Origin of the sequence: Pseudogemmobacter lacusdianii (genome assembly GCF_030848395.1) — a bacterium.
GTDB lineage: Bacteria > Pseudomonadota > Alphaproteobacteria > Rhodobacterales > Rhodobacteraceae > Pseudogemmobacter > Pseudogemmobacter lacusdianii.
On record NZ_JAVDBT010000017.1, the window covers coordinates 1 to 56,832 of the forward strand.

The 56,832-nt window shown below is 61.5% G+C and carries 52 protein-coding genes, 1 tRNA gene and 2 pseudogenes (1 of these 55 only partly in view); 33 read left to right on the top strand and 22 right to left on the bottom strand.

What is annotated here, in order from left to right; genetic code table 11:
• Window positions 1-404: 404 nt before the first annotated feature.
• Window positions 405-896, top strand: a complete 492-nt coding sequence (locus Q9295_RS15650) for a hypothetical protein (protein ID WP_306681524.1) — start codon at window positions 405-407, stop codon at window positions 894-896.
• A 259-nt stretch (window positions 897-1,155) separates the two neighbouring features.
• Window positions 1,156-2,925, top strand: coding sequence for a CHASE domain-containing protein (locus Q9295_RS15655; protein ID WP_306681580.1), 1,770 nt, complete (start codon window positions 1,156-1,158; stop codon window positions 2,923-2,925).
• A 129-nt stretch (window positions 2,926-3,054) separates the two neighbouring features.
• On the opposite strand, the gene Q9295_RS15660 is transcribed toward Q9295_RS15655, so the two are convergent.
• On the bottom strand, window positions 3,055-3,864 hold the full coding sequence (locus Q9295_RS15660; RefSeq protein ID WP_306681525.1) for a response regulator: 810 nt from the start codon (window positions 3,862-3,864) through the stop codon (window positions 3,055-3,057).
• Between the two features lie 95 nt (window positions 3,865-3,959).
• On the opposite strand from Q9295_RS15660, the gene Q9295_RS15665 reads away from it, so the two are divergent.
• From Q9295_RS15665 to Q9295_RS15680, 4 genes are all read left to right on the top strand, one after another.
• Window positions 3,960-4,145, top strand: a complete 186-nt coding sequence (locus Q9295_RS15665) for a NepR family anti-sigma factor (protein WP_306681526.1) — start codon at window positions 3,960-3,962, stop codon at window positions 4,143-4,145.
• Window positions 4,142-4,720 (top strand): RNA polymerase sigma factor, encoded by a 579-nt coding sequence (locus Q9295_RS15670; RefSeq protein WP_306681527.1) that lies wholly within the window; start codon window positions 4,142-4,144, stop codon window positions 4,718-4,720. The genes Q9295_RS15665 and Q9295_RS15670 overlap by 4 nt, the downstream gene beginning before the upstream one ends.
• A gap of 41 nt (window positions 4,721-4,761) precedes the next feature.
• Window positions 4,762-6,417, top strand: a complete 1,656-nt coding sequence (locus tag Q9295_RS15675; RefSeq protein ID WP_306681528.1) for a sensor histidine kinase — start codon at window positions 4,762-4,764, stop codon at window positions 6,415-6,417.
• A 133-nt stretch (window positions 6,418-6,550) separates the two neighbouring features.
• A complete protein-coding gene (locus Q9295_RS15680) occupies window positions 6,551-6,712 on the top strand; it encodes a DUF1328 domain-containing protein (RefSeq protein ID WP_373457474.1) in 162 nt (53 codons plus the stop codon).
• A 220-nt stretch (window positions 6,713-6,932) separates the two neighbouring features.
• Here the strand turns inward: Q9295_RS15680 and Q9295_RS15685 are convergent, their stop codons facing one another.
• Entirely contained in the window at window positions 6,933-7,448 is a 516-nt protein-coding gene (locus tag Q9295_RS15685; protein WP_306681529.1) for a hypothetical protein, read from the bottom strand.
• A gap of 538 nt (window positions 7,449-7,986) precedes the next feature.
• On the opposite strand from Q9295_RS15685, the gene Q9295_RS15690 reads away from it, so the two are divergent.
• A complete protein-coding gene (locus Q9295_RS15690) occupies window positions 7,987-9,876 on the top strand; it encodes an AI-2E family transporter (protein WP_306681530.1) in 1,890 nt (629 codons plus the stop codon).
• Between the two features lie 110 nt (window positions 9,877-9,986).
• On the opposite strand, the gene Q9295_RS15695 is transcribed toward Q9295_RS15690, so the two are convergent.
• Together Q9295_RS15695 and Q9295_RS15700 are read right to left on the bottom strand one after the other, a co-directional pair.
• Complete coding sequence (locus Q9295_RS15695) at window positions 9,987-10,487, bottom strand: hypothetical protein (protein WP_306681531.1); 501 nt, start codon at window positions 10,485-10,487, stop codon at window positions 9,987-9,989.
• 207 nt (window positions 10,488-10,694) lie between these two features.
• Complete coding sequence (locus tag Q9295_RS15700) at window positions 10,695-11,525, bottom strand: alpha/beta hydrolase (RefSeq protein ID WP_306681532.1); 831 nt, start codon at window positions 11,523-11,525, stop codon at window positions 10,695-10,697.
• A gap of 479 nt (window positions 11,526-12,004) precedes the next feature.
• Here Q9295_RS15700 and Q9295_RS15705 point away from each other — a divergent pair, with 479 nt between their 5' ends.
• From Q9295_RS15705 to Q9295_RS15725, 5 genes are all read left to right on the top strand, one after another.
• Complete coding sequence (locus Q9295_RS15705; protein WP_306681533.1) at window positions 12,005-13,624, top strand: OpgD/OpgG family glucan biosynthesis protein; 1,620 nt, start codon at window positions 12,005-12,007, stop codon at window positions 13,622-13,624.
• Entirely contained in the window at window positions 13,621-13,794 is a 174-nt protein-coding gene (locus tag Q9295_RS15710; protein ID WP_306681534.1) for a hypothetical protein, read from the top strand. Before Q9295_RS15705 ends, Q9295_RS15710 begins: the two co-directional genes overlap by 4 nt.
• A 2-nt stretch (window positions 13,795-13,796) precedes the next feature.
• Entirely contained in the window at window positions 13,797-15,563 is a 1,767-nt protein-coding gene (mdoH, locus tag Q9295_RS15715) for a glucans biosynthesis glucosyltransferase MdoH (RefSeq protein ID WP_306681535.1), read from the top strand.
• Window positions 15,556-16,692: an OpgC family protein gene (locus Q9295_RS15720; RefSeq protein ID WP_306681536.1), complete on the top strand. Its 1,137-nt coding sequence runs from the start codon at window positions 15,556-15,558 to the stop codon at window positions 16,690-16,692. The genes mdoH and Q9295_RS15720 overlap by 8 nt, the downstream gene beginning before the upstream one ends.
• Window positions 16,693-16,766: 74 nt before the next feature.
• Window positions 16,767-17,915 carry an ATP-grasp domain-containing protein gene (locus Q9295_RS15725; RefSeq protein WP_306681537.1) on the top strand — a complete coding sequence of 383 codons (1,149 nt, stop codon included), beginning with the start codon at window positions 16,767-16,769 and terminating at the stop codon, window positions 17,913-17,915.
• Here Q9295_RS15725 and Q9295_RS15730 read toward each other — a convergent pair.
• From Q9295_RS15730 to Q9295_RS15775, 10 genes are all read right to left on the bottom strand, one after another.
• Complete coding sequence (locus Q9295_RS15730; RefSeq protein ID WP_306681539.1) at window positions 17,912-18,907, bottom strand: Rieske 2Fe-2S domain-containing protein; 996 nt, start codon at window positions 18,905-18,907, stop codon at window positions 17,912-17,914. The genes Q9295_RS15725 and Q9295_RS15730 overlap by 4 nt on opposite strands.
• Window positions 18,904-20,007 (bottom strand): GNAT family N-acetyltransferase, encoded by a 1,104-nt coding sequence (locus Q9295_RS15735; protein ID WP_306681540.1) that lies wholly within the window; start codon window positions 20,005-20,007, stop codon window positions 18,904-18,906. The genes Q9295_RS15730 and Q9295_RS15735 overlap by 4 nt, the downstream gene beginning before the upstream one ends.
• Complete coding sequence (locus Q9295_RS15740) at window positions 20,004-21,254, bottom strand: CoF synthetase (RefSeq protein ID WP_306681541.1); 1,251 nt, start codon at window positions 21,252-21,254, stop codon at window positions 20,004-20,006. Before Q9295_RS15740 ends, Q9295_RS15735 begins: the two co-directional genes overlap by 4 nt.
• A complete protein-coding gene (locus tag Q9295_RS15745) occupies window positions 21,251-22,051 on the bottom strand; it encodes an MBL fold metallo-hydrolase (RefSeq protein ID WP_306681542.1) in 801 nt (266 codons plus the stop codon). The genes Q9295_RS15740 and Q9295_RS15745 overlap by 4 nt, the downstream gene beginning before the upstream one ends.
• Complete coding sequence (locus Q9295_RS15750) at window positions 22,048-23,007, bottom strand: NAD-dependent epimerase/dehydratase family protein (RefSeq protein ID WP_306681543.1); 960 nt, start codon at window positions 23,005-23,007, stop codon at window positions 22,048-22,050. The genes Q9295_RS15745 and Q9295_RS15750 overlap by 4 nt, the downstream gene beginning before the upstream one ends.
• Window positions 23,007-23,987 carry a 3-oxoacyl-ACP synthase III family protein gene (locus Q9295_RS15755; RefSeq protein ID WP_306681544.1) on the bottom strand — a complete coding sequence of 327 codons (981 nt, stop codon included), beginning with the start codon at window positions 23,985-23,987 and terminating at the stop codon, window positions 23,007-23,009. Before Q9295_RS15755 ends, Q9295_RS15750 begins: the two co-directional genes overlap by 1 nt.
• 162 nt (window positions 23,988-24,149) lie before the next feature.
• Window positions 24,150-25,598 carry an APC family permease gene (locus Q9295_RS15760; protein WP_306681545.1) on the bottom strand — a complete coding sequence of 483 codons (1,449 nt, stop codon included), beginning with the start codon at window positions 25,596-25,598 and terminating at the stop codon, window positions 24,150-24,152.
• 187 nt (window positions 25,599-25,785) lie between these two features.
• Entirely contained in the window at window positions 25,786-26,715 is a 930-nt protein-coding gene (locus tag Q9295_RS15765) for a carbon-nitrogen hydrolase family protein (protein WP_306681546.1), read from the bottom strand.
• Window positions 26,716-26,802: 87 nt separating this feature from the next.
• Window positions 26,803-27,726, bottom strand: coding sequence for a fumarylacetoacetate hydrolase family protein (locus Q9295_RS15770; RefSeq protein ID WP_306681547.1), 924 nt, complete (start codon window positions 27,724-27,726; stop codon window positions 26,803-26,805).
• A gap of 10 nt (window positions 27,727-27,736) precedes the next feature.
• Window positions 27,737-28,852, bottom strand: coding sequence for a cupin domain-containing protein (locus Q9295_RS15775; RefSeq protein ID WP_306681548.1), 1,116 nt, complete (start codon window positions 28,850-28,852; stop codon window positions 27,737-27,739).
• Between the two features lie 186 nt (window positions 28,853-29,038).
• On the opposite strand from Q9295_RS15775, the gene Q9295_RS15780 reads away from it, so the two are divergent.
• The 17 genes from Q9295_RS15780 to Q9295_RS15860 all read left to right on the top strand — a co-directional run bounded on the left by Q9295_RS15780 (window position 29,039) and on the right by Q9295_RS15860 (window position 45,673).
• Window positions 29,039-31,324 (top strand): bifunctional salicylyl-CoA 5-hydroxylase/oxidoreductase, encoded by a 2,286-nt coding sequence (locus Q9295_RS15780; RefSeq protein WP_306681549.1) that lies wholly within the window; start codon window positions 29,039-29,041, stop codon window positions 31,322-31,324.
• Window positions 31,321-32,064 (top strand): SDR family NAD(P)-dependent oxidoreductase, encoded by a 744-nt coding sequence (locus Q9295_RS15785; RefSeq protein WP_306681550.1) that lies wholly within the window; start codon window positions 31,321-31,323, stop codon window positions 32,062-32,064. Before Q9295_RS15780 ends, Q9295_RS15785 begins: the two co-directional genes overlap by 4 nt.
• Entirely contained in the window at window positions 32,061-32,498 is a 438-nt protein-coding gene (locus Q9295_RS15790; RefSeq protein ID WP_306681551.1) for a MarR family winged helix-turn-helix transcriptional regulator, read from the top strand. The genes Q9295_RS15785 and Q9295_RS15790 overlap by 4 nt, the downstream gene beginning before the upstream one ends.
• A complete protein-coding gene (locus Q9295_RS15795) occupies window positions 32,495-33,307 on the top strand; it encodes an enoyl-CoA hydratase family protein (protein ID WP_306681552.1) in 813 nt (270 codons plus the stop codon). The genes Q9295_RS15790 and Q9295_RS15795 overlap by 4 nt, the downstream gene beginning before the upstream one ends.
• Before the next feature lie 49 nt (window positions 33,308-33,356).
• Window positions 33,357-34,502, top strand: coding sequence for an acyl-CoA dehydrogenase family protein (locus tag Q9295_RS15800; protein WP_306681553.1), 1,146 nt, complete (start codon window positions 33,357-33,359; stop codon window positions 34,500-34,502).
• Complete coding sequence (locus Q9295_RS15805; protein WP_306681554.1) at window positions 34,499-34,912, top strand: acyl-CoA thioesterase; 414 nt, start codon at window positions 34,499-34,501, stop codon at window positions 34,910-34,912. The genes Q9295_RS15800 and Q9295_RS15805 overlap by 4 nt, the downstream gene beginning before the upstream one ends.
• Window positions 34,902-35,300: a RidA family protein gene (locus tag Q9295_RS15810; protein WP_306681555.1), complete on the top strand. Its 399-nt coding sequence runs from the start codon at window positions 34,902-34,904 to the stop codon at window positions 35,298-35,300. The genes Q9295_RS15805 and Q9295_RS15810 overlap by 11 nt, the downstream gene beginning before the upstream one ends.
• A gap of 59 nt (window positions 35,301-35,359) precedes the next feature.
• Window positions 35,360-37,000 carry an AMP-binding protein gene (locus Q9295_RS15815; protein ID WP_306681556.1) on the top strand — a complete coding sequence of 547 codons (1,641 nt, stop codon included), beginning with the start codon at window positions 35,360-35,362 and terminating at the stop codon, window positions 36,998-37,000.
• 54 nt (window positions 37,001-37,054) lie between these two features.
• Entirely contained in the window at window positions 37,055-38,206 is a 1,152-nt protein-coding gene (locus Q9295_RS15820; RefSeq protein ID WP_306681557.1) for an ABC transporter substrate-binding protein, read from the top strand.
• A 90-nt stretch (window positions 38,207-38,296) separates the two neighbouring features.
• Window positions 38,297-39,208 (top strand): branched-chain amino acid ABC transporter permease, encoded by a 912-nt coding sequence (locus Q9295_RS15825; RefSeq protein ID WP_306681581.1) that lies wholly within the window; start codon window positions 38,297-38,299, stop codon window positions 39,206-39,208.
• Window positions 39,209-39,217: 9 nt separating this feature from the next.
• A complete protein-coding gene (locus Q9295_RS15830; RefSeq protein ID WP_306681582.1) occupies window positions 39,218-40,210 on the top strand; it encodes a branched-chain amino acid ABC transporter permease in 993 nt (330 codons plus the stop codon).
• Window positions 40,203-40,952, top strand: coding sequence for an ABC transporter ATP-binding protein (locus Q9295_RS15835; protein WP_306681558.1), 750 nt, complete (start codon window positions 40,203-40,205; stop codon window positions 40,950-40,952). Before Q9295_RS15830 ends, Q9295_RS15835 begins: the two co-directional genes overlap by 8 nt.
• Window positions 40,949-41,638 (top strand): ABC transporter ATP-binding protein, encoded by a 690-nt coding sequence (locus Q9295_RS15840; protein ID WP_306681559.1) that lies wholly within the window; start codon window positions 40,949-40,951, stop codon window positions 41,636-41,638. The genes Q9295_RS15835 and Q9295_RS15840 overlap by 4 nt, the downstream gene beginning before the upstream one ends.
• A gap of 145 nt (window positions 41,639-41,783) precedes the next feature.
• The gene (locus Q9295_RS15845; protein WP_306681583.1) at window positions 41,784-42,734 is read left to right on the top strand and encodes a metal ABC transporter solute-binding protein, Zn/Mn family; all 951 of its coding nucleotides are present in this window, start codon (window positions 41,784-41,786) and stop codon (window positions 42,732-42,734) included.
• A 1-nt stretch (window position 42,735) separates the two neighbouring features.
• Entirely contained in the window at window positions 42,736-43,545 is an 810-nt protein-coding gene (locus Q9295_RS15850; protein ID WP_306681560.1) for a metal ABC transporter ATP-binding protein, read from the top strand.
• A complete protein-coding gene (locus tag Q9295_RS15855) occupies window positions 43,545-44,762 on the top strand; it encodes a metal ABC transporter permease (protein WP_306681561.1) in 1,218 nt (405 codons plus the stop codon). The genes Q9295_RS15850 and Q9295_RS15855 overlap by 1 nt, the downstream gene beginning before the upstream one ends.
• A 29-nt stretch (window positions 44,763-44,791) precedes the next feature.
• Window positions 44,792-45,673 (top strand): metal ABC transporter permease, encoded by an 882-nt coding sequence (locus Q9295_RS15860; protein ID WP_306681584.1) that lies wholly within the window; start codon window positions 44,792-44,794, stop codon window positions 45,671-45,673.
• A 57-nt stretch (window positions 45,674-45,730) separates the two neighbouring features.
• Here the strand turns inward: Q9295_RS15860 and Q9295_RS15865 are convergent, their stop codons facing one another.
• The 8 genes from Q9295_RS15865 to Q9295_RS15900 all read right to left on the bottom strand — a co-directional run bounded on the left by Q9295_RS15865 (window position 45,731) and on the right by Q9295_RS15900 (window position 54,467).
• Window positions 45,731-47,779, bottom strand: a complete 2,049-nt coding sequence (locus tag Q9295_RS15865) for a catalase (protein WP_306681562.1) — start codon at window positions 47,777-47,779, stop codon at window positions 45,731-45,733.
• A 216-nt stretch (window positions 47,780-47,995) separates the two neighbouring features.
• Window positions 47,996-48,934 (bottom strand): AEC family transporter, encoded by a 939-nt coding sequence (locus Q9295_RS15870; protein ID WP_306681563.1) that lies wholly within the window; start codon window positions 48,932-48,934, stop codon window positions 47,996-47,998.
• A gap of 90 nt (window positions 48,935-49,024) precedes the next feature.
• The gene (locus Q9295_RS15875) at window positions 49,025-49,828 is read right to left on the bottom strand and encodes an MBL fold metallo-hydrolase (protein ID WP_306681564.1); all 804 of its coding nucleotides are present in this window, start codon (window positions 49,826-49,828) and stop codon (window positions 49,025-49,027) included.
• A complete protein-coding gene (locus Q9295_RS15880; RefSeq protein ID WP_306681565.1) occupies window positions 49,828-50,634 on the bottom strand; it encodes a TatD family hydrolase in 807 nt (268 codons plus the stop codon). Before Q9295_RS15880 ends, Q9295_RS15875 begins: the two co-directional genes overlap by 1 nt.
• A gap of 19 nt (window positions 50,635-50,653) precedes the next feature.
• On the bottom strand, window positions 50,654-51,781 hold the full coding sequence (locus Q9295_RS15885) for a DNA polymerase III subunit delta' (protein ID WP_306681566.1): 1,128 nt from the start codon (window positions 51,779-51,781) through the stop codon (window positions 50,654-50,656).
• 39 nt (window positions 51,782-51,820) lie between these two features.
• On the bottom strand, window positions 51,821-52,462 hold the full coding sequence (gene tmk / locus Q9295_RS15890) for a dTMP kinase (protein ID WP_306681585.1): 642 nt from the start codon (window positions 52,460-52,462) through the stop codon (window positions 51,821-51,823).
• A gap of 8 nt (window positions 52,463-52,470) precedes the next feature.
• Entirely contained in the window at window positions 52,471-53,634 is a 1,164-nt protein-coding gene (locus Q9295_RS15895; protein WP_373457475.1) for a D-alanyl-D-alanine carboxypeptidase family protein, read from the bottom strand.
• 11 nt (window positions 53,635-53,645) lie between these two features.
• A complete protein-coding gene (locus tag Q9295_RS15900; RefSeq protein ID WP_306681567.1) occupies window positions 53,646-54,467 on the bottom strand; it encodes an SPOR domain-containing protein in 822 nt (273 codons plus the stop codon).
• A 328-nt stretch (window positions 54,468-54,795) separates the two neighbouring features.
• Between Q9295_RS15900 and Q9295_RS15905 the strand changes: the two genes are divergently transcribed.
• The 4 genes and pseudogenes from Q9295_RS15905 to Q9295_RS15920 all read left to right on the top strand — a co-directional run.
• Window positions 54,796-54,885: transfer RNA gene (locus Q9295_RS15905), tRNA-Ser, on the top strand.
• A gap of 69 nt (window positions 54,886-54,954) precedes the next feature.
• Window positions 54,955-55,662, top strand: a pseudogene (locus tag Q9295_RS15910) (IS6 family transposase).
• Window positions 55,663-55,753: 91 nt separating this feature from the next.
• Window positions 55,754-55,886: pseudogene (locus tag Q9295_RS18020) on the top strand (IS6 family transposase); the annotation flags it as partial.
• Window positions 55,887-56,565: 679 nt separating this feature from the next.
• Window positions 56,566-56,832, top strand: partial view of a siderophore-interacting protein gene (locus Q9295_RS15920; RefSeq protein ID WP_306681568.1) — the 5' end (the start) only. Its footprint extends 474 nt past the window's final position; only the first 267 of its 741 coding nucleotides appear in the window; the start codon lies at window positions 56,566-56,568; its stop codon lies beyond the right edge, outside the window.

Below are 56,832 nucleotides of genomic sequence, written 5' to 3' on the forward strand. Positions count from 1 at the left end.
TTGTCTAGCGCTCGGATACAGGCGATCTTCACCTCAAACGACACGCCACTTGGGGAATGCAGGTTAAGCTCTTTCCATTTGCCTTCGATTTGATCCCAGTTCATCGGGTCATCCTTCCAAATGTGATTGCCATTGCAAGAAGAACCCCCAGCTGGCGCATAGGTTCCGAAGCGGTGCGGGTTCGGCAAGATTGCCGAGCCAATGCGCGATCTTGTGCCATATCGAAACGCAGCTCGGCGCAATTATGCCATGGGAGCGCGTTTCAAGCGCGGCGTAAACTGGAATGTGATCGTAGCACGGGAACCTGATCCGATCTGCCTCGTTAACTGCCGTAATCGCCGGACAGCCGCCTTTGGCACGACACGCTGACGCGGATCTCTGGCCTTGTTGATGTGGAGATAAACATGATCACTCGTAAAGTTATTGCCGCCACGCTGCTTGCCACCCTTATGGGCGGGGCTGCCTATGCCAAGGTCGACCAAATCGCCAAAGTTGATGTCACCGTCGATTTGACGGCGATCCAGAACGAAAAGGCTGTCGCCTATTGGGGCAACATCGAGAAGGATCTTGAGGCTGCAATCGGCGCCCGCGTTGGCGATCTGATGGCCGAAGAAGGCGCCGATGTCTTGGTCGATATTCGCGAAGTTGAGCTGGCCAATGCTTTTGAACGCGAATTGAACCTTGGCGATGCCGTGCTGGTTGGCCAAGTCAATATCAACGATCAGACCGACAACTCCAACTATGATGCTTATGAGCTGAGCGTTTCGCTGGAAAATGCCGCGGTGATCCTACCCGAGGGCACGACGACGCTGATGCTCTCGACCACCGATACGGATGAAAGCTACCGCAAGCTGATTGACGCTTTCGCAGAGGGCGTTGTTTCGCGGCTGAAATAAGCCATGTCTTTGCAATAACTGAATTTATATTTCAGTTATAATGGGTCGCGCCTTAAGGTGCGGCCCCTTATTTGCAGTGTCACGAATTTTTGTCTCTCAATTGCAAAAATAATATCTTAAGGTAAGCTTCTTCTTGGAAAGTGGTACGGCGGGCCATCTTTCACTGTGTGGGTGTGACGATTTTGGCCATGTTTGATGCTGTTTCCGCTTTATGCGCGGGGTCCCTCGGTCGTGGGTGGATCGAATACTGGTGCGCTATATGAAGGCCTTCTTGGGGCGTAGACTTCCTTTTGTCGCCACGGTTGCAGCCGCATTGGTCGGCATCGGAATGACCAGCGCGGTTTATGTCGCCGAAGTGCGGCGGGCCGAGATTGAGTTCAACCGCGCGGCCGACCTTTCCGTTGAGATGATCATGACGCGGCTGCGTGAGCATCTGGTGCTGATCAAAGCGGCCAAAGGGCTGTTCGCCTCTGAGCGGGGCATGCTGGGCCGCGAGAAATTTCTGGTGTTCCTCAGCTCGGTCGGTTTGGACCAAGAGCTTGCCGGTGTGCTGGGCATTGGCGTGGCGCGGCTTGACCACGTGGAAGACACCTCCAATGTCGAGGCGCAGATCCAATCGCTTTATGGTGCACCGATCAAAGCCTATCCGATGACGGATCAGGATTTGAGGGCCACCATCGTTTTGCTTGAGCCGGTTGAGCGCGGCAATCTGGGTGCGATTGGCTATGATATGTACTCAAACCCGGTGCGGCGGGCGGCGATTGATCGCGCCATTCTGACCGGCGAGGCGGAGATGAGCGGCCCGGTGCGGCTGATCCAAGAGGCCAGCGGCGGTCAGAACTACGGCTTTTTGATCTTCTTGGCCTATTCCGGCATCATCACCGATGCGCGCCAAGACCGCACAGCACAGGCAATGGTCTATGCGCCGTTCCGAGGCGAGGATCTGGTCGATGCCGCGATGGGTGAGGCCAGCAACCTGCCGGTCGCCCTGCGCATCACTGACACTGAATATCCCAATATGCCGCTCTTTTCCAGTGAGGCGCAGCCGACGGTGGGGGGGCTGCATGTGAGCCGTGAGGTCGCGGTGATGGGGCGGCAATGGCAGTTCGATATAGCCCAGACGTTGCCCACTCATTGGCAGCGCCATATTGGCTCTGTGCTGGTAGGGCTGATCTCCTTACTCTTTGCCGCAGCAACCGGCTTTGCCATCGCGGCGCGGCAACATGAGGCTGAGCAAGCCCGTGAAGTCGCCTCGGCCGCCTCTCGCGAGGTCGAGTATCGCAGCCTGCTGCTGCAAGAGATGAAACACCGGATTAAGAACCACATCGCCCGGATCCAATCCATCGCTCGTCAAAGCGCGCGTGGGGCGACGGACGTAAAGGCCTTTACCGAAAGCTTCGATGCCAGATTGCAAGCAATGGCGGCGGTACAAGAGTTCCTGGCCGGAACCGCGATGCCGCAGGCCGAACTGACGGCCATCTTGCGCAAAGAGCTGCAGCAGTGCCTTGATACCGATGAGGTGGCGCATCTGATCGACGGACCGGCAGTCTATCTGGATGAACGTCAGGCGCATGCCTTTGCTCTGGTGGTACATGAATTGGTGACCAACGCTTTGAAATACGGTGGTCTTTCGGGTGGGCATCAGAACTTGAACGTGAAGTGGCAGGTGCTGCCAAAAACCGTAGAGGGTGCCGCGCCGCGTGACGGGGCGGCCGCCGGGGCTGTGGGGGCAGAACTGGTCATGGACTGGATCGAGCACTTCCCGGTCAGCGACGAAAAGCTGCAAGCGGGGCTTGGCGGCAAGGGCTTTGGCTCGCGTTTGATCGAGGTGAGCTTGAAGAGTGAGCTTTCGGGCAGCATCACCCGTGAGCTGGCGTCGGACGGATTGCGGATCGCGCTGCGCTTCCCGCTAAATCCGGGCCAGCGACCCAATCGCAGCCCAGATCGCGCCGGCGCGCATAATGTCGGACGCCCGCTCGCTCGCCCCAGCGGGCGCGGCACTGAAGCGCAAGGGCCGTTGCCAAGCTAGCTTTGCTTAGGAATGCCGGTAATGCTGCAAATCCCTGACCGCAGCCCTGCATGTCCTATGAATGGGGCGCGGCCGGGAAGGGCGCGACGCACCCCGCCCGAACCTTCGTGCTCGACCTGACCGAGGGACTTAGACCGCCAGCGTATCGGTCGACGCGAAGAACATTGCCTGACTGACCGCCGAGCGGATTTGCTCTTCGGTATAGGGCTTGTTGATCAAGAAAGCAGGCTCGGGCCGCTCACCGGTCAAAAGCCGCTCGGGGAAGGCGGTGATGAAGATCACCGGCAAAGCGCCGAACTGCGCCAGGATCTCATTCACCGCCTCAACGCCCGAGGAGTTATCGGCCAGTTGAATATCGGCCAAGATCAGATCGGGGCGGTCGGTTGCGGCCATGCTCACCGCCTCGGCATGCGTGCGGGCATTGCCGGTGACCCGGTGGCCCATCGTCTCGACGATATCTGCGATGTCCATCGCGATGATCGCCTCATCCTCAATCACCAGCACCGAGCCGCGCACCGAGGCTTCCATTTCCCGCAAAGCAATCTCCACCAGATGATTGGCCTCATCGCCGTCGATCCCCATGATCGCAGCAATCTGGTCGGTGTCAAAACCTTCGATGGTTTTCAACAGCAAAGCTTCGCGCGAATTATGCGTCAGCGCCGCCAGATGCGATTGGGCGCGGCCGGACACGCCATTGTCCGCTTCGCCAGTCGGTGCGCCCGAGCTGTTCCAGATCGAGTGCATAATTGCAAAAAGCGCCAAGCGGCTGTCGGGATGATTGGCGACCAGATTGGGGTCGGCCAACACCGATTCAAGTACAGCTACAGCATAAGAATCTCCGCTGCTCTGATTGCCGGTCAGCGCACGCGCATAGCGCCGCAGATAGGGCAAATGGCGCGCAACCTTGGTGGACAGGTCGTTGGCATCCTCAGCGATCATCTCAGCTCCAATTTATTTTGCTGTTTAGCGATCTTGTGGGAACCAAACGCTTGCGAGAGCGTATGGTTCCACACAGATCGCAGGAATGTGGACCAATGTCGAGCGAGCAGGACAAAGAGACAACGCGGCGCTTGGCCATCCGCGCCCAGATTGATGAGAATTTGAAACGCGTTTATGCGCGCACCGCCTCGGAAGAATTGCCGGATAGATTCAAAGATTTACTTGCACAGCTTAAAGCAAAAGACAGTTCCGGCGAGCCCGGTAAAGGGGGCGGCTCTTGAGTGTCGAGTTGGCAGCCGCTTCCCCAGATCCACGTGACGGACTTGCATTGGCCATCCCGCGGCTTCGCGCTTTCGCAATCAGTTTGACCCGTGATGTCTCTTCGGCCGATGATTTGGTTCAAGATACAATCCTTAAGGCATGGGCAAATATGGATAAATTTGACCCAGGCAGCAATCTGGATGCTTGGCTCTTTACCATTCTGCGCAACACTTTTTATTCCAGCCTGCGTAAAACTCGGCGTGAAGTGCAAGACAGCGATGGCGCATTTGCCGCCACACTTTCGGTCAAACCGGCGCATGACAGCCGTCTCGCGATGAAGGATTTTCAGCGTGCCTTTGATCAGCTAAGCCCTGAGCACCGTGAAGTGCTGACATTGGTTGGCGCCTCGGGGTTTTCTTGCGAAGAGGCGGCGGGCATGATGAATGTGGCGGTTGGTACCGTTAAAAGTCGGGCCAGCCGCGCCAGAAAGCGGCTGACCGAGCTTTTGCAGCTTGAAGAGGGTGAAGACATGTTCTCGGGCACGGATCGCGCCACGGAAGCTGTTGTCCTACGGGCATCGACGGCCGTCAGTTGAGTTGGCGGCGCAAATCCCGGTTCTCGGCCAGCTCATTGGGCGTGTTGCTGGGATCCACGCTGGTCATGGCGCTTTTGCCATTGGGCATTCTGTCGATGGTGCAGACTTGGGTCTCGCTCGGGCAAGTGGACCAAGCCATATTGCATGGCATCGACGGCGCATCGCAGGCCGGGGTCAGCAAGCAGATTGAGCTGATCCAAGATGCACAATCGGCTGCGAGAACGATTTCTTACATCTTTTCGGTCGGCATGCCTTTGGACATCCAAAGTTGTAACAGCCGTATGAAAGCGGTGGTCGATGAGATGCCGCAGGCCACTTTGGTGACGATGATCACGACCGAGGGCGAAATTGAATGCGCTTCCTCTGACGAGTTCGACAAAATTGCAGCCGAGCCAGCCTTGCTGGATTTGCCGCAAAAGCCTGACCTGTCTTTGACCTATATCCCGCAGGGGCCAATTTCGGGCAAGCCGGTGATCATGGTTGGTGTGCCGGTGATTGATGCGCAAGGGCGCCAGATGGGCGCGGTGGCGCTGATGCTTATTCAGCAAGCCATCACCCCCGCAGCCTACCAAAGCGATTATGGGCTGTGGCAGGCCGTCCTTACGGCAACATATACGTCTGAAGGCGTGCTTTTGGCCGCGGACAGGCCGGTCGAGGAGATCCCCGCACTGCTTCCGGCCAACTTGCAGCTGAATGCGCTGGGCGGTAGCGTTGGAGAGCCTTACTACAGCTACGGCACTGATGGGCAGCGCCGCATTGTCTCGATCACGCGGGTTGCAGATGATGTGAATCTGCTGGCGATCTGGGAACAAGAACACGGTGCTTCGGCTTGGGCCTCGCGGGTGATCCCCTATCTTTTGCCCGCGCTAACTTGGGCCGCCGCCTTGATCGCAGCGTATATTGCCTCGCAGCGGCTGGTAGTGCGCCATGTGCGGGCTTTGGCGCGCGCGATGACCGCCTATATGTCGCATCGCAAGCGCGAGACGGTGCCCGGCATCGCGGACTCGCCGGCCGAGATACAGCGGCTGCACGGTGTTTATGCCGAGTTGATCGCTGCGATTGAGCAGGATGAGGCCGAGTTGGAGAACTTGCTTGTCGACAAAGACAGGCTCTTGCGTGAGGTGCATCATCGCAGTGGCAACAGCCTGCAAATCATCGCTTCGGTTTTGCGCATGTATCGGCGCGAAAGCGGCGATCCGGCGCTGCGCGGCGTGCTGGACGGGCTGATCAACCGGGTGATTGCTTTGTCTTCCACCCACACCAGCCTTTACGGTCTGGAAGGGCGGCAGGATGTGCCGATGGATGCCGTGCTGAATGCCGTCATCCACCGGCTGAAAGAGATCCACGGCATCCCCATTGGCTCGGCCCGCAAACAATTCCAACCGATCACCTTGCCCGCGCAAGCCGCGATCCCGTTGGCCCTGGCTCTGGCTGAGACGGTGAGCTGCTTCTTTGGTGCCAAAGATCAGATGAAGGGCGGCGTCGATGTGGCGCTGGATGTGCAGGGGCAGGATATCAGGCTTTATGTTGAGGGCCCCAACGTGCCCGAGTTCCAGCCCGAAACAACGCATGGGCTTGCCTCACTGCCACGCCGGATGCTGACGCAGTTTGCTGGCCAATTGCGCGGCCGTGTGGTGACGCGGATCGCGGATAACCGTTCGATGGTTGAACTGACCTTCCCGCGCAACTTGCATTGACGCGGTCTGAAATTTCCGCCTGCGCACGCAATTTTCGAAGCGATCACGGGAACTTGGCTTTCGCATTGGCGTTAAGCTTTCAGTTCTGGCGTGCGCTTTCCCAAGGTCACGCCTTTTGTGAAGGGAGCGTTACATGTTGGGTTGGGCCATCACTTTTCTGATCATCGCCATCATCGCGGGTATCCTTGGCTTTGGCGGCATCGCCGGGACCTCGGCCGGGATTGCGCAGATCTTGTTCTTCATCTTCTTGGTATCTTCTTGGTGCTGTTCGTCCTGTCGCTCATTGGCCGCGTGATGCGTCGCGGTTGATATTGAAGGGGGCGGGCGGGTCTCCCCAGCCGACCCTCCCCCTTCAACCCTGCTGCTGCGCAAGCCTAAAAGCCTCAAGACAGATCGCCAGGTGATATAGGCTCACTGGGTGATGATCTTTGCGTTTGGCGAGATGGTGCGGTGGGGAATATGCGCCGTGGCCGGATCAGCTGCGGCCAGGGTCCCCCAAATACGGGCGGCCAAGCTTACGGGCGGCCAAGTTGCCGTGCTCCAAGATGCGGGGGCTGCATCTGCGGCGCGCTCAGCTCAAGGGTGACGAGGATTCCATGCTGTGCCAGGCCGGGCGAGAGTCGTGTGAGAAACTCTTGCAGATTGGCAACCGCTGGCCCGTCGTCCAGCATCAGAGTGACCTGTGCTTGGCGGGGGCGGCGCAGGGCAGGAAGTAAGCTCAACAGCGCGCACATCATGGAAAACACCACCTCCGCCCGCGCGCCGTCACCGGCCAGGACCATCTGGTCCAGACCGCCTAAGGCGTCAATCTCTTGGTGCAGCCGTCCAAGCGAGCTGCTTTGGCGAAAATCAGTCCAGATCATCTGCGCGCCCGGCACCGCCAGCTCCGCCAGCGTCATGTCGACAATCTGACTACCCGCGACCAAAAGCACGGCATCGGCATTGTCCACGCGCTCTAAATCGATGCGAAAAAGCGCCTCGGCATTGATCAAGACGACGGGACGGCGGGGGGGAGTTGGGGGGCTAGCCATCGTCACTTTCCCTCTTCAGCTGTAACTGCGGGCCGTTTTCGCCTTTGACCGAAGCCCACTGGGGGCCTAGTGGCGCGGGTTGCCTTTGGCATTGGCGGGTCCGTAGATCGCCGGTCCGGTGCTTTGCAGTTACCTCTTAACGCGGACCGATAGCCTAGGTTCCCAAGCTTAGCCCGATAACACCGGGAATAAAGGGGGCTGGCCCTGCAGAATTGGTGACGACCGACAGGAGGGGGGCCGCTATGGTGTGCGTTGTCTGATGCTTTTTTACGCTAAATCAGTATCTTAACAAATATGTATTGGGGCGGCCGATTTTGGTGCAAAGTCAGCAAGGCTGCGGAACCCAGCCGCGCGCGATGTCGTTAACGTGACCAGCACCAATCTTGATGAGAGTGCGGGTGGGGGACAGAACATGAGTGCATCCGACCAAGGGCCGAAAGAACCGCCGGCCAAGCCGCCAGCGGCTAAAGCCACCGCGAGAGCCACTGCGAAGCCGGCGACTGCAGTTGCGGCAAAGTCTACTGCGCGGCGGGCAGAGGTGCGGGCCGAGACCGCGCGCGGCGAGCCGCGGACCGCGGTGCACCGCATCGGCACCCGCGCCCTGGAAGAACCGCAGGGGCCGGAAAGTGCCTCGATCGTGACGCTTCCTGTGATGGCGGTCATTGTCGCGGTCTGTGTCATCCTTTCGGTCGGGCAGGAGCTGTTCTTGCCGCTTGCGATGGGGATGCTCTTTGCCTTTATCTTGACGCCGGTGGTCAATGCGCTGCGGCGGCTTGGCTTGGGCGACAAGGTGGCCGTGGTGATCACCGTGGTCGCGGCCTTCGCTTTGCTTGGGGCCTTTGTGTTGATCTTCGCCTATCAGCTCAGCGTCATCGGCTCTAACCTGCCGCAATATCAGGGAAATGTCATCGGCAAGATCGATGCCATCTTTGAGATGGGCAGCGAAAGCAAGGTGATGGCAAGGCTGCAAGAGATGGTGGGCGATATTGGCGCCCGCTTGCAGCCCGTTGAAAATACCGGCACGGGACCGATGCAGGTGCAGGTGGTGGACCACACCAGTCTCACCGATTGGCTGAATGGGGTGATCCTGCCCGCGCTAAGCCCGGTGATCGTCTTTGGTCTGATTGCGGTGGTCGTGGTCTTCGCACTGCTCGAGCGTGGCGAGCTGCGCGACCGTTTGGTGGCGCTGATCGGGGGCGGCAATATCGTCGGCACATCGCGTATGCTGGCCGAGGCGGGGGCGCGGGTCTCGAGCTACCTCGTCGCGCAGCTGATGGTTAACGTGATCTATGCGGTGCCGATCTGGCTGGGGCTCTGGCTCATCGGCGTGCCAAACGCGCTTTTCTTTGGCATCGTCACGCTGATCTTGCGCTTCGTCCCTTATATCGGCACCGCGCTTTCGGCGATCTTGCCGCTTTTGATGGCCTTCGCCGTCTCGCCGGACTGGTCTTTGGTCCTTTGGACGGCGGGTCTGTTTGTCTTGGTCGAGTTTACCACTTCAAACGTGATCGAGCCTTGGTTTTACGGTCGCAAAACCGGTGTCAGCCCGCTGGCGGTGATCATATCGGCGATGTTCTGGACTTGGCTTTGGGGGCCGGCGGGTCTCATCATTGCGACACCGCTGACAGTGTGCCTTGTGGTGATTGGCCAACATATTCCCGGTCTGCGCGTGTTCTCGGTGCTCTTGGGCGACAACCCGGTTCTGGAGGAAACCTCTCGACTATATGACCGGTTGCTGACGGGCCATGTCTTTGTCTTTGAAGAGGCGACCACTTTGGCCTCGGGCGCCGATGAACCTGCGGAAGAGATCGTCGCCTATTATGACACGCAAGCTTTGCCGGTGCTTGTGATGGCGCAAGCCGATCATGAGGCGGGGCAGCTCACCGACCAGCAGGCCAACCGGATCGCCAATTCGATCTTTGCTTTGGCCGAAAAGATGGAGCCGGTGATCGAAGAAGAGCTTATCCCCGAACCCTTGGCCGAGGGCGAAGCGCCGCCCGCGACCCTGCCGGGCGAAGGGCGGCGGGTGGCCGTCATGGGCGCGCGGACTGAGCTTGACGATGCCGCGGCAGAGCTTGTTGGCCAGTCCTTGCGCGCGCGCGGAGCCGAGACTTTGGTCATGGAACACCGCACCTTGCCGGGCCGGGCCTTGCGTGAGTTTGGCGCTGATGCCTTCATGATCGTGGCGCTCGACGGTGCTAGCCAGCCTGCCGCCGTGACACAGTTGCGCCAGCTGCGGCGCCGCTTCTCGGGCTTGCGGGTGGTGCTTGCCACTTGGCCCAATGCCGCGGATCCCGAGGCGGCGGAAGAGGGGCGCTCGCTTGATAAGAACGGCGCGGATGCCGTGGCCGTGGGTATGAAAGAGGCAACGGCCTTGGCCTTTGGCCTGCCGATTGAGGCGCTCGAGGCTGCGGATTTGGCTGTATAAGAAGCCCTTACGGGGTGAACGAAAAGCGCGCGCCCGAATAGAGGCGCGCGCTTTTTCATTTTTACAGATCGAAGGGGAGCGGATCTGGCTTCGCTGCCAGCGTAAAAACCTTATCCGTTATAGGCCACTTCGTGCATGGCAATGCGGATCAAGTCTTGGCCGTCCACGGCGTCGCTCCAATCCACACCTGAGGCAACGACGCAGCTGATCCCGTCCGAGCCATGATGCAGTGCCGTCCATGTCCCCATCAGGGACGAGGTCCAAAGCTCGATCTTCAGCCCCTCGCTGTTGGTTGTGGTGGTGGTCAGGCTTTCGGCGAAGTCGTGCTTTAGCCCCTCGACCATCTCGTCATGCGCGTCGCAATAGGTTTGCGCGGGTGTGGCTTGCGCATGGCCCAAGGCGTCATAGACGGAGGGCGCGGGCTGCGCAGCCGTTGCAGCTTGCGGCGAGACGGCGGCGTGAATGACGATATCTTCCGCAGCAACCTGCGCTGAGCCTTCTTTCCCGGCAGCGAAATTAACGCTGGGCGAGAGCGGGGGCAGGCTGGTCGCGGCAATTGCGCCAGCGGTCACGGTCGAGGCAATCGCCATCGCGGTGCTGTGCATAAACATGTCATTTTCTCCGGTCGTTCCCGTCATGGGCCCTGTCTCGGACCACCCAAACCAACGTGGAGCAGGCAAAACAGGTTCCGCTCTCAGCCTGCCTTGCAGACCTTACTGGCAGATGACGCTACGTCAGGTAAATGCATAGCTTTGCGGCGAACCGCCGCGTTTGCGCCTGCGGCTCGCCGGTCTTTCGCCCAAATCTCTTAGGCTATCTTACCCTTCAAGACCCAAGGCCTGCCGCAACGGGTGCATCGCATGCGGGGCTGGCAGATCCGCAAGAAAGCTATGGCCAAGCCCTTCGGCCATGACCAGCCTGCCGCCCAAAAGTGTGGCGAGCAGTTCTGATTGGTTGCAGACAGGATCGGCCCCGGCGGCGACCACGGTCAGTTTTTGCGGGCGCGGGAAGTCGGGATGGCGCATGTTGAGCGACGGCGTGGCAGCGATCATTCCGGTTGGGTCCAGCTTGCGCCGGTAAGCCGCCATCGACAGCGGTCCAAGCCCGGTGCTTTCATCGGTGGTGGTTGGCGGTGGCGCATCGGGCAGACCACCGGCATAGAACAGCACCAGCTCTTCAATCCGGGCGCGTTCGGCCTCGGTCAGACCGGCATGGGCCCAAAGCGACAAGGCGCCGCCCGCGCTATCGCCCATCACCCGCAGCTTTTCGTGGCGCTGCAACTGGCGCCGAATGGCGGCGACGCCATCTTCGGGCTGCGCGGGCAGGGTGTGCTCTGGCGCCAATCTATAGCGGACCGAGATCACCTCGGCCCCGGTCAGATGCGCGATCCAAGCGGTGTTGATCCGATGCGTCTCGGGCGAGCCCACGATGAAACCGCCGCCGTGGAAATAGACCACCGGCGTGCCGTGCGGATTGGGCGGGGTGAAAATCAGCCCGCCGGGGCAGGGGGCCAGCGGTTCGAGCGTTTGGATGTCGATATCTGGCGGCAGCACCGGCGAGACCACTTCGGCCGAGCTGGCACGGATCCGGCGCAGCTCAACTGGGTCGCCATTGACCCAATCAACGGCGGCACTCTCTTGTATTTCCATTTCTTTCCCCCCTTGCAGTGCAAGCACTTGGCCCAGATTGGGGCGGCGCAAATCCTTGCTAGGGCATGGCACCCGATCCGCCATTGCACGTCAAGTCTGCGCAGCGGCTGCGGCGGGCAAAGACCGAAATCATGCCGCCGCAACGCCGGTTTTACGGCACGTCCCGCCGCCTCCAAAGTCGAGCCATTGGAGCGGTGCTGGTATTCGTCGCAACTGCCCAGAACATGGGCAAGATTCTGCTCAACCTTGCGCGAATTTTTGGCCTCCGCGCATGAGGACGATTGACCTTATTCGAAGAGGCGCGCATTTCGCCAACGCAGCATATTGAGCCGGGGCGACCGGGGCTTGAGTCGCGTGCAATGCGGGGTTTGCAGTTGCAGCAAGCCTGACCTGCATTCGCCGCATGTCTCGGCTTCGCTCCTTATCTTATATGTAACAGATTGAGGCGTTTATCCCGAATCGGGAGCAGGAGTTAAGACATGACAGGTCGCCGGACGATGCCAGCGGTCCTTACCCGCCGCAGCTTGCTGTCGCTGCTGGGCGCCGGGGCGATGCTGCAGTGCAGCACCATCTTGGCTGGCCCTGCGCGTGCAGAGGTCGCGCAGCCGGCTGAGCCTACGCCTCCTGCCGCTCCCGAAGGGCAGCCCTTCAGCTTTGACAGCCTGACCGATGAGATGCGGCTCAGCGCGACCAAGCCGCATAGCGCGCCTGCGAAAGCTGCGGGATTCTTTACCAATTTCAGCTACGACGACTATCAATCGGTGCAGTTCGACCCGACCCGTGCGCATTGGGCGGGCGAGAAGGCTGGCTTCCATGTGCATGCCTTCCATCTCGGTTGGCTCTTCTCAGAGCCGGTGAACCTTTATGAAATCTCGGAAGGTAAAGCTTATCCGATCGGCTTTTCGACCGATGATTTCCTTTACTACGACCGGGTTAAAGACCGGGTTCCAGCGCATGAGCCTTTGCCGGGTGTGGCCGGGTTCCGGATCAATGCGCCGCTCAATCGCGCCGATATGTTTGATGAGGTCGTGGCCTTCTTGGGCGCAAGCTACTTCCGGGCCTTGGGACGCGACAATTTCTACGGGCTTTCGGCCCGCGGTTTGGCCATCGATACCGGGTTGGGCCAGCCGGAAGAATTCCCGCGCTTCTCGCGGTTTTGGTTGGAAAAACCCGCCGATCACGCGCTTTCGGTCACGCTTTACGCCAGCCTTGAAAGTGAAAGCTGCACGGGCGCCTATCGCTTCGTGATCCGGCCCGGCGCCCATACCGAGATCGAAGTGACGGCACGGCTCTTCTTCCGCACCGAGGTGCAGCAGGTCGGCATCGCGCCTTTGACCTCGATGTTCCTTTACTCGGAAAAGAACCGCTCTAGCTTCGATGACTACCGCCCGGCTGTGCATGACAGCGATGGTCTTTTGATTCATCGCCGTGATGGCGATCGGATCTGGCGGCCGCTGAACAACCCGGTGCGGCTTACCGAAAGCTGGTTGGGGGAAGAGAGCCCCAAAGCCTTTGGTCTGATGCAGCGCGACCGCGATTTTGAGAATTATCAAGACGCCAGCGCGCATTACGAGCGTCGACCTTCGGCCCTCGTGGTGCCACAGGGCGATTGGGGGCGTGGTGCGGTGCGTCTGGTCGAGATCCCGACCGATCTTGAGGTCAACGACAATATCGTCGCCTTTTGGGTGCCCGAGACCAAGCCTGTGCCCGGCCAGATGGCTGAGTTCTCCTATCGGCTGATCTGGGGCGCGCTGACCGAGGATCATTTGGATGATCTGGCCTTTGTCAAAGAAACCCGCGCAGGCGAGGGCGGTGTTTCGGGCGTCGCCAATGCGGCCGGCACTCGCAAATTCGTGGTCGATTTTGCCGGCGGAATGCTGGCAGATCTGCCGCCCAATGCCGTGCTTGAGCCGGTCGTGAACATCCAAGGCGGCACAATTGCGGTGCAGACCTTGTCAAAGATCGACGGAACCGACACTTGGCGTTTGGTGTTGGATGTACTGCCGCAGCCCGGTGCTACCGTTGAATTCGTTGCCCATGTGGCCGGATTTGGCCGCAAACTGACGGAAACGTGGATTTATCAATGGGTGACCAAATGAACGCGCAGCAGCCGGTCCAGCCGGATGTCGTGGCGGATTTTGCCGGCGCGCCGCCTTTGGCGCCCTTGCATATGCCCAAGCAGATCCTGATCTCGGAGCCGGGCGTCTGGCGGCGGGCCTTTGCCCGCATCGTGACTGCCCTGCCTTCGGGGCGGCGTAGGCCGGGCTGAGCATGACACAGCAGAGTGAAAACACCGGGGATCGCGCAGGCGGTACCCGGGCCTTGGCCGTGGCGCTAAGCGTTCTGGCGGCTGCTGCGGCGGGCATGGTGTTCTACATCTACGGAGCGACAGACGGGGTCGACCCGCTCGACATCGTGCGCAGCTTATTGATTTTCCTCTCGACTTGGTGGCTGGCATGGGGGGCGGCGACCGCTTTGCTGGGTTTGACCTCGCGGGCAAAACCACGCCCGAGCCTGACGGCACCGATCCGAGGCCGTACGGTTGTGATCGTGCCGGTTTACAATGAAGACCCTCAGGTCACCTTCGCGCGCGTCGCTGCGATGGACGATTCCTTGCGCGCCGCAGATCCCAGCGTGCCGGTCGATATCGCCATCCTCTCAGACACCCGAGATGAGGCGATTGCGGGTGCCGAGCGGATATGGTTCTCGCGCCTTTTGGCCCGCCAGCATGGGCAGGGGCGGATCTTCTACCGCCGCCGCGAAAAGAACACCGGCCGCAAAGCCGGCAATATCGAAGAATTCGTCGTCCAATCCGGCGCGGCTTGGGATTACGCGGTGATCCTTGACGCTGACAGTCTGATGGAAGGCGCGTTGATCCACGAGATGATCCGCCGGATCGAGGCCGAGCCGCGTTTGGGGCTTTTGCAAACCCTGCCCAAGGTGGTGCGGGCCCGCTCGATCTTTGGCCGTGCGATGCAATTCGCCGCTGGCTTCCACTCGCCGATCTTTGCCCGCGGATTGGCCGCGATGCAGGGCCGGACCGGTCCCTTCTGGGGCCATAATGCCATTGTGCGGATGCGGGCTTGGGCGGAATGCTGTGGCTTGCCGGAACTGCCCGGCAAGGCTCCCTTTGGCGGCCATATCATGAGCCATGACTATGTCGAGGCGGCCTTGCTTGCGCGCGGCGGTTGGACGGTGCGGCTCGATGATGACTTGCAGGGCAGTTACGAAGAGGGCCCCGAGAATATTGTCGATCACGCCAAGCGCGACCGCCGTTGGTGCCAAGGCAATTTGCAGCACTCCAAGGTTCTTATGGCACCGGGGCTGAAACCGTGGAGCCGTTTTGTCTTTATCCAAGGCATCTTCGCCTATATCGCGCCGCTGATCTGGCTTGCCTTCATCGCGGCTTCAATCGCGGCGGTGTATTGGGTTGGGCAACCGAACTATTTCCCGCTGGAAAACTGGCCTTTCCCGGTTTTCCCCAATGATGAGACCGCCAAGGCGGTGGGCTTGGCTGTGGGCGTCTTCGGTCTTCTGGTGATGCCCAAGTTCTTGGTTTTGCTGGAAGCCATCTTTTCGGGCCGCGCGCGCAGCTTTGGCGGAGCGGCACGGGCTGCGGGATCTGTGGGGTTGGAGCTGCTTTTGTCCTCACTGATCGCGCCGGTGCTTTTGGCGTTCCAAAGCCGTTCGGTCTTCCAAGTGATCTTGGGCAGCGATGGCGGCTGGCCGCCGAACAATCGCGGCGATGGCCGACTTGATCTGGCCGATGCTTGGGCGGCGGCCCGCTGGATTAGCCTGTGCGGCGCGATTGGCATGGCGGCGACCTATGTGCTGGCGCCGGTGCTGCTTCTTTGGTTGATGCCGGTGACCTTGCCGATGCTGATCGCGCCGGTGCTGATCGCTTGGACCTCGCGACCGGGCCGGGAGCAGGGGTTCTTGGTGCCTGAGGATGCGGATTACCCCGCAATCCTTGAGCGCCATGACGAGATCTTGCGCGAATGGGGCCGGGCTTTTGAGAGCGAGACTAAGGTTGCCTGAGCTGAAGAAACCGCGCGACCACCGGATTGATTTCCTGCGGGGGCTGGCTTTGGTGATGATCTTCATCAACCATATTCCGGGCACGTTCTGGGAAAACTTTACCTCGCGCAATTTCGGATTCTCCGATGCGGCCGAGGGTTTTGTGCTGATGTCAGGGATCGCCACCGGACTGGCCTTTGGTCCGGCCTATATGGCAGCGGCCCCAATGGTGGCGCGGTTGCGGCCTTGGCGTCGATCCTTGGTGCTTTGGGCGGTGCATGTGCCTTGCTGTCTGTTGATCTTGGCGCTTTTCGCCGCCCTTATCGGCGATCCTGCCGTGGCGAAAATGGCGGCGGCGCGCAACATCGCGCCGGTCCTGCAAGATCCTTGGAGCTATGTGCCTTCGGTCACCGTCTTGATGCACCAATTCGCCTATGCCGACATTTTGCCGCTTTATATTCTGTTGTTGCTGGCCGCGCCGGGCGTGCTCCTGCTGGCGGTGCGCTGGCCGCGCGCGCTGATGCTGGGGTCACTGATCATGTGGTTTGCGGCCGGGTTCTGGTTCATTCGTCTGCCAACCTATCCGCAGCCAAACGCTTGGTTTTTCAACCCGTTCAGCTGGCAGGTGCTGTTTGTGGCAGGGGTCTTAACCGGGCTTGCCACGCGGCAAGGTCGCCGCTTCCTGCCCTATCATAAATGGGCTGTTGTACTGGCTTGGGGCTTTTTGATCATGGCGGCAATCTGGGTACAGGTTCCTGCCGTCGCCAAAGCCGGAGGCCACGCACTATGGCAGCTTAAACAATGGTTTGGCCTGCCTTCGGTGCTGGTGGCCTTTGACAAAGGCATGCTGCATCTGCCGCGCCTGCTGCATATCTTGGCTTTGGCCTATGCGCTGAGCTACCTGCCAGTGCTGAAGCCGATTGCCTCGAGCGGGTTTGGCGCGGTGCTGGCGCGGCTTGGCCGCCATTCTCTGCCGGTCTTTGCCACGGGCACGGTGCTGGCCTATGTGGGGCAATTGACGAAGGCGATGGCCGGGCCTTCGCTCCTTCTCGACACGCTTTTGATTGGGTTGGGCCTTTGCGTGCTCTTCGCCGTCGCCCGCCTGCGCGAGGGGCAAAAGCAAAGCGCTGCGATCGCGCGCACCGCCTAAAGCAGCGCCCTTGCCTTTGCGGCCATTGAAGGGGCCAGCCGAATTTGGCATCTCGGCTGAAAGGGGGGCTTGGCATGGCGCGGATTTTGGTGACGGGCGCAAGGGCCCCAGTGGCCCTGCATCTGGCCCGACTGCTGAGCAGCGCGGGTCATACCGTGCTGATGGCCGACAGTCAGCTTTGCCCAATGGCCAAGGCAAGCCGTATGCATCACGGCTTCCACCTGTTGCCTCCACCGCGTTTTGAACCTGAAGCCTTTGAGGCCGCATTGCGCCAGCTGATCGAGCGAGAAGCGATCACCTTGGTTCTGCCAAGCTGCGAGGAGGTCTTCTACCTTGCGCAAATCTGGGCCAAATCGCCTCACAATGCGCAGCTTTACGCGCCCCCGATGGCACTCTTGGCCGAAGCCCATGACAAGCACGCCTTCATCGGCCTTTGCGAGCGGCTTGGACTAGGGGTTCCGCCGACCCAGCTTTTGACCTCTGTGAAAGATCTGCAGGCGTTGGGGCCGGATTTGCAGAGGTTTGTTCTTAAGCCGGTCTGGTCGCGCTTTGCCTCGCAAGTCTTGATCCGTCCCAAGGGGACAGAGCTGACGGGGGTTTTGCCAAGCAAGGCCGCACCTTGGGTGGCGCAGAGCCATTTAGAGGGCACGGAGATCTGCGCCTATGCCTTGGCCGATCATGGCCGTCTGCGGGCATTGTCGCTTTACCGAGGGCTTTACCGCGCGGGCAAAGGGGCTTCGGTGGCTTTTGCGCCGCTCGAAGACCCAACTGCGCGGCGCTTTGTTGAGCGTTTCGTGGCGGGCACAGGTTGGACTGGCCAAATTTCTTTTGACCTGATGCGTCTGGCCGATGGGCGGGTGTTGCCTTTGGAATGCAACCCCCGCGCCACCAGCGGGCTGCATTTCTTCAAAGATGGGCCGGGGTTCGCACGGGCGCTCTTCGGCCAAGGCGATGTGGCCCCTGATGTTACCGCCCCGCAAGGGGTGCGGCTCGCACTTTGGGCTTACGGCCTGCCGCAGGCCTTGCGCCGGGGCGCGCTGCCGGCTTACCGCACCGCCTTGCGTGAGGTGCAAGAGGTGCTCGATTGGCCCGGTGATCCGGGGCCGAAGCGCGCCCAATTTGCCACGCTGCGCGCGATCGCCGCAAAGGCCTTGCGTGAGCGGATCAGCCTTCAACAAGCCTCGACCCGTGACATCGAATGGAACGGGCCTCAGGGCGCTTAAAGCTCGATCTGCAGCTTTCGGGGATGTGAGGCAGCCTGCGGTGCCTGTCCCGCCGCCAGCGCCTCGATATCGGCGCGCAGGATGTCCAAGGGGCCGATCAGCGGGCGCGGCTGGCCTGCCTCATTCCAGCGCTCCAAGGCCTGCGCCAATACCTTGCGGTCTTGCTGCAAAGCGATGCGGAAAAGCGGTCGGAAGGCCTGCATCTTCAGCCAGCCCCAAGCCCCCTGACGCGGCCCAACCAAAAGGCCGATGCCTTCCACGTGATCCGGCTTGGCTTGGCGCAGATGGAAGGTCGTGGCCAGAACCAGTCCCTTCGGCCCCCAATATTCCAACTCGGCAATCCCGGGATGGCGGTAGCGCCCAATGGTCCGCACCCGCGACCCATCCAGCAGCGCCGAGATCAGGCCCTGCTGGCGATCTTCGCCGGTATAGCTGGCCTCAACCCAATTCGGCCCGCCAGTTACCTCAACATTCACCGCATAGCGTTTGGACGACAGCCCGCGCAGCAGGCCTTTGTGGGTGTAATGGGTATGGGTCGCGTCCAGGATATTTTCGGCGGCATCGATCAGGGTTGAGCGGGTCTCGCTGTGCACCAGAAGACTGCGAACATCCTGCCCCTCGGCGGCGTGGAGATAGGGGGCATGCGTCGGATCGCCGGTGGAGATGAAGATCACGCCGCCGCGCTCGGCTGTGCGGAGGCTCGGGATCCGGTAGCGCGGAAGTTGGGTCATCAGCCCCGGAATAGCGGTGCATTGCCCGCCGCCGTTGAAACGCCAGCCGTGATAGGGGCACTCGATCTGGCCCTGATGCACGCGCCCGCCCGAGAGCGGCACATGGCGATGCGGGCAGCGGTCGTGCAACGCGCTGAGCCCCTCGGCCCCGCGAAAAAGCACATAAGGCTGACCTTCCCACCAGATCTGCCGGGGCTTTGCGCCAATGTCGCGGCTTAGCGCGACGGCTTGCCAATCTTGATGCGGAGAGGCTGAGGTCACAGACGGAACCTTTGCAAAAGTGGCACGCCGATGCGGGTCAAAAGCTGGCGCATCAGGGCCGTCGCCCAGCGTTGGCGGCGGGGCAGGTGGCGGGTGTAGACGGCTGTATATTCGATGACGGGAATGCCGCCGCGATGGCGCTTGAAGGCGGCGGCCCCGGCGGAGCAATTGAAAAACATGCCTCTTTCGGCCGCATGATCGCGTGCGACTTGCATAATCAGCCGGTACAGCCCCTCACGCATTGGGCGTGAGGTGTCATAGCCGACGATGGGTTGCGTCAGGGTGCGTCCGCTTGCAAAGAGCCCGGTGACGGCGATCAATCTGCCCGTTTCATCGCGGAAGCCTGCGAGTTCCAAAAGCCCCGCGCGGTGCATCTCTTGGATGTAAAGCGCGGTGTAGTCGGGATTAAGCGGGGTATATTTGCGCAAATATAGATCGGCGTAAAGCTGGGCGCAGACCGGGTAATCTTCCTCGGTGAAGTCCTCATTGCCAACGCGCGGGAAGGGGCAGCGCTGAAGATGTAGGCGGTCGCGGCGCATGTTTGGGCTATGCGGGCGATCGGGGGAAATGTCCGAAAAGATATAGACCTGTCGGGCCGGGAGCAGGTCAAACCCAGCAGTTTGCAGGGCTGCAATGGTTTCTGCATCTGCCAGTTTGTTCAAAGATCGCAGCAGGATGGCGTGAGTTTTGAAAGTGGAGGACAGTTGGTCCCGCAGATCTACGGCTTGCGCCACCGAAAGCGCCGGAACTGGATTTGTAGAAAAAAGCCAATTGTTGATCTGCACCTGTCGATCAAGACCACTGGCTTTTACAAAGGGCCGGGCGGCCCGAATAAGGCCCATGCAGGCGGCCCGCAGGAAAGGGTTGCGCGCGAAGTGCCGGGTCTCTTCCAAGGCGTAATCGATGTAGCCGCTGGTGGGGTTGCAAATGTAGCAGGTCTCCGCCCCATCGTTCAGGCTGAGCGGAAAACTCAGCCCGCCGCTTTGGACGACTTGCAGCCTCGTCTCTAGGTTGGCGACGAGCGCCGGAGTGCCGTGCCGCTGAAAGAGCGCCACGAAGGCTGCGACATCTTCGGGACGGTTGTGGGCCTGCGCCGTCATGGCAGAGCCTGCGGCAAGGCGCATTCGACCCGGCGCAGTTTTCGCGTTGCGTCCAAGGGCAGTGGGCGGCGGGTCAGAGTGAGCTGCACGCCGGGGCTGCGCTGGTTTAGAAGGGCTTGAACCGCTGTGGCTGCCGCTTGGGCGCTGGCCTCCGGCAGCTCTGGCGGCAGCAGCAGTTCCACTTGCGTTCCTGACCGCTGAACCAGTCGAAAATCATCGATGTCGCGGGCGCTTAACACGGCGTTGCGCAACACATCAGGGGTGAGAAGCACCCCGCCAGCCAGCCTGAAACAATCGTCCATCCGGCCGACAATCTCATGAACGTGACGCAAAGGTGAGCCGCAGGAGCAGGGCGTATCGGCGAGCCGTAGAAGATCATTCATCCGGTAGCGCGCCATGATCTGCGTCTCGCGGCGGAAGGCGGTGACGAGCGGAGTGACAAGCCCGTCCCCCGCCGGTTCAAACTCAAAAAAGGTTGCATCCTCGGCCAGATGCAGCCCGCCATGACGGCAAGTGGTGGCGAATAGTCCCTCGGTTGCCATGTAGATCTGATCGAGGGGGCGGTTGAAATATCCCTCGATCATCGGCCGGTCGGGCGGATCCAAGGTCTCGGCTGCGGCAAAAATCCGTTGCGGCTGAAGGCGATAGCGGCTTTCAGCGAAATGGCGCAGAAGCCGCGGCGGCGCCAGAAGGACGGTCGGCGCGAAGCTCTCCAATTCAGCGCGCCAGTTGACCGGGCCGATGGTTATGTCGAAGACGCGCAACTGCAGCCAAGGCAGGCGGCGCGCGGCGTGATACAGCCTTGTGTCGCGGGGCAGCACGATCGCGACGCGGGAAGGCCGGGTTAGCAAGCCGTCCATGCATTTGGCTAAGATACTGCCCAACCAGCGAAAGCGCTCAGCCTCGGAGATCACGAAAAGCCCGCGATTGCCCGAGGTGCCGGTGGAGCAACCGATGGTCAAACGGCCGATCTTGCCGCCTTCCAGCCCCGCCCAAGCCTGCTCGGCGGTGAGGCCGGGGCGGTTGTAGCGGTGAAATTGCGCCATCAGCTGGGCTTTATCGGTGATCGGCAGATCGCTGAGCCTTGCCGGCGCCGCTGCATAGGCCCGCACTTGCGGCAAATCGTTGTGGAGCCAGCGGGCGAGGGCGCGGGTCTGGGCGGCTTCAAAATCGGCACGCGAAAGACCGGGGCGCGAGAGGCGTTTGGTGCGAAAATAGGAGCTTAACACCTCAATGGCGGCGATCACGGCAACACCTCATCAAAGGCGGTGAGAGCGGGATCGTGGCAGAGCATTAGCCGCGCGCCGGTATCGCGCAAAGCTGTCAGCCGCGCTGAGGAAGGGGCCAAAGCGGCGGGGCTCTCCGCGATCCAGCGCAACGGCGGACCGGGGATTTTGGAGGGCTCGAGCGCTGCGATCAGCCATTGCGCATCGGTCCCATAGGCGAGCGGGCCACCCGTAGCTTGCGGAAAATAAAGGCCGAAATGCTCTTCAGCATGGCCGGGCAGGTCGATGGTGAAAAGGCTGCCATCGCCAAGGAGGTCACGGCCCGATGGGCCTTCCGCTTGGTGCTCGATAGGGTCAAGCCGGGCGGCAAAATCATCGGGCAAGAGGTCTGGGAATATCCCGTGGCGCAGATTGCCTGCCGTGCTGCGCTGGCGGATGCGGGCATAGGCGCGGGCGCTGGCGGTGAAGCGGGCGTTTGGGAATTGCCGCAGGCCCGAGATATGGTCTGCATGGAAATGCGTGACGATGACGCGGGTGATGTCCTGCGGGCGCAGGCCTTGGCGGGCGAGGAAGGCCTGCGGTTGGCCCGTGGCGATCAGCCTTGGCCGTAGAAGTTGCCCGTAGATCCGCAAGCCAAAGGAACGGCCGGGGGCGGTGATGCTTTCGGCGGTATAGCCGGTGTCGATCAGGATCGGGCCTGATGCATGGCGGATCAGACCGTAGCGCACTTGCAGGTTCACCGCGCGCCAAGCGCCGCCGCGTTTCAGCAGCGCTTCGGGCGCGCGGACGAAGGCGCTGTTGCTAAAAATCGGTGTCATGGTCGGGCCTTGAAGGTGCGATCAAGCCCTTCATCAAAGCTGATGCGAGGCCGCCAACCCAAGATTTTCTCGGCTTTGCCGATGTTTAGGCTTTGCGCATAGGCGAAGAGTGCCAGACCGTAGCGGGTCACCATTGGCTCGCGACCATGGGTGAGAAGGGCCATGCGTTCGGCGATGGATGCGGCGAAAAGCACCGGGGGGAGCGGCATTTTGCGCCAGCGCAGCGCCACATTCACACGGGCGCAGGCGCGGCTGGCGATCTCGGTCACTGGTAGCGAGGTGCCGCCCGAGATGTGGAAGATCTGGCCTGAGGCTTCGGGGCCAGCATCAAGGGCCGCGATACAGGCGGTGGCCACGTCGTCCACATGGGTGAGGTCAATCCGTGCATGACCGCCTCGGAAAAGCGGCAGGGGGCGGCTGCGGGCGGCCTGCAAAAGGCGCGGCAGAAGGGCGGTGTCGCCCGCCCCGTAAAGCCCGCGGGGACGCAGTATCACTGGCGAGAGGTCCGGGGCGGCTAGGACCAGAGCCTCCGCTTCGGCTTTGGTGCGGGCGTAGGACGTGTAGGGCGCGGGCAGGGGCGTGGTCTCATCGAGATCCAACTGGTCGCATGGCGCGAAAAGCACCGAAGGCGAGGAGATATGCACGAGCCGCCGCACCCCAAGCCGGCGGGCTAAGGCGATGACCAAAGCCGTGGCCGCCACATTGGCGCGGCGGAAGTCGTGCAAATGGCCAAAAGGCGCAGAGAGCGCTGCACAATGCAGGATCGTTTCAACCCCTTGCAGGGATTGAGTATCTGGCAGCGGCTCGGCCAGATCCCAAGCAAGACCGGGCTCGGGCAGGGCTTCCAGCCGGGCGGGGTCTCGGCTTTGGGCAATGACGTCTCGGTCATGTAATGCGCGCCGCAAAGTGGTACCCAAGAACCCTGTGGCGCCGGTGATCAGGATGCGGCCAGACATTAAACCTCCAGCGCCATGCCGCCGAAGGAGACCCCGGCTGAGGTGCCAAGGAATAAGACCCGCATGCCGGGCCGGATGCGGCCCTGCCGCCGCGCCAGATCCAGCGTGAAGGGGATCGAGGCCGCGATCTGGTTGCCATAATCGGCGGCGATATTCACCACACGCTCCGCCGCAAAGCCGGTTTGGCGGATCATATGGGCCAAGGCGGCGGGGCTGGCTTGATGCGGGATCACCAGATCGACATCGCTATGCTGCCAGCCGGCGCGGTCCAGAAGGTCAGTGACAAAGCCACCGAAATATTGCGCGGCAAGGCGGAAGAGGGTGCGGCCTTCCATCGCGAAAAATGCATGTTCTGCAAAGGCCTCTGGCTCTTGGGTGAAGTCGAACCTTGTCCCCCCTGCGCCGATGCCGCAGGCCTCATAGGCGGAAGGGTAGCTGCGCATCAGGCAAGCGGCGATGCGGGCTGGGCCTTTAGCGGGACGCAAGATGGCAGCAGCAGCGCCATCGCCGAAAAGCCCCGCAATCTCGGGAGCTTGCGCCCAAGGCAGGGCGCGCGAGGCAAGCTCGGAGGAAAAGACCAAAGCTGTGCCGCCTTGGGAAATCATCCGCGCGGCGGTCTCAAATCCGGTCAGAAAGGAAAGGCAGGTGCTGTTCACATCGAAAGCTGCCGCTTGGCCATCGGCGATGCCAAGGCGGGCCATCACCAAAGGCGCTGTCGCGGGGATGGGCTGGTAGGGCACAGCAGAGGCGCCGATGATCAGACTGATCTCTTCGGCGCGGATCCCGGCATCGTCTAGCGCGGCTTGCGCGGCTGCCACCGCCAGATCAATCTGGCTCTCGTCTTGACAGATCGCCCGCTCGGCCACTCCGGTCAGGCTGAAAATCCGCCCCTCGGGCAGGCCGTGGTGCGCATCGAGCGTGGCTGAGCTGACCATAGCAGCGGGAAGCGCGCGGCCTGTGCCTGCAATCTCAACTCGCATGAACAATTCCTTAACGCGGCGTCAGACTGCAGACATAAGGCGCGGTTCCTCCAAGGGAAAGGCGCGTCTGGAATTCCGCACCTTACGGAGTGCCTTGGTGGGCCATGAAAACACCCCCGGAGTTGCCTCCGGGGGTGCAAATATTCACCTCAGATCCACAGATCAGCGCTGATTTTCGCCCATCTTGGCAAAGCGCGCCGGGTCATTGGCCTTCAGTCGCGATGCGAGAAGGAAGCCTATGATCGCGGCCAGCGGGATCAGCGAGGGCAAGATCCAGCCCAGATTGCCGCCGGTGGTGCCGGTCAGATCACCGTAATTGGCGAAGATATAGGCGAAGAGCCCGGCCAGAACCACCGCTGCCACCAAGGGCAGGATCAGCGTTTGCAAAGGCGAGCCGGTGATGCCCGGTTTGCGGAAGAAGGCGATGACTGCGATCGAGGTCACGCACATCATCGCAATCACGCCCAGAGTGCCAAGCTGGCTGATCCAGGTGAACATATGCACGATCGGGTCAAGGCCCAGGCCGGCAAAGATCGCCAACACGATCACCGCACCGATGGTTTGCACCACCGAGCCGATGTGGGGGCTTTCATGGGTGATATGGGTCTGGCCGAAGACCGGCGGCAGAAGACCTTCACGACCGGCCACAAAGCTGTAGCGGGCGATGTAGTTGTGGAAGGCTGAAAGCGCTGCAAAAAGGCTGGTGACCAGCAGAAGGCCAGCGATCATGGCCACGGTCGGGCTGGTATAGGTTTCCGCCAGAATGAAGAAATGCGCGGTCGGATCTTCAAGGCCGCCGAGCATCGGCATCAACTCGGCCGCACCCGTGCCGGCGATCATCAGCCAAGTAGTAAAGACGAAGAAGACACCGATCATCAGCACCGCGAGATAGGTGGCGCGCGGAATGGTTTTCTCGGGGTCGCGGGCTTCCTCACCATAGATCGTGGTGGCCTCGATGCCGATGAAAGAGCCAAAGCACATCAGGATCGCGGTGGTCAGCGAGCCGGTGGTCAAGGCGTTGAAATCAAAAATGTTGACTGCGAGACCGGTGCCTTCATGCCCGCCTGAGAAGAGGATCGCGAAGTCAACGACCAGCACGATCAGATATTCCAGCGCCACGACGGCGACCAGAACCTTGGCCGAGAGATCGACTTGGCGGTAGCCAAGGATGCCGACGAGCAAGATCGCGATCAAGCTCCACATCCACCAAGGCAGGTTGAGGCCCATCTCGCCAAAGACGCCGGCCGAGATGCCGCCCAAAAGGCCGATCAGGCCAAATTGCATGGCGTTGTAAGAGACCATCGCGACGATGGCGACAGCACCGCCGACGCGGCCATCAAGCCCGCGCGCGGCATAGGCGTAAAAGGCGCCAGCGTTCTTCACATGCCGGCTCATCGCCACATAACCGGCGGCGAAAGCAAGCATCAACAGCGTGATGAGGATGAAGGTCAGCGGCACGCCGGTGCCATTGCCCAGAAGGAAGGCGAGCGGCATTGCCCCCGCCACACCGGTCAGCGGGGCTGCCGCAGAGATCACCATGAAGGTGACGGCGATCAGCCCCAACGAATTTCGACGAAGCTGGTTCGTCGGAGTTGCCTTGATTTCAGACATTGTCCACTCCTTGTTGGTTCCTAAAAGGACCGATCTTGCCGCCGGTCTCTTTGGTCTTTCGCCCTTTTCGAAGGGCGGAGTATGGGAAGGTTAGCTTAAAGTTTTACTCATGGGTTAGATAAATAATTCGCAGATGCAGGAATCCTTGGAGGTTTCCGTTGCATCTGCAATGGTTCTATTTTGCGGTCTATTCGGTGCTGACGGCCGGCTTGGCGCGGGTGTCGACGGTAAGCTGGAACACATCGGGGCGGGCGTAATGGCCGGTGGCGTCGAAGTCATATTTCGCGCGCAGGATCTCAGATGGGTCGATCGTCGCGTAAAGGATTGTCTCGCCTGTGAAATCCGGCCCGACCAGCACTTTGCCCAAGGGCGAGATGATCGCCGAGCCGCCGCGCATCAGCACGGTCTCGGGCGCATCGCCCAAGGCGCATTCATGATCGGCAGGGTAGGCGGCGCGGGTGATGTGCTGGCAGGCGGTGAGTACGAAGGTGCGGCCTTCGAGGGCGATATGTTGCATCGTTGCCAGCCAAGTGTCGCGATCATCGGCGGTCGGCGCGCAATAAAGGCTGACACCTTGGTGATACATATGCATCCGCAGGGCAGGCATATAATTCTCCCAGCAGATCACCGCGCCGATGGTGCCGAGCCGGGTTTTGAAGACCGGCAGGGTGGAGCCATCGCCAAAGCCCCAGATCAGCCGCTCGCCGGCGGTGGGCATCAATTTGCGGTGCTTGCCAACAAGGCCTTTGTCGCCGTCGAAATAGAGGACGGTGCAGTAAAGCGTTGCGCCGTCACGCTCGATCACGCCAATGACGGCGAAAGCGCCGGTCTCGGCAGTGGCCTCAGCGAGGATCTGCACCTCGGGGCCGTCAAGGTCGATGGCGGCGGCATGGTAGCGCGCGAAAGCCTCACGGCCTTCGGGTTTGCGCATGCCGATTGGGGCGCCGAAGCTGGCGCCTTTGGGGTAGCCACCGATCAGCGCCTCGGGGAAGACCACGAGTTGCGCGCCTTTGGCGGCGGCTTCGCGCAGGCGCTGGGTGGCTTTCTCCGCCGTGGCGAGCGGGTCGGTGGGGAAGGCGGCCATCTGCACGACGGCGGCGGTGAAGGGTGCGGACATGGATGACCTCGGCGCTTTTGGCAGGCGCCGGGGGTTTCACACCCCCGGACCCCCGTGGGATATTTAGGGACAGAAAATGAGCTTTGGTCAGTCTTCGGGCGTGGCGTCGATGACCGGGTGGCGGATGGTGCCGATGCCTTCGACATGGGCCACAACGGTATCGCCGGGTTTGAGCCATTCTTGCGGATTGCGGCCGGCGCCGACGCCTTCGGGCGTGCCGGAGGCGATGATATCACCCGGTTCCAGCGTGATGCCCGAGGAGATGTCGGCGATCAGATGGTCGACCTTGAAGAGCATATGGCGGGTGTTGGAGCGCTGCTTTTCGACGCCATTGACGGTGAGCCAGAGGTCGAGGGCTTGCGGATCGGGGATCTCATCGGCGGTGATGATGCAAGGGCCGAAAGGGGCGTATGTGTCCATACCCTTGGAGAAGATCCATTGCCCGGCGCGGCGGTTGTCGCGGGCGGAGATGTCGATCATCACCGAATAGCCGAAGACATGGTTGAGCGCGTCTTCGCGGCGGATGCGGCGGGCGGTGGTGCCGATGATCACCGCGAGTTCGACTTCCCAATCCAGCTGCTGGGTGATGTTACGATTGTGCTCAATACCATCGCCCGGGCCAATCACCGAGGTGGGGGGCTTTGAGAAGACCACCGGCTGTTTCGGCAGGTCTTTCGAGGTGTCGAGAGAGGCCGCCGATTCCGCGACATGTTCGACATAGTTAAGCCCGATGCCGAAGATGTTCTTCCGTGGGCGCGGGATCGGGGCGAGGAGTTTGACATTGGCCAAATGGGTTGCGGTGCCGGGGGCGTAGCGGCCTTCGGCTTCCTCAAGGCATTCTTGCAGCGCCTCCAGCCCCGGGCGGCCAAGGTCGATCAGGCTGAGCATGTTGTCGGGTAGATCTTCGCCTTGCGAAGCGGCCAGCCCTTCGACATCCACCACCAGATCGCCGTCGATCACGCCCAGACGGGCCTCTGCCTCGATCGAGGCGCGATAGGTTACAAGTTTCATCTGATCGTCCTTAAAGCAGGGGCTGGTGGCCGGAGTTGTCGGCAAGCGCCTCTTCGCGGTAAAGGCCAAGCGCGCGCATCACCGGCAGGTCGTTGAGGCAGAAAAGGCAGGCGTCGTCGCGGTCCGACAAGTTGACATGCTCATGCCAAGCCCATGAGGGGACACAGAAAATGTCACGCTCGGACCAGTCAAAGCGCTTGCCGTTGATCACCGAATAGCCGCGCCCTTTGGCGACATGGTAAAGGTAGCTGCCGGTGTGGCGATGCGCCTTGGTCGCCTCACCGGGGCGCAGCATCTGCATCGAGGCGCCAAGTGTTTGCATCACGGGGCCATTGGTCACCGGGTTCACATATTCCATCATCACCCCGTCATAGGGGCTGCCCGCAGTGGCGGCGGAATATTTGGTTAATGCCTCATAGGTCGGCGCCCATTCATATTTGAACATCGGGCTATAGCCCTTGCGCCAGCTCTCGCCGTAAGGGGTGAGGCCCGCATTGCCCCAAGTTTTGGTCATATCATCGACGGCAAAGCCGACGGCTTGGTTCATATCGGGATGAACCTCGTAGAAATTCGCCTCCATCGCATTGACGAAGGGGATGTCGAGACCGTCTTGCCAGAGGCAGAGCGAGCCATCCTCGGAGACGCCATGTTCGTGCCAAGTGCCATTGGGGGTCAGGACGAAATCATTGGCGCCGAGGGTCATTTTATGGCCGTCAACCACGGTATAGGCGCCGGTGCCTTCCATGATGAAGCGGATGGCGCTGGCGGAATGGCGATGCGCGCCCGCAACTTCCCCGGGGTTCATCACTTGCAGGCCGGCATAGATCCAGCCCACGGCTGCGGCCACATCCGAGCGGCCGGGGTTGTTGAGATAGATCACCCGGCGACCGGCTTTCTCCGGCGTCACCAGATCGACTGAGCGGATCACATGGTCGCGCAAGTCCTTGTAACGCCAGAGCATTGGCAGGGACTGCGACTTCGGCGCCCAAGGCTCGATCTTATTGGCCACGGTCCAAAGCGCGCCAGCGCTGAAGCTTTCCAGCTCGTCGTAATAGGCCAAAAGCTCGGGCGTGTCTTCGACATTGGCGCGGCCCGCCACGTCCTCTCGGTGATTTTCGCGTGCCATAGCTTCCCCCCTCCGGATGCGATTGTCCGCAGTTTGGGTTAAGTATTTGTCGATTACAATTAAAATTATCGATAATAATCCGCGCAGTGCTGCAATGTGCTTCAAGTCTAAAACTTTAAGCTTGAAATGAATCGGACAAGCTGCCACGCTTTCTTCAAATCATATGACCGTGAGGGGGATTCGGCGATGAAGGTGCTTTGCCTTGGTGGGGGTCCGGCTGGTCTTTACTTCGCGATTTCAATGAAATTGCGCGATCCGTCGCATCAGGTGACGGTGCTTGAGCGCAATAAGGCCAATGATACCTTTGGCTGGGGCGTGGTGCTGTCGGATGACGCGCTGGGCCGGATGCAGAAGAACGACCCGATCTCGACCGATGCGATCCGCAGCCATTTCGCCTATTGGGACGATATTGCGGTGGTGCATGACGGGGTGCGCACGGTCTCGGGCGGGCATGGCTTTGCCGGGATTGGCCGCAAGCAGATGCTGATCCTCTTGCAGGCTAGGGCGCGCGAGTTGGGCGTTGAGATGCTCTTCGAGACCACCTTCCGCTCGGCTGAAGATTACCGCAAGGATTATGACCTTGTGGTGGCGACCGATGGCATCAACTCCTTGGTGCGCAACGAATATAAGGATGTGTTCCGCCCCGATATCGACACCCGCAAGTGCAAATTCGTCTGGCTCGGCACGCATCAGAAATTTGACGACGCCTTCACCTTTATCTTTGAGAAGACCGAACATGGCTGGGTCTGGGCCCATGTCTACCAGTTCGACGACAACACCGCGACCTTCATCGTCGAGACCTTGCCCGAGACTTGGGACAAGCTTGGCTTTGAGGCGATGACCAAGGAAGACACCGTCGAGACCTGCCGCAAGATCTTTGAGCGGCATCTGGGCGGGCATGATCTGATGTCCAATGCGGCGCATTTGCGCGGCTCGGCGGTTTGGATGCAATTCCCGCGGGTGATCTGCGAGAAATGGTATCATGAGAATGTCGTGCTGATGGGCGATGCGGCGGCGACGGGGCATTTCTCGATCGGCTCCGGCTCGCGGCTGGCCTTCGATTCTGCGATTGCTTTGGCGGAATATTTGCATTCCGAGCCGGATATGCAGGCGGCGTTTGAGCGTTACCAAGAAGAGCGCCGGGTTGAGGTGCTGCGCCTGCAATCGGCGGCGCGCAACTCCTTGGAATGGTTCGAACAAGTCGAGCGCTATTTGCCGCTCGACCCAACCCAATTCGCCTATTCGCTGCTGACCCGCAGCCAGCGCATCAGCCATGAGAACCTGCGCCTGCGTGACCCGGAATGGCTGGCCGAGGCCGAGGATTGGTTCCAAGCGCAAGCCGGTGGGCAAAAGGGCCGTCGCCCGATGTTTGCGCCTTTCAAGCTGCGCGACATGCAGCTGAAAAACCGCATCGTTCTGTCGCCGATGGCGCAATATAAGGCCGTGGACGGCATGCCCAATGATTGGCATTTCGTGCATTACGCCGAGCGCGCCAAGGGTGGGGCGGCGCTGATCTACACCGAGATGACCTGCGTCTCGCCCGAAGGCCGCATCACCCCCGGTTGCCCCGGTCTTTACACGCCCGAGCAAGAGGCGGCATGGAAGCGGCTGGCCGATTTCATCCATGCCGAGACCACGGCGAAATTCTGCATCCAGATCGGCCATGCCGGGCGCAAGGGCAGCACCTGCGTGCCATGGGATGGCGGGATTGACGCGCCTTTGGCTTCGGGCAATTGGCAGACGCTGGCACCCTCGGCCTTGCCCTATAAGCCTGCCAATGCCGCTCCGAAGGCGATGGACCGCGCCGATATGGATATGGTGACGGCGCAATTCGTGGCCTCGACCGAGATGGCCAATCGCGCTGGCGTCGATATGGTCGAGATGCATGCCGCACATGGCTATTTGCTGGCGGAATTTATCTCGCCGATCACCAACCAGCGCAGCGACGCATATGGCGGCAGCTTGGAAAACCGCATGCGCTATCCGTTGGAGGTGTTCCAAGCGATGCGCGCGGTTTGGCCCAGCGAGAAGCCCATGGCGGTGCGGATTTCGGCGCATGATTGGATTGACGGCGGGGTAACCCCGGAAGAAGCGGTTGAGATCGCGCGTCAGTTCCGCGCGGCGGGGGCGGATATCATCGATGTCTCCTCGGGCCAGACCGATCCGGCTGAAAAGCCGATTTACGGCCGGATGTTCCAGACGCCCTTCAGCGACCGGATCCGCAATGAGGCGGGCATCCCCACGATGACCGTCGGTAATATTTCCGATTGGGATCAGGTGAATGGCATCTTGATGGCGGGGCGCGCCGATCTGGTTTGCCTTGCCCGGATGCATCTTGCCGATCCCTATTGGACGCTGCATGCCGCAGCCGAGCAGGGGGATCAGGCCAGCGAATGGCCCGCCCCCTATAAGGGCGGCCGCGATCTTCTCTTCCGGCTGCGTGAACGGCAGGAGGCACAGATCCGGGCATGACAGCGGTTGCGGGTAAACGCGTTTTGGTGACAGGCGGCGGCTCGGGCGTGGGGGCAGCGCTTGCGCTGGCTTTTGCCGGGGCAGGGGCAGAGGTGGTGATCTCTGGCCGCAGGCGGGCGGCGCTGGAGGGGACGGCTGCCCGCCACCCCGCTATTCAGCTGGTTGAGGCGGATGTGACGGATGAGGCCTCGGTTCAGGCGATGTTCGCCGCCGCTGGGCCTTGTGAAATTGTCATTGCCAATGCCGGAGCGGCGGAGAGCGCGCCTTTCGGGCGCATCACTTTGGATCAATGGAATGCGATGCTGGCGGTGAACCTTACCGGCACTTTTCTGACCTTCCGCGAAGGGTTGGCCCAGATGCCGGGCTGGGGGCGGCTGATCGCCGTTGCCTCAACCGCGGGGCTGAAGGGCTATGGCTATGTCGCGCCCTATGCCGCTGCCAAACATGGCGTGGTTGGGCTTTGCCGATCCTTGGCGCTGGAGGTTGCGAAAAAGCCCATTACGGTCAATGCCTTGTGCCCGGGGTTCTTGGATACCGAGATGACCGATCGCTCGGTCGAGAACATCAGCGCCAAGACCGGGATGAACACTGACGAGGCCCGCGCCAGTCTTGCAGCGCATAACCCGCAAAAGCGGCTTATCCAGCCCGCCGAGGTCGTCTCGGCCGCCATGTGGCTGTGCGCGCCGGGCGCTGAGGGCATCAACGGCCAGGCCCTTGCCATCGCGGGGGGCGAGCTATGAGTGAGCTTTCCAAACGCCGATTGAAGACTTGGATCCGGCTTTTGGGCGTCACCCGCGCCGCAGAAGCCGAACTGCGTGAGTTCTTGCGCCTGCAACACGACACCACCTTGCCGCGTTTCGACGTGATGGCAGCACTTTGGCGGCGCCGCGAGGGGCTGACGATGTCCGAGCTGTCGCGCATGTTGTTGGTTTCAAACGGCAATGCCACCGCAGTGGTGGACCGGCTGGAAAAAGACGGGCTGGCCCGCCGCCGCCCTTCCGAGACCGACCGCCGCACGGTCTTTGTCGATCTGACCGAAGAAGGCCTGCGGGCCTTTGAGGGGATGGCAGAGGGCCATGAGATGGAGGTGGACCGGCTGCTCTCGGATCTGGATGACGCGGATCTTGAGGCGATGGTGACCCTGCTGCGTAAGATGAAGAAGGACCGCAAATGACCAAGATGGCAGAGCTGAAGCCGCAGAACTTTCTGCTCGACGTGCAGGATCGGGTGGCCGTTGTCCGGTTGAACCGGCCCGAGCGGAAAAACCCGCTGACCTTCGCAAGCTATGCCGAGCTGCGCGATATGTTCCGCGATATGGTCTATGCGGAAGACGTGGACGTTGTGGTTTTCGCCTCGCAGGGCGGCAATTTTTGCTCGGGCGGCGATGTGCATGAGATCATCGGCCCGCTGATCGGCCTGCCGATGAAGGATCTTCTGGCCTTTACCCGGATGACCGGGGATTTGGTCAAGGCGATGATTTCTTGCGGAAAACCGATCATTTCCGCGGTGGATGGCGTGGCGGTGGGGGCGGGTGCGATCATCGCCATGGCCTCGGATCTGCGGATTGCCACGCCCGAGGCGAAATGTGCATTTCTCTTCACTCGCGTCGGGCTGGCGGGCTGCGACATGGGCGCTTGCGCGATGCTGCCGCGGATCATCGGGCAGGGCCGCGCGGCCGAACTTCTCTACACCGGCCGGGCGATGGGCGCGGAAGAGGGCGCGGCTTGGGGTTTTTGGAATGCGCTGCATGCAGCCGAAGATCTTGAGGCAGAGGCAATGAAACTGGCCCGCCGTTTGGCCGCCGGTCCGACCTTCGCGCATGGCATCACCAAGACCCAGTTGAACCAAGAGTGGAACATGGGACTGGAGCAGGCGATCGAGGCCGAGGCGCAGGCCCAAGCCATCTGCATGCAGACCGAGGATTTCAATCGCGCCTACAAAGCCTTCGTTGCGAAAGAAAAGCCGGTTTTCGAAGGCAATTGAGGCAAGGCCGGGGCTCTGCCCCGGACCCCGGGATATTTAGAGACAGAAATTGAGCGACAGCAGCTTTCTGAATTGGCCGTTTTTTGAAGAGCGTCACCGGGTGTTGGCGGCGGCTTTGGAAGGCTGGTGCGCTTCGCATTTGCCGGTGGATCATTCGGATGTGGATGCGGCCTGTAAGGGGCTGGTGGCGGCTTTGGGGGCGGCGGGGTTCTTGCAGCCTTCGGGGGCCGGGGCCGGGGAAAAGCTGGATGTGCGCAGCCTATGCCTGATCCGCGAGACCTTGGCGCGGCACGATGCTTTGGCGGATTTCTCCTTTGCTATGCAAGGGCTTGGCATGGGAGCGGTGTCTTTGTTTGGCACCGAAGAGCAGCGGCTTTGGTTGGAGAAGACCCGTGCCGGAAAGGCGATTGCGGCCTTTGCTTTGACCGAGCCGGGCTCGGGCTCGGATGTCGCCAATACCGCGACTTTGGCCGAGAAGGTTGAGGGTGGTTATCGGCTGAGCGGCGAGAAGACCTATATCTCGAACGGCGGCATTGCCGATGTCTATGTGATTTTCGCGCGCACGGGCGAGGCACCGGGCGCACGGGGCCTCTCGGCGTTTTTGATGCCGGCGGATGTGGCGGGCCTGACCATCGCCGAGCGCATTGAGGTGATCGCGCCCCATCCTTTGGCGCGGCTGAAGCTTGAGGGGGTGTTCCTGCCCGAGAGCGCTTTGATCGGCAAAGCTGGCGAGGGCTTTAAGCTGGCTATGTCGGTCTTGGATGTCTTCCGCTCGACCGTAGGGGCGGCGGCTTTGGGCATGGCGCGCCGGGCTTTGGATGAGGCGCTTGCGCGGGTGCAGGCGCGCAAGATCCAAGGCGAGCCTTTGGCCAATTTGCAGATGGTGCAGGGGCATTTGGCGGATATGGCGCTGAAGGTGGATGCGGCGGCCTTGCTGGTCTACCGCGCCGCTTGGACCAAGGACCAGGGCGCTGCCCGCGTCAGCCGCGAGGCGGCGATGGCCAAGCTTTATGCTACCGAGGCCGCGCAAGAGGTGATCGATGCCGCCTTGCAATTGCATGGCGGGGACGGCGTGCGCCACGGCATGAAAGTGGAAGAGCTTTACCGCGATATCAGAGCCTTGCGGATCTACGAAGGCGCCAGCGACGTGCAGCGCGTGGTGATTGCGCGCACCATTTTGGGAGAGGCGCGATGATCTTTCGCCAGCCGATCCGCATCGAGTTTAACCATTGCGACCCGGCGGGGATCGTTTTCTATCCGCGCTATTTTGAGATGACGAACTCGGTTTGCCAAAGCTTTTGCCGCGAGATCATCGGCCATTCCTATGCCGAGATGATGGCGCGCGGGCAGGGGCTGCCGGCGGCCAATATTGCGGTGAACTTCCATCTGCCGAGCCGTCTTGAAGAGGTGCTTGATTGGCGGATGCAGGTCACCCGGCTTGGAGGCTCATCGCTCGCTTGCCGGTTGGAGGCGCATTGCGACGGCACCCATCGGCTGACCGCCGATCTGACCTTGGTCTTCGTCGCGGACGGCAGACCCTACCCCTGGCCGCAAGAGCTGCGCGACCGGATCACTGCTTTTATGGAGGCCCCTGATGAGCCATGAGTTCCTACACCCGCGCGGCTGGAAGCCTGCCATCGGCTATTCGAACGGCGTCTCGGCCCGGGGCCGCACGATCTATACCGGTGGTATGATCGGCTGGAACGGCGATTGCGAATTTGAGACCGATGACTTCTTGGGTCAAGTTGAGCAAGCCCTGCGCAACATCGTGGCGGTGCTGCATGAGGGCGGCGCCAAGCCCGAGCATATCGTGCGCCTTACATGGTTCGTCACCAGCAAGGACGAATATCTGGCCGATCTGCGTGGCCTTGGTCGCATCTATAAAGAGGTGATCGGCAAGCATTATCCGGCGATGGCTTTGGTGCAGGTCGTGGCCTTGGTCGAGGACCGCGCCAAAGTGGAAATTGAAGCAACCGCAGTGATCCCCGACTAGGGGGACAGGCTGTGCCGGACCGGGCGCAGACCCGGCGGCTCATGGGGGAGTGAGACGGAATGACGGGGAATGCGCCTTTGGGACCAAGCGGCCATGTGGACAGTTTCACGCGGGACAATCTGCCGCCGGCAGAGCTGTGGCCCGAGATCGATCTTGCGGGCTTCAGCTATCCCGATTGGCTGAATGTGGGGGTGGAGCTGACCGACCGCATGGTCGAGCGGGGGTACGGCGACCACACCGCCTTGATCGGCAATGGCCGGATGCGGACCTATAAGGAACTGAGCGATTGGACCAATCGCATTGCTCATGCGTTGGTTGAAGATTATGGCGTAAGGCCCGGAAATCGTGTTCTTATTCGCTCGGCCAATAACCCGGCGATGGTGGCGGCTTGGCTGGGGGCAACCAAGGCTGGTGCGGTGGTGGTCAACACCATGCCGATGCTGCGCGCGGGCGAATTGTCGAAGATCATCGACAAGGCCGAGATCTCACATGCTCTCTGTGACACCCGGTTGATGGAGGAGCTGGTCACTGCCGCCAAGGGCAGCCGTTTCCTGAAATCCGTGGTCGGCTTCGACGGCACCGCCAATCACGATGCCGAGCTGGACCGGATGGCTTTGTCGAAATCGGTGCGGTTTGAGGCCGTGGCGACGGGCCGCGATGATGTGGCGCTTTTGGGCTTCACCTCGGGCACCACCGGAGAGCCGAAGGCTACGATGCATTTCCACCGCGATGTGCTGATCATCGCCGATGCTTATGCCAAAGAGGTGCTGGATGTGCAGCCCTCGGATGTTTTCGTGGGCTCGCCGCCTTTGGCTTTCACCTTCGGGCTGGGCGGCCTTGCGGTCTTCCCGCTGCGCTTTGGGGCGGCTGCGGCTTTGCTGGAACAAGCCACCCCGCCCAATATGATCGAGATCATCCAAAAGCACCGCGCCACCGTGTGCTTCACCGCGCCCACCGCCTACCGGGTGATGCTGCGGGCGATGGAGGAGGGGGCGGATCTGTCGTCCCTGCGCGCCGCCGTCAGCGCCGGGGAGACCCTTCCCGCGCCAGTCTATGAGGAATGGGCGCGCAAGACCGGCAAGCCGATGCTGGATGGCATCGGCTCGACCGAGATGCTGCACATCTTTGTCACCAATCGCTTTTCCGACCATCATCCCGGCTGCACCGGCCGTCCGGTGGCGGGCTATCAGGCGCGGATCATTGGCGCCGATGGGCAAGAGGTGAAGCGCGGCGAGACGGGGCGTCTGGCCGTCAAAGGCCCGGTCGGTTGTCGTTATCTCTCGGCCCCTGACAAGCAGCGTGACTATGTGAAGGACGGCTGGAACCTGACCGGCGACAGCTTTTGGCAAGATGACGAGGGCCGGTTCCACTTTGCCGCCCGCACCGATGGCATCATCCTTTCGGCGGGCTACAACATCGCTGGCCCCGAGGTGGAAGCGGCGTTGCTGGCGCATCCGGACGTGGTCGAATGCGCCGTTGTCGGGGCGCCAGACGAAGAGCGCGGCCAGATTGTTGAGGCGCATGTGGTGCTTGCCGCCGGAGCCTCGCCCGATGCAGCCACCGTTAAAATGCTGCAAGATCACGTCAAAGCGGTGATCGCGCCCTTCAAATATCCGCGCCGGGTGGTCTTTACCGCCGCCCTGCCGAAAACCGAAAGCGGCAAGATCCAACGCTTTAAGTTGCTTGAAGGACGGGGCTAAGCCCGCCAAAGTAGAAGGCATAACAACAAAACGACCAACAAGAGAGGTAAGCCTATGACATTGAAATCACTGCTGCTGTCAGCGACCACCACGCTGGCTTTGATCACTGCGCCCGCAATGGCCGAGCCTGTGAAAGTGGGCCTGATCACCACGCTTTCGGGCGGCGGGGCGGGCATCGGGGCTGATGTGCGCGACGGCTTCATGTTGGCGCTCAAGGCCGCAGGCGATGCGGGAAAAGAGATTGAGGTCATCCTTGAGGACGATCAGCAAAAGCCCGATATCGCGGTGCAAGTTGCCGATAAGATGATCCAATCGGACAATGTCGATGTGCTGACCGGCATCATCTGGTCGAACCTTGCCATGGCAGTGGTGCCAGCGGCGACGGCGCAGGACAAGTTCTACCTCTCGACCAATGCCGCCCCTTCGGCTCTGGCGGGTGAGGGCTGCAATCCGAAATACTTCTCGGTCTCTTATCAAAACGACAATATGCACGAAGCTGCAGGCGCCTATGCCGCGGCCGAGGGCGTGAAGAAGATGTTCATCATGGCGCCGAACTATCCGGCGGGCCAAGACAGCCTTGCTGGCTTCAAGCGCTTTTATGACGGCGAAGTGGTGGCCGAGGTCTATACACAAGTTGGCCAAACCGATTTCGCCGGTGAGATTGCGCAGATTCGGGCCTCGGGCGCGGATCGGGTGTTCTTCTTCCAGCCGGGCGGCATGGGCATTGCATTCTTGAAGCAATATGCCGAATCCGGCGTGGATATCCCGCTGATCGGACCGGGCTTCTCGCTTTCCGAAGACATCCTGCCAGCCGTGGGCGATGCGGCGCTTGGCACGATCAACACCTCGCATTGGTCGACCGATCTCGACAATCCGGCCAACAAAGCCTTTGTGGATGCCTTCCGCGCCGACTTTGGCCGCTACCCGTCGCTTTACGCGGCCCAAGCCTATGACACGGCCAATCTTCTGTTGTCGGCCTCGGCCAAAGCCAGCCCCTCGGGCGATCCCGATGGCTTCCGCGCTGCGCTGCAAGCCGCTGATTTTGCGTCTGTCCGGGGCAAGTTTGCCTTCGGTCCGAACCAGCACCCGATCCAAGATTTCTACGTCTTGGAAGTGGAGAACCGCGACGGTGGCCTGACCAACAAGATCGTTGGCAATGCCATGACGGACCGCGGCGACGCCTACGCTGAGCTGTGCAAAATGTGATCTGAAGGGTGGCTCCAAGATGCGCAAGCCTTGGAGCCGCCTTTGCTCACATTCGTCCCCATCCGCCCCGCATAGAGGAGAAGGCCCGTGATGCTACTGGCCGAGCAGCTGCTGAATGGCCTGCAATATGGAATGATGCTGTTTTTGATGGCAGCGGGGCTGACGCTGGTCTTCGGCGTGATGGGGCTGATAAATCTCGCCCATGGCGCGCTTTACATGGTGGGGGCTTTCGCCTGCGCCGTGGTGGCGGCCTCGACCGGGTCGTTCTGGCTGGGGCTGGTGGCAAGCCTTGCCGTGGCGGCCGCAGCGGGGGCCTTGGTCGAGATGCTGGTGATCCGGCGGCTTTATAACCGCGATCACTTGGATCAGGTGCTGGCGACCTTCGCGCTGATCTTGGTCTTTTCCGAAGGCACGCGTTGGCTCTTCGGGGATTTCCCGCTTTACCTCAAACTGCCGCCCGCGCTGTCCGGCGCCATCACTCTGCCCGGCGGGCTGCAATATCCCTTCTTCCGGCTGGTGATCATCCTCGTCGGCGCCGTGGTGGCGCTTGGCCTTTGGCTTTTGATCAGCCGCACCCGGCTTGGCATCCGCATCCGCGCGGGCGAGGCGGACCGAGAGATGATCGGCGCCTTGGGCGTTGATATTGCAAAGCTTTACACCATCGTCTTTGCCTTGGGGGCCGCGCTTGCGGGCCTTGCCGGAGGCCTCGTCGGCTCGATCCAATCGGTGCAGGTCGGCATGGGAGAGCCCGTCTTGATCCTTGCCTTCGTGGTGATTGTGATTGGCGGCATCGGCTCGATCAAAGGCGCGTTGGTGGGGGCTTTGCTCGTTGGCATGACCGACACGCTTGGCAAAGCGGTGATCCCGGGGCTTTTCGCCCGCGTCATGGACACGGCCTCGGCCAATACCACAGGCTCGGCGGTCGCCTCGATGCTGATCTACATCTTGATGGCGGTGGTGCTGCTGGTCCGCCCGCAGGGCCTCTTTGGGGCGAGGGTCTGAGTGATGACTATGAACCGTGAATTCATCATCAATATCATGATCTTCGGCCTGCTGATCGCTGTGGGCATTGGCGCGCATCTGGCGGGGCAAGGCTTCACCGTCACGCTTGCCACCAAAGTCGCCATTCTGGGGCTGGCGGGCGTTGGGCTGAATTTGGCCTTGGGTTATGGCGGCCTTGTCTCCTTCGGCCATGCCGCCTTCTTCGGGATCGGAGGCTATGCGGCGGGCGTTCTTGCCAGCCATGCTGCCAATGGCGATCCGCTGATGTTCGGCTTTGGCGGCAGCAATCAGATGCTGGTGATCTGGCCGGTGGCAATGCTGGCGGCGGGCTTTGCCGCCCTGATGATCGGCGCGCTTAGCCTGCGCACCAGCGGTGTTTACTTCATCATGGTGACCTTGGCCTTCGCGCAAATGATCTATTATTTCGCGATCTCTTGGCCGCGCTATGGCGGCGAGGACGGTCTAAGCTTTTACGTCCGCAATGCCTTTCCGGGCATGAACACCTTGAAACCGATTGAGTATTTTACGATCTGCGCCAGCCTTTTGGGCCTTGCTTTGGTCTTCTCGGGCCTTGTCACCCAATCGCGCTTTGGCCTTGCCTTGCAATCGATCCGGCAAAACCCGCAGCGCGCCACAGCCGTTGGCATCCGCGCCACCCCAGTGCGGCTGACCACTTTCGTGATCTCGGCAATGATCACCGCCCTTGCCGGTGCGCTTTACGCCGATCTCAATCGCTTCGTCAGCCCCTCGATGTTCTCTTGGCATATGTCGGGCGAAATCATGGTCTTCGTGATCCTTGGCGGGGTGGGGCGGCTTTGCGGCCCGATCGCGGGGGCGGCGATGTTCATCTTGCTTGAGCATCTTCTCGGCAAGGTCTCGGACCATTGGCAGGCGCTTTTGGGGTTGATGCTTCTGGGCATCGTGCTCTTCGCACCCGGAGGGTTGATTGGCCTTATCACCAAGGGCTTGGACGCTTTGCGCAAGGAGAAGGCCGATGTCTGATCCGATCCTGTCGATCCGCGGGCTGAAGAAAAGCTTTGGCGCTTTGACCGCCACCGATGATGTCTCGCTGGACCTATACCCCGGCGAGATCCATGCCCTGATCGGCCCGAATGGCGCGGGAAAATCCACGCTTATCAAGCAGATCGTCGGCGAGATCCGCCCCGACGCGGGCAGCATTGCCTTTGAGGGGCAGGTGATTGACCGGCTGGACGGGGCGGCGCGGGCGCGGCGCGGCTTGGCGCGCAGCTTTCAGGTCTCCTCGGTCATTCCCGATTTCACCGTGCAGCAAAATGTGATGCTGGCGGTGGCGGGGGCGGGCGGCCATGTGTTTCGCTTCCTGCGTCCGGCTCTCTCGGACCCCGGCCTGACCGGACCTGCGCAGGGCTATATCGCCCATGCGGGCCTGACTGGGCGTGAGCAGAGCAAAGCCTCGGCCCTGTCGCATGGCGAGCGGCGCAAGTTGGAGATCGCGATGGCTTTGGCTTTGCGGCCCAAGGTGTTCCTTTTGGATGAGCCAATGGCGGGGATGGGGCTTGAAGGCGCCAAGCAGCTGACGGCGATCTTGTCAGAGCTGCGCCGCGAAGCGCCGATCTTGCTGGTTGAGCATGATATGGACGCGGTCTTTGCACTGGCCGACCGCATCACGGTGCTGGTTTATGGTCGGGTGATCGCCACGGGCACAGTGTCCGAGATCCGCGCCAACCCCTTGGTGCGCCAGTCTTATCTGGGAGAAGAAGCATGAGTGCCTTGCTGGAGCTTTCCGATGTCAGCGCCTCTTATGGCCCGGTGCAGGCGTTGTTTGGCGTCTCGCTGCGGCTCGATGAGGGCAAGGTGCTGGCACTGATGGGCCGCAATGGCATGGGGAAAACCACCACCATTCGCTGCATCAGTCGGCTGTTGCCACATCGCGGCGGCAGCATCCGGTTGCGTGGCAAGGATCTTGGCGGCTTGAACGCCCCCCGCGTCGCGCGGCTGGGCTTGGGGCTGGTGCCTGAAGGCCGGCGCTGCTTTGCGCCGCTCACTGTGGCCGAGAATCTGACCGTGGCGGCGCGTCTCGGCCCTTGGGATATCGCCCGCGTCGTGGCGCTGTTCCCGCGACTCGGTGAGCGTATGGGGCAGGTATCGCGCACGCTTTCGGGCGGTGAGCAGCAGATGCTCGCCATTGGCCGGGCGCTGATGACCAACCCTAGCCTGTTGATCTTGGACGAGGCGACCGAGGGTCTGGCCCCGGTGGTGCGGCAAGAGATCTGGGCAGGCGTGCGGCAGCTGAAGGCTGAGGGCTTGTCAATCCTTGTGGTCGATAAGTCTTTGAAAGAGTTGGAGACAGTCGCCGATAGCGCCGTGGTGCTAGAGCGCGGCCAAAGCGTTTGGTCCGGCCCTTTGAGCGATCTTACTCCCGAGATGACGGATCGCTGGCTCGGCGTCTAAGCCTCGGTTTGGCGATTGCTGACAAAAGAGAGCCATTGGTCATTGGTAAAAAATATCTAGATGCGAATGGTTCTCATTTGCAATTCATCAAAGGAGCGCTATCTATATTGCGAAGAAGTCGCAACTGGACAGGTCTATGCCCCGCATGATCCAAGGATGGATGCTCGCCGGAGCCACCGCACTGGCGCTTTTGGGCGCGACCGGCGCGGCTATGGCCGAGAAGCTGACCATCGTCGCGACCACGGGCATGATCGCGGATGCGGCGGCCAAAGTCGGTGGTGAGCGGGTTGAGGTGCGCGCGCTGATGGGGCCGGGGGTCGATCCGCACACCTACCGCCAGACCCGCTCGGATATCGAGGCGATGCTGGGGGCGGACGCCGTCTTCTGGCACGGGCTTTACCTTGAGGCGCAGCTGGAAGAGCTTTTGCAAAAGCTTGCCACGCAAAAGCCGGTGGTCGCTTTGGCCGAAGGCATTGCGCAAGATCAACTCCTTGGCTCGGCCGATTACGCCGAGCGGCCTGACCCGCATGTCTGGATGGACCCGCAGCTTTGGACCGAAGTTGTCAGCGCCGCCCGCGATGCTCTGACCGAAATAGACCCCGAGAGTGCCGATCTCTACGCCGCCAATGCCGAAGCGCATCTGGCTGAAATCGAAGCACTTTCCGGCTATTCAACGGAAGTCCTTGCTTCGGTGCCGCAAGAAAAACGCGTGCTCATCACCGCGCATGACGCCTTTAACTACTTCGGCAATGCCTATGGCTATGAGGTGATGGGCATCCAAGGCATCTCAACGGAATCCGAAGCTGGCCTTGCCGGGATCGAGGCCTTGGTCTCGGTGCTGGTTGAGCGCAAAATCGGCGCGATCTTCGTGGAATCCTCGGTCTCGGACCGCAATGTGCGCGCTTTGATCGAAGGGGCCGCCGCCAAGGGCCACCAAGTCACCATCGGCGGCACGCTCTTTTCCGACGCGATGGGCGAGCCGGGCAGCTATGAGGGCAGCTATATCGGCATGATCGACCACAATGTGACTGTGATCGCCCGCGCTTTGGGCGGCGCGGCCCCCGAGGCGGGGATGCAGGGAAATCTGGGGCAATAACATGACAGCCACCGCCGAACTTGTGGTCGATGCCGGGCGCAGGATCGCGCAAGACCATCCAGAAAGCCCGCTGGCCATTGCGGGTCTGACGGTGCGCTACGGCGATAAGCCGGTGCTCTTCGGGGTGGATTACGCCACCCCTCCGGGCGCGATGCTGGCAATCATCGGCCCCAATGGTGCGGGCAAATCCACGCTGATCAAGGCGGCTTTGGGCATCGTGCCGAAGGTCACGGGCGAGGTCACGCTCTTTGGCCGCCCGCAAGCGCAAGAACGCCACCGCATCGCTTATGTCCCGCAACGTGCTGGCGTGGATTGGGATTTCCCGGCCACGGTGCTGGATGTGGTGCTGATGGGGCTTTACCGTGAGATGGGACTTTGGCGCTTCACTGGCGCGCGTCACCGCAAAACCGCGCTCGATTGCCTTGAGCGGGTGGGGATGCGAAATTTTGCCGACCGCCAGATTGGCCAACTTTCGGGCGGCCAACAGCAGCGCGTCTTCCTCGCCCGCGCTTTGGCCCAAGATGCCGAGCTTTACGTGATGGATGAGCCCTTTGCCGGGGTCGATGCCGCGACCGAGCGGGCGATCATCACCGTGTTGAAAGAGTTGAACGCGCGCGGCAAGACCATCATCTGCGTGCATCACGATCTGGCCACGGTGGCGGAATATTTCACCCATGTGCTGATCGTGAACATGCACAAAATCGCCGAAGGCCCCGTGGCCGAGGCCTTTACCGAGGCCAATTTGCAAGCGGCTTATGGTGGGCGGCTCTCGGGGGCCCAAGTCACCCGGCTGGCGGGGGCGTCCAGCTGATGGAGATACTCGCGCCTTTGTTTTTACAGGCGGGGTATAACACCGCTTTGGTCACGATTGGCGCCGCACTTTTGGGCGCAAGTGCCGGGGCGATTGGCAGTTTCGTTTTATTGCGCAAGCGGGCTTTGGTCTCGGATGCGATCAGCCATGCCACGCTGCCGGGGTTGGCTTTGGCCTTTATCGCGATGGTCTGGCTGACGGGCGAGGGGCGATCTTTGCCGGGATTGATGCTCGGCTCGGCGCTGACGGCGGGGCTTGGGCTTTTGGCGGTGGATTGGCTGACGCGCCGCACGCGGCTGGCCGAGGATGCTGCGATTGGTGCGGTGCTTTCGGTCTTCTTCGGCTTCGGCGTGGTGCTGATGACGGTGATCCAGACGCTGAACACGGGCGAGCAGGCAGGGCTGGCGGGATACCTTTTGGGCTCGACCGCAGGGATGCTGCGCAGTGAGGCTGAGCTGATCGCCGTGGCCGCCGGGGTGACGGGTGCCGCGATTTTTGCCTTGCGGCGGCCCTTTACGCTGGTCTGTTTTGACCCGGAATATGCTGGGGGGCGCGGCTATCCGACCGGCCGTGTCGATCTTGCGTTGATGGGGCTTTTGCTTGCCGTCACCGTGATCGGGTTGAAAGTGGCGGGGCTGGTGCTGATCGTCGCACTGACCATCACGCCGCCGGTGACGGCGCGGCTTTGGACGGATCGGCCGGGGCAGATGGTGGTCATCGCCGCCCTTCTGGGTGCGGCAGCGGCTTGGATCGGCACGGCGATTTCGGCCAGCGGTGAGGGGCTGCCGACTGGCGCTTTGATCGTGCTGGTGGCCTTTGCGCTCTTCGTGATCTCACTTCTCCTTTCACCCAAACGCGGGCTTTTGGCCGGATTGATCCGCCAACGCCGCTTTCAAACCTTGGTGCATGAGCGGCAAGGCCTGCTGGCGATCCTGCGCAACGAGCCGATCTATGACAGCCTTACCTTGCGCCGGTTAAAAGCGCGCGGTTGGCTGCGGGCGGATGGCCAAGTCACGCCCGAGGGCCTATCGGCCGCCCGCCGGGCCGAGGCTGATGCCGCGCGCTGGCAGCTTTACCGCCAAAGCCATCCGGCCGAGGCGGAACTTCTCTCGGGACGGATGATGGAGCCGATGGCCCGCGTCCTGCCGCCCGATCTTCTGGCCGAGCTGGACAGCCGCCTTGCCCTGGCCGCCGCCAAAAGGGGAGAGGCGCTGTGAACCCCTTTCTGCAACTCACCCTGACGCCGATGCTGATTGGCGTGCTCGCCGCCTGCGCCTGCGCCTTGCCGGGCAATTTCCTCTTGCTGCGGCGGCAAAGCCTGATCGGCGATGCGATCAGCCATGTCGCTTTGCCCGGCATCGTCGCCGCCTATCTCTTGACCGGCACGCTCTCGGCCACGGCGATGTTCCTTGGCGCGACCGGGGCCGCCCTGCTGGCCGTGGCTTTGATCGAGCTTGTCCGTCGTCTGGGCCGGGTTGAGCCCGGGGCGGCGATGGGGGTGGTCTTCACCACGCTCTTTGCCTTGGGCGTCTTGATGCTGGAGCAATCGGCGTCCCGCAACCTGCATCTCGATGTGGAGCATGCGCTTTACGGCAATCTGGAAAGCCTGATCTGGCTAGAGGGCACCAGTTGGTCAGCGCTCCTTGACCCTGCCGCCTTGGCCGGGATGCCGCCGCAGATCTTCCGGCTGGCTTTGGTTCTGGCGGGGCTGGCGCTTTTCACCGTGACCTTCTGGCGTGAGCTGATGATCGGCACCTTTGACCCCAGTTTTGCCCAAAGCATCGGGGCGCGCCCAAGACTGTTCAACATCGCTCTGGTTGGCCTTGTTGCCATCGCGGCGGTGGCCTCTTTCGACGCGGTCGGCTCGATCATCGTGATTGCGATGTTTATCTGCCCGCCCGCTGCGGCGCGGCTGATGACCGATAGGCTCAGCCGACAAATCTGGTGGAGCATGGGCTTTGCCAGCGCTTCGGCCATCTTGGGCTATGTGCTGGCGGGCTATGGGCCGATGTGGTTTGGCAGCCCGCATTCGGTCTCGGCTGCGGGGATGATCGCCACGGTCAGCGGGGTGATCTTGGCTGGCACTGCGCTTTTTGGCCCGCGGCGGCGGCAAAATCTGGCGGCGTGATTGCCTCATGAAAAGGCCCCGCCGTTGAGCGGGGCCTTTTACCCTTAGCGCAAGGCCTTAGGCCAGATCACGCAATTCCGGCTCGCGCGCCCAGTAGCGCTTTTTGGCGGTCTGGGCGAGATCCTCCCAAGGGCCAACGCCCTCGCCATCCTCAATCCCGGCGCGGTCGAGAATAACCGTCGAGCCTTTGCAGTGACCGATCGCTTTAAGATGCGCATAGGCGTCCATCACAAAGCCCACCGCCGCCGCATCTTTGGCCAGCTTCTGTGCCTGATCCGGCATCAAGATCATCGCGATGCCGTCAAAAAGCGCGGAAGGTGAGCCTGCCAGCTGCCCATCGGGCACCAAAGAGCCGCCCTTCAGCGCCAGGGGGCCGATCTTCGGGGCCACGACAAAGACCGAACCGCCTTCGCCTTCAATCGCGGCGGTCAGTTTGTCGATGCTTTCTTTATCCGAGCCTTCTGCGACCAAAAGCCCGATCTTGCGGCCCTTCAGCGTCTCCTTCCAATTGCCTTGGATCGAAAGCGCGGCGGAGGGTTCGAGATCGACTGGCTCCTTGAAGGGTTTGGCCGGGGCAGGGACATCGATCCCCAGACCCTTGGCAACGCGCTCGCCCAGCCCTTGGTCGATCACCAAAAGATGCGCCACCACTTTCGGGCGCACATGCTCAAGCCCGACTTTCGACAGCTCAAAGACGAAAGAGGAGGCGGTGTGCGCCCGCTCATTCTCGGTCAAAGACCGCCAGTAAAGCCGGGGCTGGCTGTAATGGTCGCCAAAGCTTTCCGCCCGGATACGCTCTTTGCCACCCGAAACCTCGGCCTTGGCGGTGACAAAGCCCTGTTTAGACGCGCGCGGACCCGGATCCTCACCCGCTTGATCCAGCGAGTTCGGCTCATAATTGGCGCGGCCCTTCGGCACGGCGGTCTGCATCAGCCCGTCGCGCATCATATTGGCATAGGGGCATTTCGGCGCATTGATCGGGATTTGGTGGAAATTCGTGGTGCCAAGCCGCGATTTCTGGGTGTCGAGATAGGAGAAGAGACGCCCTTGCAGCAAAGGGTCTTCGCTGAAGTCGATCCCCGGCACGATGTTTGAGGGCAGGAAGGCTGATTGCTCGTTCTCGGCAAAGTGGTTGTCGGGGTTGCGGTTCAGCTTCATCCGGCCAATCACTTGCAAAGGCACGATTTCTTCGGGGATGATCTTGGTTGGGTCCAAGACATCATAGGGCAGGCTATCGGCCAGCTCTTGGTCAAAGACCTGCACCGCAAAGTCCCATTCCGGGAAGTCACCCGCCTCGATCGCCTCATAAAGATCGCGGCGGTGGTAGTCGTTATCCGCCCCTTGCAGCTTGGTGCTTTCGTCCCAAACCAGTGACTGCACGCCCAAGACGGGCTTCCAATGGAACTTGACGAAGCGCGCCTCGCCTTCGGCATTCACAAAGCGGAAGGTGTGAACGCCAAAGCCCTCCATCATCCGCAGCGAACGCGGGATGGCGCGGTCGGACATCGCCCAGATCACAGTGTGCAAAGTCTCGGGCATCAGCGAGACGAAGTCCCAAAAGGTATCATGCGCCGAGCCCGCTTGCGGATAGCCCTTATCGGCTTCCATCTTCACCGAATGCACCAGATCGGGGAATTTGATCGCATCTTGAATGAAGAAGACCGGGATGTTGTTGCCGACCAGATCCCAGTTGCCTTGGTCGGTGTAGAACTTGACCGCAAAGCCGCGCACATCGCGCGGCGTGTCGACCGAGCCTGCGCCGCCTGCCACGGTGGAGAAGCGCACAAAGACCGGGGTCTCTTTGCCTGTCTCGGCCAGAAGGCTGGCGACGGTCAACTCGGGGATGGCTTTGGTGCAGGTGAACACCCCATGCGCGGCCGAGCCGCGGGCATGGACGATCCGCTCGGGGATGCGCTCATGGTCGAAGTGGAAGATCTTTTCGCGCAGGAGGAAGTCTTCCAAAAGCGTCGGCCCGCGCGCGCCAGCGCGCAGTGAATTTTGATTGTCCGAGAAGGGGATGCCGTGATTGGTGGTCAGGACCTCGCCGCCGCGTTGCTGGGTCTCACCGGCATTGCCTTGCGCAGTCTCATAGCTTTTCGGTGCCATCTAGGGTTCCTCTGCTGCATGTCGAGGGGACCGATGAGGGGGCATACATGCGGCCTCTTAGAGCAAGGGCGATGTCCGGTTGGGGCCTGTCAGCGCCCCCCGTTCCCCATATCACCTCAGCGGTCCCGTCAGAGCTTATGTGCCCATTGGGTGAACGGCTGAGGGGTGCAAAGGTTCCGCCATGGCGGCGGATCGGGCGGCGCTCGGCGGGAAGTGTCAGGGCAGCAGGTTCAGCCAGACCCAAGTGGTGCCGATCGAGGCCACGGTGGCGAAAAGCACCGAGGAGGCATTCACTCGCATCGCCACGCCATACATATGCGCGAAAAGATAGGCGTTCACGCCCGGCGCCATTGCGGCGGTCAGCACGGCAGAACGCAGCCCCGCCGTATCCAAGCCAAAGACGAAGCGGCCCAAAAGATAGGTGAGCGCGGGCTGCAGGATCAGCGAAATCGCGCAGATCATCGCAATCGTGGCGCGGTCGCCCTCGGGTCGGTAGCGGAAAAGCACGCCGCCAAGCCCAAACAAAGCCGCCGGGATTGAGGCGCGCACCATCATCTCGACCGCATCCCAAAAGGGTTGCGGCAGCGGCAAGGCGGTGAGGTTGACGGCAAATCCGGCCAGAACGCCGATGACCAGAGGCTGGGTCAAGATCCCGCCGCCGATCTGGCGGCCCATCCTCAGCACGGATTGGCCTTGCCCGCGCCCCCGGGCCCATTCCATCAGAGCGATGCCAAAGGTGTAGAGCAGCGTGGCATGGATCGAGATGATGGCAAGGTTGCCTGCCAAAGCCTCCGCCCCATAGGCGCGCTCGGTGATGGGCAGGCCCAAGAGCAGGGTGTTGGAGAAGAAGCTTGCAAAACCAATGGCGATGGCATCGGGCAGCGGGCGTTTGAAGACCAGCCTTGCGCCGAAGAAACCTGCGCCAAAGGCCGCGAAGGCCGAGAGGTAGAAGGTCAAAAGCAGCCCGATGTCATAGGCCGCAGAAAGGTCTAATTGCGCGATCGCGCGAAAGAGCATGCAAGGCAAAGCGAAGTTCTGCGCAAAGCGCATCACGCCATCGACCGAGCCTTCGTCGAAAAGCTTGGCCCTTGCCGCCGCATAGCCAAAGCCAATCAGCAGGAACACGGGCAAGATGACTTCGATAAGCGCGGTCATAGGGCGGGTCTTTGCTGATGTCCGCCCAAGGCGAGCGGTGGAGAGCTATGGCAGTCGGTTGAGAAACGAAGGCGCGCCCCTGCAGCAAGCTTAGGCGAGGTTGTCGTATTGAATTTGCATCCCGTCATAGGCCGGGCGGATATGGGCCGCCAACTCGGCCAGCAAGGTTTCGAAATCAAGATCGATATGCATATCGGTCAGGATGGCGCGGGCGGGCTTGGCGCGGGCAATCCAGTCCAACGTCAGGTCCAGATGCGCATGGGTCGGATGCGGCTTGCGACGCAAGGCGTCAACGATCCAGCAATCAAGGCCTTGCAGCGCGGCCCAAGTCTCGTCGGGGATCTCAACCGCATCGGGCAGATAGGCCAGGGGGCCAACCCGGAAACCAAGTGCGTCGGTCGAGCCATGGTCGGCGCGGAAGGGCTGGAAGGTGATGGGGCCGCCGGGGCCATCCACCTCAAAGCTGCCATCGATGGTGTGCAGATCCAAGATCGGCGGGTAAGGCGAGCCTGCGGGCTGCACGAAAGCATAGCCAAAGCGCGACAGCAGCGCCTCTTGCGTCGGGCCATCGGCCCAGACCGGGATGCGACGGCGCTGGCGATAGGTCAGCTGGCGCAGATCATCGATGCCGTTCATATGATCGGCATGCGAATGGGTATAGACCACAGCATCCATCGCCTGCACGCCCGCATCCAAAAGCTGGTCGCGCATATCGGGCGAGGTGTCGATCAGCACCGTGGTGGTGCCTGCCTCGGTGATCCGCTCGACCAAAAGCGAGCAGCGGCGGCGGCGGTTCTTCGGGTTTGCCGGGTCGCAATCGCCCCAATCGCCGCCGATCCGTGGCACTCCGCCCGAGGAGCCGCAGCCCAGAATGGTGAAGCGCAAGCTGGCCATCAGGCAGCCTTTCTTGCAGCATTGGCCTTCCAGAACAGCCGATCGAAATTGGCCGTGGTGGCGGCGGCGAACTCGGCCTCGGAGACGCCAAAGACCTGCGCGCCGGTCTTGGCGGTGAAGGCGGTATAGGCGGGCTCATTGCGGCGGCCGCGATAGGGCGGCGGGGCAAGATAGGGGCTGTCGGTCTCGACCAGAATCCGGTCCAGCGGCGCGCGGGCGAAGATCTCGCGCAGCTCCGAGGATTTGGGGAAGGCCGCAATGCCCGACATGGAAAGGTAGAACCCCATCTCCAACGCCGCCTCGGCCAGACGGGGCCCGGAAGAGAAGCAATGCATCACGCAAGAATAAGGCTTTGCCGCCATGCCTTCACCGAGGATCGCCTCAATCTCTTCATCCGCCGCGCGGGCGTGGATGATCAGCGGCAGGCCGGTTTCTTGCGCGGCTTCGATATGAATACGCAGGCTCTCGCGCTGCACGGGGGCTGAGTCAGGCGTGTAGTGGAAATCCAGCCCCGTCTCACCAATCCCCACCATTTTGGGGTGCTTTGCCGCCTCAATCAGATCGGCGACCGAAAGGGCAGGCACTTCGCCCGCGCTCATCGGGTGGATGCCGTAGGCGTAGAAGATATTTTCATAGGCTTCGGCGATCTCAATCGCGCGGGCCAGCCGGTCGGGCTTGGTGCAGATATGCACCATGCGCTTCACGCCAGCCTCGCTTGCGCGGGCGATGATCTGGTCAAGCTCGCCGTCGAAATCGGCAAAATCAAGGTGGCAGTGGCTGTCGACCAATTCAGGCGGGGGGGTCATTTGAAAGCTCTCGCTTGGCTTAAGGGGCGAGGCGTCCCGCCGTCTCGTCGATCTTCAAGAGGGTATCCATGAGAAGGGCGGCAGGGTCAAGGTTGACCGCTTTGCCTCGGCGCGCGCGGGCGGTCAGGTCATGCGACAGATCCGCCCAAGCCAAAGCGTGATAGGGGGTGGGCGAAAGGCGGGCGATAAGCTTCATCTCACCTTCGGCGGCCTCATGCGGGGCCTCATTCAGCGTACCGGCACGGGCGAGGCGGGCAAGGAAGGTCTCGATCAGCGTCAAGATCAGATCGAAGCGATGCGCACCTTGCTTACCGCTGGCGCTTTCGGCCAGCGCCGTGGCGCGGTTGCGGTCAAGGCGCGGCAGGTCGGAGAACAGCCGGATCAGCCCGGCATAGGTTTGCATCCCTTCGGCATTGGTCAGGCGAAACGCCTCACCCACCGAGCCGCCAGCCAGTTCGGCCAAAGGCTGGCGGTCTTCGGGGGTGATCTCACCACCCGCTTGCACCAAAGCATCCGACAGATCCTGCGGCGGCAAGGGGTGCAGCCGCAACTCGCGGCAGCGCGAGCGGATCGTGGGCAACAGCCGGTTTGGCTGATGCGCAATCAGGAAGAAGAAGGTGCTGGGCGGCGGCTCTTCCAGTAGCTTCAAAAGCGCATTGGCGGCCGAGGGGTTCATCTCATCGGCGGCATCAACAATGGCGACGCGGCGGCCACCATCGGCGGCGGAAAGCGTGAAGAAGGACTTCAGCTTGCGCACCTCATCGACCGAGATGACTTGGCTGAGCGCGGTGCGCTTTTCATTCGGCCCCCGGCGCAAAAGGAATAGCCGAGGCTCGGCCATCGCCCGCAGGCGGCGCGCTACGGGGTGATCTTCGGGGATGTCCAAAGTCTCGGGCGGCGGGGCGGCGAACATGCCACCGCTGTCGTCGGGTGTGGCCAGCAGGAAGCGCGCCAAATGCCAAGACAAAGTGGCCTTGCCGATGCCCTTCGGCCCCGTAACCAGCCAGCCATGATGCATCCGCCCCGAGCGGAAGGCATCAAGAAAATTGGCCTGCGCCTCGGCATGGCCAAAGATCGAGCGGGTTTCGCGCGGATGCGGAGCACCCTCGATGCGGTCGGGTTCGGGAAGGGACGCAGGTTCTGCCATGAGCGGACAATGCCCCAGCGGCGGGGCGGGGGGAAGGGGCTAGCGGGCCCCGGCGCGCGGCAAAAGTGCTGTCTCTACCAGTTGCAGCACCTCGGCGGCGATGATCTCTTGGCTGCGGTCGCCATCGATGACCCGGTAGCGCGGGAAGCGTTTGGCAAGGTCGAGAAAACCCGCCCGCGCGCGGGTCTGGAAGGCCAAGCCCATATCCTCAAACCGCATCTCATGGCCCTTGCGAGCCGTGGCGCGGGCCAATCCCGCCTCGGGGGCGAGGTCGAAGAGCAGGGTCAGGTCGGGCTCAATCCCGATCATCAGATCATGCAGCTGATCGACGGTTTGGCTGAGATCCCCGCGCGTGATGCCTTGGAAAATCCGCGTAGAATCGGCGAAGCGGTCGCAAATCACCACCGCCCCGCGCGCCAAAGCCGGACGGATGGTCTTTTCGAGGTGATCACGGCGCGCGGCGGTGAAGAGGAGGATCTCCGTCTCGGCCGACCAACGGTCGGTTTCCCCTTCAAGCACCAAACGGCGGATCTCTTCCGCGCCGGGGCTTCCGCCCGGCTCACGGGTCAAAACAACATCGCGCCCTTGCGCGGTCAAAGCCTCATGCAGGCGGCGGGCTTGGGTGGATTTACCCGAGCCATCAATGCCTTCGAACGAGATGAACAGTCCCGACACGCCCAGTTCCGTGCTCAAGAAGCCGGGGCGGGATCGCCGAGATAGCGGCTCATCAGCGCCTGAGCCGCAATGCCCACGCGGCCCATGAAGCCGGCTTTGGCGATCGAGGATTCCGCCACCAATTGCACCTGATGATCGGGCAAGCCGGGCACTTTGACGACAAGTTCCGCCACCGGCGTGCCCGCGGCCACCGGCGCCATCAGCGGGCCTTTGTAGATCACTTCGGCCTCAACCTGACCTTGCACAAGGGCAGGGACCAAGAGCCGCAAGTCCTGCGCGGGGACCAGACCAACTGTCGTGGCCTCGCCAAGGAAGACATCCGCCTCGGCCACGCGCACCCCGGCCTTGGCCACGGTCTTCTCGGCAAACTGGCGGAAAGCCCAAGCGACAATGCGTTCCGATTCCTCGGCACGCGCTTTTTCCGACGGCAGGCCGGTGATCGCAAAGATGACCCGGCGATCACCTTGCTTGGCGCTGCCGACAAGGCCGTAGCCTGCTTCAGATGTATGGCCGGTCTTCAAACCATCCGCACCAATCCCCAGCTTCAACAAGGGGTTGCGGTTGAAGCGATTGTCCGGTGCGCGGCCTTTATAGTCGAATTCAGTTTCGGCAAAGACCGGGTAGTACTCGGGGAATTCCTCGATCAAACGCAGCGCCAGAACGCCCAGATCGCGCATCGACATGCGCTGCTGGGCGTGCGGCCAGCCGCTGGCATTGGCAAAGGTCGAGGCGGTCATTCCGATCGCCCGCGCCCGCTCAGTCATCTGCGCCGAAAAGGCTTCTTCGGTGCCCGCCAGCCCTTCGGCGACGACAACGCAGGCATCATTGCCTGAGTTCACGATCATGCCGTGGATCAGATCTTCCACCGTCGGACGGTCGCTTTCTTGCAAAAACATGGTCGACCCGCCCATCGCTTTCGCGCGCGAGGAGACGGCAAAGCTGGTGTCGAGCTGCACCCGACCGTCGCGCAAAGCCTCGAACAACATGTTGATTGTCATCAACTTTGACATGCTGGCGGGCGGCACCGGTTGGTCGGCGTTCTTGTCCATCAAGACGGTATGCGTGGTCACATCATAGACCCAAGCGGCGGTGGCTTGGGTCTCGAAGGCCGAGGCCGCGCCGGGCAGCAGGGCCGCCAGCACGATCACTTTCAGACGCAGGCGCAAACGGTGCAGCACGGTGGCTCCTTTCACTTCAACATATAGGCATCGGCGAAGCCGGCCGATTTTACCTTTTTCAACGTCTCGGCATTGCCGCGCGCAACGACCGACCAATAGCTTTTGCCGTTGGCAGACTCATTGCGGATAGAGGCGGGCACACCGGCTTTGCTCAAAGCGTCAACCGCGCGTTTGGCATTGGCCTCGACCGAGAAAATGCCGATCTGGATCGCGCGACCCGTGGCTGCCGCGGGGGCGGCTTTCGGGGCTGCGGCATCAATGGCGGCACCGGCCACTGCGGCAGTGGCGGCGGCCTTCTGACCGGAAGCTGCGGGGGCTGGCGCGGCCAAAGGTTTGGTCTCAACCCCGCCGGCGGTGATCGCTCCGGCCGTTGGCGCGGCGGCACCGGCCACGGTTTCAGCGCTGTCGAGAATGGGCGTCTTCGGGGTTTCCGGCGGCGCTTCCTCGCGGCGCAGTGCGGTGACCGAGATTTTGGCGGGCGCACCGGCAAGCATGCCCAAGGCCGCTGCCGCATCCGAAGAGATCTGCAGGCGCGGGCCGGGGTTCTCACGCTCGCGCCGGAAGAGGGCGCCGATGACGAACTTGCCATTGGCAGGGTTGCGCATGATCACGCGCTCGGGGTCTTTGGCGTTGGACGAGGCAACCCAGACGCCGCCCAAGCTGGGGCGGCCGTCCCAAAGTGCGTCATCGGTCATCTGGAAGACATCTGGGGCTTCCACATCACGCTCAACCAACCGAGTGGATTTCTGCGTCTTGGCAGGGGCTGGGCTCGTCTTGTCGCCAGAGCCACCCCCGACACAACCGGCCAAAGCCAATGCCGCGGCCGAGGCCACAAGCAGCGCCCGGACAGCGGATGCCGAAGTCGTTTCGGGTGAAATAATGGTTGCCCGCTGCGCAGATGCCTGTGATGCACCTGAAACTGGTGCAAGGAGCCGCGCCGTAATGGATGCCCGTGCCATAGATGCCCTCTCATTCGCGCGGTCTTGTTTGCCGCACTGATTGACGCCGTTCCGGGCGGTTCCGGGGCGCTTCGTGCGTCATCATATCGCCCTCGGTCTCTGCTGGGAAGGGGAGAGCGCGGCGCAGACCATCACGTTGCGCTGAATTCCTGACAAGCCGCCCCTTTCAGAATCACTCCGGGCTGCGTAAGCCCTGCGTAACGGAGGAGTGGCGGAGTGGTTTAACGCACCGGTCTTGAAAACCGTCGTGGGTGAAAGCCCACCGTGGGTTCGAATCCCACCTCCTCCGCCATCTACCCCACGCACGGTGTTGTCAGGGGAACCGCTTGAGCGGGGCAGGGCGCTAGCGTAGCTTTGCCCGATGACCAGATATTCTCCGTTTTGCGACTTCAAGATCAGTTCTGCGATCATCCGCCTGGCGGTAATGCTGTAAATTCGATTTCCGCTGTCGCTGCGGAATGTGGAAGATCTGCTGCACGAATGTGGGGTCGAGGTCAGCCACGAAACTGTGCGGTTCTGGTGGAAAAAAGTTTGGGCCGATGTATGCAATGGAGATACGGGGCAGGCGGGTTGAAACAATGCGGACCCACCGGCAGTGACGGTGGCACCTGGATGAGGTTTCCGTAAAAATCAACGGCGCCACGCACGACCGTTGGAGGGCGGATGGTCGCGAATGCGAGGTGCTAGAAACTCTTGTCACCAATACTCGCGACCGCAAAGCAGCATTGAAATTCCTTGGGAAATTAATGAAACGGCATGGGCGACCCGCGGTGATCGTCACTGACCGCCTGAGATTCGACGGCGTGGCCCTAAAGGGTATGGGGCGTGGAGATGACCGTGAGATGGGGCGCTGGCTCAACAACCAAGCTGAGAGCTCCCACCAGCCATTCCGCCGATGAGAGCGGGTGATGTCGCGGTTCAAGCGCATGCGGATTTTACAGAAATTCGCGGCAGTCCATGCCTCGATCCGTAACCACTTCCAACCGAGCGTCATCTTCAGAACCGTGAACATTGCAAGCACTGCCGCGCCGCCGCTCTTGCCGAGTGGCGCGGCCTTCTCGTGGCCTAACCGGCGGGATGGGTCGGACAATCGGAGACTGTTTCGAATGCGCCTGACAGCTTCCGAGATGCAGATGGGGACCTTCTGGTCACTACGGTAGGCACAGAACTTCCTCGCTGTGCATAATTCGATAAACGCGATCTTCTGGTCCTCGCCGCTATCGCCTCTCCGCCTCCTTTCGCCACGCCAGATCCGATGCCCAACACCTGTGGGCCGGATACGCCCTTGAATAGACCGTCTGAAACACGCCGCTTAGGCCGAATTTGAGCAGATGAGAAAGATTGGCAATCGCTCGTTTTGAGATACATCAAAATTTAGATCATGCTGGATGAGACCTAATCATCACGATGAAAAAAAGGGGCCTCGTGGCCGGCACTGACGGGGCAGGGGTCCGCCGGATTATGGCGATTTGCGGCTTTATCTGCTCGCTTTGATTGAAGAGCTACCCAGTCATGATGACGAGTTGATCCGTGCGATCGGCGCAAAATCGGGCGGCCGCTCCATCCAGAGCCCAAGGGGGATTTATCCGTACCTTTCATGGCTTGAGGAGCTGGGTTATATTGCCCCGGTCTAGGATATTGGCCGGCGCTCATTCTCTGTCGCGGATGCGGGCAGCGCGTTCGTGCTGGTAGATCGTGCTGCGGCAGAAGAGCTTTTGCCCGTGACTGGACAAAGCAGGAAGAGGAGCATGATCCGATTCATGCCGGAATGTATGCGATCAAATCTGCCATGTCCGAGCTGTTGAGGCCAAATGAGCCTCAACCCAATCTCATCGCCGCGGTCGGGGGACTGCTGCGTTCGGCGGCGGTGAATAGTCACAATGTGAGCACGGCTGCGAAGGACGGGCGAAGGATACAGCCCGGTGACTGAACTTCAATAAAAGTCGGAACTTAAGGAAATAGGACCAACGCTATGGAGCCCATCATCACGCGTCATCGGTTTGATATCCGCCGCCGCACCCTCACCTTGCGAGAGAAGACATGGATCACGCCCAGTATGATCCGTCTTGTACTCGAAGGCGATGATCTGGCCGATTTCACCAGTCTTGCCCCAGATGACCATATCAAGCTGTTCTTTGAGACCGGCGCCGAAAAGCCACAGATGCGGGACTACACGCCTCGGGCCTTTGATCCCGAAGCCTGCACGCTGACACTGGATTTCGCCGTGCATGATGCGGGG

Excerpts from the sequence above, each read along its gene's own strand:
- Q9295_RS15855 (WP_306681561.1), top strand. The coding sequence starts at position 43,545 with ATGGAGATACTCGCGCCTTTGTTTTTACAGGCGGGGTATAACACCGCT.
- Q9295_RS15665 (WP_306681526.1), top strand. The coding sequence starts at position 3,960 with ATGTCGAGCGAGCAGGACAAAGAGACAACGCGGCGCTTGGCCATCCGC.
- Q9295_RS15780 (WP_306681549.1), top strand. The coding sequence starts at position 29,039 with ATGAAGGTGCTTTGCCTTGGTGGGGGTCCGGCTGGTCTTTACTTCGCG.
- Q9295_RS15760 (WP_306681545.1), bottom strand. The coding sequence starts at position 25,598 with ATGTCTGAAATCAAGGCAACTCCGACGAACCAGCTTCGTCGAAATTCG.
- Q9295_RS15785 (WP_306681550.1), top strand. The coding sequence starts at position 31,321 with ATGACAGCGGTTGCGGGTAAACGCGTTTTGGTGACAGGCGGCGGCTCG.
- Q9295_RS15850 (WP_306681560.1), top strand. The coding sequence starts at position 42,736 with ATGACAGCCACCGCCGAACTTGTGGTCGATGCCGGGCGCAGGATCGCG.
- Q9295_RS15750 (WP_306681543.1), bottom strand. The coding sequence starts at position 23,007 with ATGTCTGGCCGCATCCTGATCACCGGCGCCACAGGGTTCTTGGGTACC.
- Q9295_RS15790 (WP_306681551.1), top strand. The coding sequence starts at position 32,061 with ATGAGTGAGCTTTCCAAACGCCGATTGAAGACTTGGATCCGGCTTTTG.
- Q9295_RS15845 (WP_306681583.1), top strand. The coding sequence starts at position 41,784 with ATGATCCAAGGATGGATGCTCGCCGGAGCCACCGCACTGGCGCTTTTG.
- Q9295_RS15820 (WP_306681557.1), top strand. The coding sequence starts at position 37,055 with ATGACATTGAAATCACTGCTGCTGTCAGCGACCACCACGCTGGCTTTG.
- Q9295_RS15700 (WP_306681532.1), bottom strand. The coding sequence starts at position 11,525 with ATGGAAATACAAGAGAGTGCCGCCGTTGATTGGGTCAATGGCGACCCA.
- Q9295_RS15860 (WP_306681584.1), top strand. The coding sequence starts at position 44,792 with ATGCTGATTGGCGTGCTCGCCGCCTGCGCCTGCGCCTTGCCGGGCAAT.
- Q9295_RS15885 (WP_306681566.1), bottom strand. The coding sequence starts at position 51,781 with ATGGCAGAACCTGCGTCCCTTCCCGAACCCGACCGCATCGAGGGTGCT.
- Q9295_RS15795 (WP_306681552.1), top strand. The coding sequence starts at position 32,495 with ATGACCAAGATGGCAGAGCTGAAGCCGCAGAACTTTCTGCTCGACGTG.
- Q9295_RS15770 (WP_306681547.1), bottom strand. The coding sequence starts at position 27,726 with ATGAAACTTGTAACCTATCGCGCCTCGATCGAGGCAGAGGCCCGTCTG.
- Q9295_RS15880 (WP_306681565.1), bottom strand. The coding sequence starts at position 50,634 with ATGACCCCCCCGCCTGAATTGGTCGACAGCCACTGCCACCTTGATTTT.
- Q9295_RS15680 (WP_373457474.1), top strand. The coding sequence starts at position 6,551 with ATGTTGGGTTGGGCCATCACTTTTCTGATCATCGCCATCATCGCGGGT.
- Q9295_RS15660 (WP_306681525.1), bottom strand. The coding sequence starts at position 3,864 with ATGATCGCTGAGGATGCCAACGACCTGTCCACCAAGGTTGCGCGCCAT.
- Q9295_RS15875 (WP_306681564.1), bottom strand. The coding sequence starts at position 49,828 with ATGGCCAGCTTGCGCTTCACCATTCTGGGCTGCGGCTCCTCGGGCGGA.
- Q9295_RS15710 (WP_306681534.1), top strand. The coding sequence starts at position 13,621 with ATGAACGCGCAGCAGCCGGTCCAGCCGGATGTCGTGGCGGATTTTGCC.
- Q9295_RS15865 (WP_306681562.1), bottom strand. The coding sequence starts at position 47,779 with ATGGCACCGAAAAGCTATGAGACTGCGCAAGGCAATGCCGGTGAGACC.
- mdoH (WP_306681535.1), top strand. The coding sequence starts at position 13,797 with ATGACACAGCAGAGTGAAAACACCGGGGATCGCGCAGGCGGTACCCGG.
- Q9295_RS15655 (WP_306681580.1), top strand. The coding sequence starts at position 1,156 with ATGAAGGCCTTCTTGGGGCGTAGACTTCCTTTTGTCGCCACGGTTGCA.
- Q9295_RS15745 (WP_306681542.1), bottom strand. The coding sequence starts at position 22,051 with ATGACACCGATTTTTAGCAACAGCGCCTTCGTCCGCGCGCCCGAAGCG.
- Q9295_RS15825 (WP_306681581.1), top strand. The coding sequence starts at position 38,297 with ATGCTACTGGCCGAGCAGCTGCTGAATGGCCTGCAATATGGAATGATG.
- Q9295_RS15735 (WP_306681540.1), bottom strand. The coding sequence starts at position 20,007 with ATGACGGCGCAGGCCCACAACCGTCCCGAAGATGTCGCAGCCTTCGTG.
- Q9295_RS15725 (WP_306681537.1), top strand. The coding sequence starts at position 16,767 with ATGGCGCGGATTTTGGTGACGGGCGCAAGGGCCCCAGTGGCCCTGCAT.
- Q9295_RS15830 (WP_306681582.1), top strand. The coding sequence starts at position 39,218 with ATGAACCGTGAATTCATCATCAATATCATGATCTTCGGCCTGCTGATC.
- Q9295_RS15755 (WP_306681544.1), bottom strand. The coding sequence starts at position 23,987 with ATGCGAGTTGAGATTGCAGGCACAGGCCGCGCGCTTCCCGCTGCTATG.
- Q9295_RS15870 (WP_306681563.1), bottom strand. The coding sequence starts at position 48,934 with ATGACCGCGCTTATCGAAGTCATCTTGCCCGTGTTCCTGCTGATTGGC.
- Q9295_RS15815 (WP_306681556.1), top strand. The coding sequence starts at position 35,360 with ATGACGGGGAATGCGCCTTTGGGACCAAGCGGCCATGTGGACAGTTTC.
- Q9295_RS15695 (WP_306681531.1), bottom strand. The coding sequence starts at position 10,487 with ATGTTTATGCACAGCACCGCGATGGCGATTGCCTCGACCGTGACCGCT.
- Q9295_RS15765 (WP_306681546.1), bottom strand. The coding sequence starts at position 26,715 with ATGTCCGCACCCTTCACCGCCGCCGTCGTGCAGATGGCCGCCTTCCCC.
- Q9295_RS15805 (WP_306681554.1), top strand. The coding sequence starts at position 34,499 with ATGATCTTTCGCCAGCCGATCCGCATCGAGTTTAACCATTGCGACCCG.
- Q9295_RS15810 (WP_306681555.1), top strand. The coding sequence starts at position 34,902 with ATGAGCCATGAGTTCCTACACCCGCGCGGCTGGAAGCCTGCCATCGGC.
- Q9295_RS15685 (WP_306681529.1), bottom strand. The coding sequence starts at position 7,448 with ATGGCTAGCCCCCCAACTCCCCCCCGCCGTCCCGTCGTCTTGATCAAT.
- Q9295_RS15650 (WP_306681524.1), top strand. The coding sequence starts at position 405 with ATGATCACTCGTAAAGTTATTGCCGCCACGCTGCTTGCCACCCTTATG.
- Q9295_RS15705 (WP_306681533.1), top strand. The coding sequence starts at position 12,005 with ATGACAGGTCGCCGGACGATGCCAGCGGTCCTTACCCGCCGCAGCTTG.
- Q9295_RS15835 (WP_306681558.1), top strand. The coding sequence starts at position 40,203 with ATGTCTGATCCGATCCTGTCGATCCGCGGGCTGAAGAAAAGCTTTGGC.
- Q9295_RS15775 (WP_306681548.1), bottom strand. The coding sequence starts at position 28,852 with ATGGCACGCGAAAATCACCGAGAGGACGTGGCGGGCCGCGCCAATGTC.
- Q9295_RS15840 (WP_306681559.1), top strand. The coding sequence starts at position 40,949 with ATGAGTGCCTTGCTGGAGCTTTCCGATGTCAGCGCCTCTTATGGCCCG.